Source organism: Kitasatospora sp. NPDC096077, from assembly GCF_040303245.1.
In the GTDB taxonomy this organism is placed as follows: domain Bacteria; phylum Actinomycetota; class Actinomycetes; order Streptomycetales; family Streptomycetaceae; genus Kitasatospora.
In genome coordinates, this window is sequence record NZ_JBEOSV010000001.1 from 143,553 (window position 1) to 196,366 (window position 52,814).

Annotated in this window: 20 protein-coding genes and 1 pseudogene; 9 read left to right on the top strand and 12 right to left on the bottom strand. The window is 75.9% G+C overall.

Translation table 11 applies throughout. The features are described from left to right. Window positions 1-189: 189 nt before the first annotated feature. From ABTZ03_RS00585 to ccrA, 5 genes are all read right to left on the bottom strand, one after another. A complete protein-coding gene (locus ABTZ03_RS00585; RefSeq protein ID WP_350510629.1) occupies window positions 190-1,137 on the bottom strand; it encodes a ricin-type beta-trefoil lectin domain protein in 948 nt (315 codons plus the stop codon). Window positions 1,138-1,289: 152 nt separating this feature from the next. Beyond that, window positions 1,290-2,315 (bottom strand): beta-ketoacyl-ACP synthase III, encoded by a 1,026-nt coding sequence (locus ABTZ03_RS00590; protein ID WP_502894365.1) that lies wholly within the window; start codon window positions 2,313-2,315, stop codon window positions 1,290-1,292. 20 nt (window positions 2,316-2,335) lie between these two features. Beyond that, window positions 2,336-4,204: a fatty acyl-AMP ligase gene (locus ABTZ03_RS00595; protein ID WP_350510630.1), complete on the bottom strand. Its 1,869-nt coding sequence runs from the start codon at window positions 4,202-4,204 to the stop codon at window positions 2,336-2,338. A gap of 57 nt (window positions 4,205-4,261) precedes the next feature. Further along, window positions 4,262-5,482 (bottom strand): cytochrome P450, encoded by a 1,221-nt coding sequence (locus ABTZ03_RS00600; protein WP_350510631.1) that lies wholly within the window; start codon window positions 5,480-5,482, stop codon window positions 4,262-4,264. 217 nt (window positions 5,483-5,699) lie between these two features. Continuing rightward, the gene (gene ccrA / locus ABTZ03_RS00605) at window positions 5,700-7,049 is read right to left on the bottom strand and encodes a crotonyl-CoA carboxylase/reductase (RefSeq protein ID WP_350510632.1); all 1,350 of its coding nucleotides are present in this window, start codon (window positions 7,047-7,049) and stop codon (window positions 5,700-5,702) included. A gap of 396 nt (window positions 7,050-7,445) precedes the next feature. Here ccrA and ABTZ03_RS00610 point away from each other — a divergent pair, with 396 nt between their 5' ends. The 5 genes and pseudogenes from ABTZ03_RS00610 (at window position 7,446) to ABTZ03_RS00630 (ending at window position 34,921) form a co-directional block, all read left to right on the top strand. Continuing rightward, a complete protein-coding gene (locus ABTZ03_RS00610; protein ID WP_350510633.1) occupies window positions 7,446-15,980 on the top strand; it encodes an SDR family NAD(P)-dependent oxidoreductase in 8,535 nt (2,844 codons plus the stop codon). Between the two features lie 3 nt (window positions 15,981-15,983). Continuing rightward, window positions 15,984-21,008, top strand: coding sequence for a type I polyketide synthase (locus tag ABTZ03_RS00615; RefSeq protein ID WP_350510634.1), 5,025 nt, complete (start codon window positions 15,984-15,986; stop codon window positions 21,006-21,008). Between the two features lie 125 nt (window positions 21,009-21,133). Beyond that, a pseudogene (locus ABTZ03_RS00620) lies at window positions 21,134-29,575 on the top strand (type I polyketide synthase); the annotation flags it as partial. A gap of 316 nt (window positions 29,576-29,891) precedes the next feature. Then, window positions 29,892-33,965, top strand: coding sequence for a type I polyketide synthase (locus ABTZ03_RS00625; RefSeq protein WP_502894358.1), 4,074 nt, complete (start codon window positions 29,892-29,894; stop codon window positions 33,963-33,965). 71 nt (window positions 33,966-34,036) lie between these two features. Next, a complete protein-coding gene (locus ABTZ03_RS00630) occupies window positions 34,037-34,921 on the top strand; it encodes a TIGR03621 family F420-dependent LLM class oxidoreductase (protein WP_350510637.1) in 885 nt (294 codons plus the stop codon). Window positions 34,922-34,986: 65 nt separating this feature from the next. On the opposite strand, the gene ABTZ03_RS00635 is transcribed toward ABTZ03_RS00630, so the two are convergent. After that, entirely contained in the window at window positions 34,987-35,907 is a 921-nt protein-coding gene (locus ABTZ03_RS00635; RefSeq protein ID WP_350510638.1) for a TetR/AcrR family transcriptional regulator, read from the bottom strand. A gap of 147 nt (window positions 35,908-36,054) precedes the next feature. On the opposite strand from ABTZ03_RS00635, the gene ABTZ03_RS00640 reads away from it, so the two are divergent. Together ABTZ03_RS00640 and ABTZ03_RS00645 are read left to right on the top strand one after the other, a co-directional pair. After that, window positions 36,055-37,503 (top strand): MFS transporter, encoded by a 1,449-nt coding sequence (locus ABTZ03_RS00640; RefSeq protein WP_350510639.1) that lies wholly within the window; start codon window positions 36,055-36,057, stop codon window positions 37,501-37,503. A gap of 46 nt (window positions 37,504-37,549) precedes the next feature. Then, a complete protein-coding gene (locus ABTZ03_RS00645) occupies window positions 37,550-38,704 on the top strand; it encodes an LLM class flavin-dependent oxidoreductase (RefSeq protein WP_350510640.1) in 1,155 nt (384 codons plus the stop codon). Here ABTZ03_RS00645 and ABTZ03_RS00650 read toward each other — a convergent pair. From ABTZ03_RS00650 to ABTZ03_RS00670, 5 genes are all read right to left on the bottom strand, one after another. Beyond that, window positions 38,653-41,475, bottom strand: a complete 2,823-nt coding sequence (locus ABTZ03_RS00650; protein WP_350510641.1) for an AAA family ATPase — start codon at window positions 41,473-41,475, stop codon at window positions 38,653-38,655. The two genes, ABTZ03_RS00645 and ABTZ03_RS00650, sit on opposite strands and share 52 nt — an antisense overlap. Before the next feature lie 139 nt (window positions 41,476-41,614). After that, window positions 41,615-43,453: a dipeptide ABC transporter ATP-binding protein gene (locus tag ABTZ03_RS00655; RefSeq protein ID WP_350510642.1), complete on the bottom strand. Its 1,839-nt coding sequence runs from the start codon at window positions 43,451-43,453 to the stop codon at window positions 41,615-41,617. Continuing rightward, on the bottom strand, window positions 43,450-44,295 hold the full coding sequence (locus tag ABTZ03_RS00660; protein ID WP_350510643.1) for an ABC transporter permease: 846 nt from the start codon (window positions 44,293-44,295) through the stop codon (window positions 43,450-43,452). The genes ABTZ03_RS00655 and ABTZ03_RS00660 overlap by 4 nt, the downstream gene beginning before the upstream one ends. A gap of 43 nt (window positions 44,296-44,338) precedes the next feature. Beyond that, window positions 44,339-45,346, bottom strand: a complete 1,008-nt coding sequence (locus tag ABTZ03_RS00665; RefSeq protein WP_350510644.1) for an ABC transporter permease — start codon at window positions 45,344-45,346, stop codon at window positions 44,339-44,341. Continuing rightward, a complete protein-coding gene (locus ABTZ03_RS00670) occupies window positions 45,343-46,992 on the bottom strand; it encodes an ABC transporter substrate-binding protein (RefSeq protein ID WP_350510645.1) in 1,650 nt (549 codons plus the stop codon). Before ABTZ03_RS00670 ends, ABTZ03_RS00665 begins: the two co-directional genes overlap by 4 nt. Before the next feature lie 237 nt (window positions 46,993-47,229). On the opposite strand from ABTZ03_RS00670, the gene ABTZ03_RS00675 reads away from it, so the two are divergent. Continuing rightward, complete coding sequence (locus ABTZ03_RS00675; protein ID WP_350510646.1) at window positions 47,230-48,096, top strand: LysR family transcriptional regulator; 867 nt, start codon at window positions 47,230-47,232, stop codon at window positions 48,094-48,096. Window positions 48,097-48,167: 71 nt separating this feature from the next. Here ABTZ03_RS00675 and ABTZ03_RS00680 read toward each other — a convergent pair whose 3' ends face one another. Beyond that, window positions 48,168-49,370: an acyl-CoA dehydrogenase family protein gene (locus ABTZ03_RS00680; RefSeq protein WP_350510647.1), complete on the bottom strand. Its 1,203-nt coding sequence runs from the start codon at window positions 49,368-49,370 to the stop codon at window positions 48,168-48,170. Between the two features lie 762 nt (window positions 49,371-50,132). Between ABTZ03_RS00680 and ABTZ03_RS00685 the strand changes: the two genes are divergently transcribed. After that, window positions 50,133-52,706, top strand: a complete 2,574-nt coding sequence (locus ABTZ03_RS00685; RefSeq protein ID WP_350510648.1) for a collagenase — start codon at window positions 50,133-50,135, stop codon at window positions 52,704-52,706. Window positions 52,707-52,814 lie beyond the last annotated feature (108 nt).

Genomic DNA, 52,814 nt, shown 5'->3' on the forward strand with positions numbered 1-52,814 from the left:
TTTGGGCCCCCTGTGTCCCCGATCTTTTACATGTTTTTGGCCCCGGCAGTAAAAAATCCGTCGGGGGGGGGGGGGGGGCGGGGGGGGGGGGCGGGGGGGGGCGGCCCCCCCCCCCGGCCCCCGCCCCTCCCCCGTCCCCGCTCCCCCGTGTTCCGTTCCCCCGTGTTCCGTTCCCCCGTGGTCCGTGGGTCAGTTCCAGGGGTTGGCCTCCTGGTCGTCGATGGCGGTCCAGAACCGGGTGCCGGTCGGCAGGGTGCCGTTGGCCCACAGGCTCCAGCCCTGCCCGTCGTGGAACTCCGCCATCCGGAAGGGCGCGCCGAAGACCGTGGCGCAGAGCTGGTCGGCGCGGGCCCGGCTGGTCAACAGGGTGCCGTGGACGGGCTCGGTCGCCCTCACCTCACCGCGCGCCCAGCTGTGGTACCCGTCGGTGGGCACCCCCGCCGGGGCGGGGCGGCCGTCCTGGGCGAGGCAGAGCACCGGCAGCTGGTCGGTGCCCGGGGTGTCGCCCTGGTACGGGTTGCTCGTGGCGTCGCCGCCCACGTGCACCACGTTGTCGGCGCGCTGCTCCAGCACGGTCCAGCTCAGGCCCGGGTGGCCGAACAGGGCCCGGTAGGTGCTGCGGCTGATGTTCCACTGCTGGTAGGGCCCGTTGTTGCAGTCGAACAGGTAGAGCTTCCAACCGCCGAAGTTCTTCGCGGTGTTGTCCATGCACCGGGCCCCGGAGTCGGCGACGCTCCGCAGCCGGATCCCGGGCAGGTCCGCCTGCGGGGTCTGTCCGGGCGCGGTGTACGGGGTGATCTCCCACCACTCGCGCCTGTCGGCGGCCGCGCACAGGGCGCCGTGCACCCGGCCGTCGACGGAGGCCAGGCAGGAGCGGTGGTCGGCGGCGTTGTTGAGCATGTAGACGTTCTTCTGACCCGGCATCGGGAAGAACGTCCACTGGCCCGGGGTGTAGCTCCCGCCGCAGGGGTGCAGGTCCAGCGTGCCCGAGGTCGCGCCGTCGGGGCAGCGGTCGGAGGCCTGGTTGCGCAGGCTCGTGGCGGGGGTGTCGGCCGAGGCGCCGCCGACGGGGGCGAGCAGCAGGGCGCCCAGGGCGAGCACGACCGCGAGGACGAGGCGCCGGATGGTGGAACGCAAGGGGACTCCAGATCGGGCAGGTGACGGGGTGGTTCGTTCGGTTCGGTCGGCCGGTCAGCCGGTCGACCGACCTACCGCCGTCAGCTTGTCAGCGCCCGGTCAACCGCCGGTATCCGAGTTTTCTGGGACCCCGCCCGTCACGTCCGGCGGCACTACGGCAGCACCACCACCTGGCCGGCGTACGACAGTCCGGCGCCGAAGCCCACCAACAGGGCCAGCCCGCCCGGTTCGACGGCGCCCTCGCTGAGCAGCCGGTCCAGGGCCAGCGGCACCGAGGCGGCCGAGGTGTTCCCCGCGTCCGTCACGTCCCGGGCGACCGCGACGTGCGGCGGCAGGTCCAGCGCATTGGCCGCGGCATCCACGATCCGGATGTTCGCCTGGTGCGGGACGAACGCCGACAGCTCCGCCACGTCCACCCCGGCCGCCTCCAGCGCCTCCCGGCCGATCCGCGGGACGGCGGCCACCGCCCAGCGGAAGACGGCGGGGCCGTCCATCCGCAGCGTCGGCCAGGCCGCCGGCCCGTCGGAGGACCGGTCGGCCGGGCGCAGCGCCGTCCAGGGCTGCGAGTGGGCGATCACGGCCGAGCGCGCGCCGTCCGCGCCCCACACCACCGGGCCGATGCCGGGGGTGTCCGCCGGACCGACCACTACCGCGCCGGCGCCGTCGCCGAACAGGAAGGCGGTGCCCCGGTCGGTCGGGTCGACGAGGTCGCTCATCCGCTCCGAGCCGACCACCACCACGTACCGGCTGTGCCCGGAGCGGACCAGCCCGTCGGCCACCGCCAGGGCGTGGCAGAACCCGGCGCAGGCCGCGCCGAGGTCCACCGCGCCCGCCTCGGCCGCACCGATCTGCTGCGCCAGCCGGGGGGCGGCGGGCGGCGACTGCTCCAGGTGCGACATGGTCGCCAGGATCACCGTGTCCACCGACTGCGGCTCCACCCCGGCGTGGGCGAGCGCCTTCAGCGAGGCCGCCGCGGCCATCGCCACCAGGGTCTCGTCCGGCGCGGCGAAGCGGCGGGTCGCGATGCCGGAGCGCCGCCGGATCCACTCGTCGCTGGAGTCGATGGCCGGCGCCAGTTCGTGGTTGTCCACCACCCTGCTCGGCCGGTAGGCACCGACGCCGAGGATCCGCGCGCCGCCGACCGGCGCGGGCGCCCGCAGCACCCCGGGGGCGGTCACCGCCTGCGCCGTGGCCGCGGTCACCGCCCGGCCTCCACCCGCTCGCGCGGCGCGGCGGCCCCGGCCGCGCCGAACTCGCCGTCCAGGTAACGGCGGAGGGTCTCCCGGCGCTGCACCTTGCCGCTGGAGGTCCGGGGCAGTGAGCCCCGGCGCACCAGCACGATCTCGTCCGGTTCCAGCCGCTGGCCCTCGTGCACCGCCCGGTGGATCCGCCCGCGCAGGTCCTCGCCGCCGCCGCGCAGCGTCCGGCCGTCCGCCTCGACCACCAGCACCAGGCGCTCCCGGGTGCCGTCGTCGGCGGAGAACGCGGCCGCGCAGTTGGGGTGCAGGCCCGGGTCGGCGTTCTCGGCGGACAGTTCGATGTCCTGGGGGTAGAAGTTGCGGCCCTGCCGGATCACCACGTCCTTGATCCGGCCGGTGATGAAGAGCTCCCCCCGGTGCCGGAAGCCGAGGTCGCCGGTGCGCAGCCAGCTGCGCGACTCGGTGCGGTCGGCCCGGCGCGCCCGGAAGGTCCGCTCGGACTCCTCCGCCCGGCCGTGGTAGCCGGCCGCGACGCAGGGGCCGCTCACCCAGATCTCGCCGACCTCGCCGTCCGGCCTGGTGGCGCGGGTGTCCGGGTCGACGATCCGCACCAGGCTGTCGCCGACCGGGCCGCCGCAACCGATGCTCGGGACCACGTCGGCCAGAACCACGTCAGCCGGAACCACGTCGGCCGGGGCCGGGACATCGGGCACCTCGACGGCCCGCCCCGCCCGCAACTCCTCGGCGGAGAGCCACAGCACGGTGGGCAGCCGGTCCTCCGGGCTGCCGGTGGCCTTCAGGGTGTTCTCGGCCAGGCCGTAGCCCGGGCACATCGCCTCCGGGCGGAACCCGGCCGGGGCCAGCGCCGCGGTGAAGGCGCTGATGGTCTGCCAGCGCACCGGCTCCGCACCGTTCGCGGCCACCCGCCAGGAGGACAGGTCCAGCCCCGGCGGGAGACCGCCCTCGGCCACCGCCCGGGCGCACAGCTCGTACGCGAAGCTCGGCGCCGCGGCGTGGGTGCCGCCGAACCGGGAGATCGCCTCCAGCCAGCGCGCCGGACGGCGGATGAAGGCGTCCGGGGTCATCAGGTACGACGGGATGCCCGCCCAGAGCGGCAGCACCACGCCGAACAGCATCCCCATGTCGTGGAAGAGCGGCAGCCAGTTCACCACCCGGGCGTCGCCCCGGCAGGGCCACAGCCGGTCCGTCTCGTCCACGTTGCCGCCGAAGTTGGCGTGGGTCACCCGCACCCCCTTCGGGGTGCCGGTCGAACCCGAGGTGTACTGCAGCAGCGCCGTCTCCTCGGCGCCGATCGGGCCCGGCCGCCAGTCCGCCGCCGCCCCCGGTGCCCGGCGCTCGGCCGCGGCGGCCAGCGAGTCCGGGTCGTGCAGGGTCAGGCCGGCCAGCTCGGGCAGGGCGCCGAAGCGGTCCTCCAGGTCCCGCTTCACCTCCGCCGTGGTGAGCAGCACGCTCGTCCCGGCGTCGTCGGCGATCCTCCGCAGCCGCGCCAGGCCACGGGCCCGCGACGGCACCTGTACCGGTGCGGCCGCCACCCCCGCGTACATGCAGCCCAGCAGGTCCGCGACGAACCCCGGCCCGGACGGGTGCAGCAGCACCACGCTGCGCCCGCCCTGCCCGAGCGCGGCCAGCCGTGCCGCGACCGCCCGCGCCCGTACGTCGAGTTCCCGGTACGTCAGGGTCTCGGCGATCTCCTCGCCGTTGTGCAGGAAGGCGTACGCCAGGGCGTCCGGCTGCTCGGCGCTGCGCCGGGCCAGCACCTCGGGGAGGCTCGGCAGGGCTCCGGGAAGGGGTTCGGGAAAGGAATCGGGAAGGGAATCGGACACGGGATCGGACACGGAATCGGTCATGGCGCGGCATCCTCGGGATCGCTGGGGCCTCGTGGGCCGGACGACGGTGCTGGGGGTTCAGGCGGCGACCAGACGCACCGGTAGGTGGGTCAGGCCGTGGAACTGGTACGAGCGCAGCCGCCGGGACGGCCCGGCCGGGCGGAACTCGGCCACCCGGTCGACCAGCGTGCGGAGCATCAACTCGACCTCCAGCAGGGCGAGATGGCGGCCGATGCAGAAGTGCGGGCCGCCGCCGCCGAAGCCGAGATGGGGGTTCGGGTCCCGCCCCACGTCGAAGCGGAACGGGTCCTCGAACACCTCCTCGTCCCGGTTGGCCGAGGTCAGGTGGGCCACCACCTTGTCGCCCGCCCGGATCAGCCGGCCGCCGACCTCGACGTCGGTCACCGCGGTCCGCCGGAACACCTTGGTCGGGGTCTCCCAGCGGACGATCTCCTCCGCCGCGGTGGTCACCAGCGACGGGTCCGCCTTCAGCCGCGCCCACTGCTCCGGGTGCGCCATCAGGGCCTGCACCCCGCCCGCGATCGCGTACCGGGTGGTCTCGTTGCCCGCCACCGCGAGCAGCACGAAGAACGCCTGGAACTCGCTCTCGGTCAGCTGGTTGCCCTCGGCGTCGGCGCTGACCAGCCGGGAGACGATGTCCCCCGCCGGGCAGCCGCGGCGCTCGGCGCCCAGTACCGCCGCGTACCGCGCCATCTCCTGCGCGGCCGACCGCGCGCCCACCGCGCCGCCGGAGTCCGGGTCGGCCTCCCCGGCCACGCCCTTCGACCAGGCGAACAGCTTGTGCCGCTCGTCCCGGGGCACGCCCATCAGCTCGGCGATCACCACGATCGGCAGTTCGGCGGCGACCTGCCGGACGAAGTCGCCCCCGCCGTCGCGCAGTGCCCCGTCCACGATCCGCTCGCACTCGGCGGCGATCCGTTCCCGCAGCTGCTCCACCATCCGCGGGGTGAAGCCGCGGTTCACCAAGCTGCGGACCCGGACGTGCTGCGGCGCGTCCTGGTTGATCATCATCATCCGCTGCATGCCGATGGCGACCTCGTCGTACTCCATCGGCTGGGCGCCGGCCAGTTGGGAGGAGAACAGTTCGGGCTTGCGGGCGATCCAGGACACGTCCGCGTGCCTGGTCACCGCCCAGTGGCCGCCGGGCACCTGGGGGTCGGGCTGCCGGTAGACCGGGGCCCGGCTGCGGAGCACGGCGAAGTCGTGGTGGGGCGGAGTGGGCAGGTAGCGGTCCGGATCGAAGACGTCGATGCCGGCGGGGTCGGCTTGCAGGGTCATCCAGGGCTCCTCGGACGGCGGCGGACGGCGGCGCTGTCGCAGCTGTGCGGACAGCGGCGAGTGGGGTGGCGCGGTGCGGCTCGGTCGGTCGACGAGAGTCGGGGGCGTCCGGACGGACGGGGTGTCCGGAGGGGCACGGGTGTCCGGACGGCCGGCGGTGGTCCGGACCGGCGGGGGTCGTCCGGACCGGCGGGGATGTCCGGACGGGCGCGGCGGATCAGCCGACCAGGGCGGGCCCGTGGTCCTCCGCCAGCGGGCTCAGCCAGTCCTCGCCGAGCCGGGCCCGGGTGGCCGGGTCGGTGACGCCCAGGCCGGGGCGGTCGGCCAGGCAGAGCACCCCGACCTTCCCGGTGTGGCCGTTGGTCTGCACCAGCCGGGCCGCCTCGCCGATCTCCGCCAGCGGGTACGTCCGGGACACCACCGGCGCCAGCAGGCCGAGCCGGTACAGCCGCATCATCTCGGCGGCCTCGCCCAGGTTCATGCCGTGACTGCCGACGATGCGCTTGAGGTTCATCCAGAAGTAGCGGTTGTCGAAGGTGTGCTGGTAGCCGGTGCTGGAGCCGCAGGTCACCACCGTGCCGCCGCGCCGGGCCACGATCACCGAGATGCCGAAGGTGGCCTTCCCGACGTGGTCGAACACGACGTGCGGGTCCTCACCGACCTGGGAGCGGATCGCCCGTCCCAGCCGCTTCGCCAACTCCACGGTCTCGTCGGCGGATTCGGGGGCCCGGCCGATGCCGATCTCCTCCCGGTTGATCACCACCTCGCACCCGAGCCGGCGCACCAGCTTCGCCTTGTGCTCGGAGTTCACCACCCCGACCGGGATGCCGCCGGCGTTCTTCACCAACTGGACGGCGAACGCGCCCAGTCCACCGCTGGCACCCCAGATCAGCACCACGTCGCCCTGCTTGATCCGGGCCCCGCGGTCGCTGACCAGCATCCGGTACGCCGTGCCGCCGCACAGCGGGATGCTGGCGGTCTCCTCCCAGGTCAGGTGCGGCGGCTTGGCCACCAGCTGGCTGGCCCGCACCACCGTGTAGTGGGCCAGCCCGCCGAAGTTGGTCTCGTAGCCCCAGGCCTTCTGGTCCGCGCCGAGCATGCCGTCGGCGTGCGTGACCGGGTCCTGCTCGTCCACCACCGCGGTGCTCACCGCGACGTGGTCGCCGACCTTCCAGCGCCGGACCCCGGCGCCCGTACGGACGATCACGCCCGCCGCGTCCGAGCCGATCACCTGGTACGGCCGGTCGTGCCGAGCGGTGTAACCGCCCGCCCGGGCGAAGCGCTTCAGCGCGTCGAAGGTCGACACCGGCGAGAAGGTCGCCGACCAGACCGTGTTGTAGTTGACCGAGCTGGCCATCACGGCCACCAGCACCTCGTCCGGCGCCAGCTCGGGCAGCGGCACCTTGCCGACGTGCAGCGAGCGGCGGACGTCCTTGTCCGCAACACCCTGAAACATGGCGACATCTTCCTGTCGCAAATGCGCGGCGGTGTAATCCTGCGGCAACGCGATTGTCGCCAACTCCTCCGCGGGCGCGTCCCGCAGGACCGCCTCGGACAGCTCATCCATCTGTATTCCCCTCACCCGACGAAGCGGTGGTCCGGAACTTCACCATGGCCGTCCCCGACGCTACGTGACGGTGTTCCGGGGCGGGAACCCCTAACGCCCTCGGCCCACCCGTAGTCGGAGAAAACCGCAGGTGGTGCGTGGTGTACTGGCCCCCTCAGCCGCTCCTGACCCCCCGTCGGGCGGAACTCCGCCCCCGACAGTTAGGGGTGGACCGGAAAGGCGGCGGACCCGGAGACTTCCAGAACGCGCACCGCTTCGGACCGGCACTTCGGAATTCCCCACCGAACTCCGCCGAATCCGTCCCGGAACGAAATGTGACCCATCGTGGACGACCCGCCGGGTCCACGGCTGCGCGGAGAAAACCGATTCGCTTTCAGAAGGGGTGCCAAGCCCACCATGACGAGCCAGGAACAGCACCCCGCCCCCGGGGTCGGGACGCCCCCGCCGCCGCCCACCGCGGTCGCCGTGGTCGGCCTCGCCTGCCGGCTGCCCGGCGCCCCGTCCCCCGACGCCTTCTGGACCCTGCTCGCCGAGGGCCGCAGCGCGCTCGGCCGGCCGCCCGCCGACCGCGGGCTCGACCCCGGCCTCCCGGACGCCGGCTACCTCGACCGCGTCGACCTCTTCGACGCCGACTTCTTCGGCCTCTCCCCCCGCGAGGCCGCCGAGACCGACCCGCAACAGCGCCTGCTGCTCGAACTCGGCTGGGAGGCGCTGGAGGACGCCGGCCTCCCGCCCGCGACCCTCCACGGCACCCGCACCGGCGTGTTCGTCGGCGCGATGGGCCACGACTACCGGCTGCTGCGGCACGGAGCCGACGCGCCGCCCGTCTCCCGGCACACCCTCACCGGGCTCGGCCACGGCCTGCTGGCGAACCGGATCTCCTACACCCTCGGCCTGCACGGCCCCAGCCTCACCGTCGACACCGCCCAGTCCTCCGCGCTGGTCGCGCTCCACCTCGCCCATCGGGCGGTCCGGGACGGCGACTGCGACCTCGCCCTGGCCGGCGGCGTCAACCTCATCCTCAGCTCCGACAGCACCGTCGAGGCCCGGGAGTTCGGCGGACTGTCCGCCGACGGACGCAGCTACCCGCTGGACGCCCGGGCCAACGGCTACGCCCGCGGCGAGGGCGGCGCGCTCGTCCTGCTCAAGCGGCTCGACCGCGCCCGCGCCGACGGCGATCCGGTCCTCGCGGTGATCCTCGCCAGCGAGACCAACCACGGCGGCGCGGCCGACGGCCTCACCGTGCCCGACGCCGACGCCCAGCGGGACCTGCTCCGGCGCACCCTCCGGCAGTCCGGGATCGCGGCGGCGGACGTGCGGTACGTCGAACTGCACGGGACCGGCACCCCGGTCGGCGACCCGGTCGAGGCGGCGGCACTCGGCGCCGCCTACCGGAGCGGCGCGGGGGGCGGCGACCCGGATGCCGGTGACCCGCTCCTGGTCGGCTCCGCGAAGAGCAACGTCGGCCACCTGGAGGGTGCGGCCGGGATCGTGGGGTTCCTCAAGGCCGTGCTCAGCATCCGGCACCGGCAGCTCCCGGCCACCCTCGACCACGAGACACCCAACCCGCGCATCCCGCTCGACCGCCTCGGCCTGCGCGTGCCCGACGCCCTGACGCCGTGGCCCGAGCCCGAGCCCGGGCGGCCGCTGATCGCCGGGGTCAGCTCCTTCGGCGTGGGCGGCGCCAACTGCCATGTGCTGCTGGCCTCTCCGCCGTCGTCCCCGGTTTTTCCGCCGGCCGGCTCGGCACCGGCGCTCCCCGCCGGCGGGGTGGGCTGGCCGCTGTCCGGCCGCACCGAGGCCGCGCTGCGCGCCCAGGCCGCCCGACTGGCCGAGCACCTCACCGCACGGCCCGACGCCGATCCGGCTGTCGCTGATCCGGCCGAGCTGGCGGCGGCCCTGGCCACCACCCGGACCCACTTCCGGCACCGGGCCGTCCTGCTCGGGGACGGCCCACCTGAGGACGGCCTGCTCGGGGACGGCCTGCTCGGGGACGGTCGCACCGAACTGCTGGACGGCCTGCGGGCCCTGGCGGACGGAACCCCGCACCCCCGGGCCGTCCTCGGCACCGCGCCGAACGGTCCGGCCGGCGGCCTGGCCCTGCTGTTCTCCGGCCAGGGCAGCCAGCAGGCCGCCGCCGGGCGCGAACTGTACCGGGCCGTACCGGAGTTCGCGGCCGCCCTGGACGAGGTCACCGCCGCACTCGACCCGCACCTCCGCCTCGACGGGCCGCTGCGCGACCTGCTGTTCGCCGCACCGGACTCCCCCGAGGCGGCGCTGCTCGACCGCACCGAGTACACCCAGCCCGCGCTGTTCGCGCTGGAGACCGCCGTCCACCGGCTCGCCGAACAGCGCGGCCTGCGGCCCGCGTTCGTGCTCGGTCACTCCGTCGGCGGGATCGGCGCCGCGCACGCCGCCGGGGTCCTCGACCTCGCCGACGCCGCCGTCCTGGTCACCGCGCGCGGCCGGCTGATGCAGGCCGCCCGGGCCGACGGCGTGATGACCGCCGTCCAGGCGAGCGCCGAGGAGGTCGCCCCACTGCTCGCCGACCGCCGCGACCGGGTGTCCCTCGCCGCCGTCAACGGCCCCGCGGCCGTGGTGCTCTCCGGCGACGCCGAGGCCGTCGCCGAGCTCGCCGCCCGGTTCGCCGAACAGGGCCGCCGGACAAGGCAGTTGCGGGTCAGCCACGCCTTCCACTCGGCCCACATGGACAGCGCGGTGGCGGAGTTCCGCCGGATCGCCGCCGGGCTGCGCTACCACCCGCCCCGGCTCACCGTCGTCTCCGACGTGACCGGCCGGGTGGCGAGCACCGAGGAGCTGAGCTCCCCCGACTACTGGGCCGAGCAGATCCGCCGCCCCATCCGGTACCACCAAGGGGTGCTCACCCTGGCCGAGTCGGGCGCGACCGGGTACGCCGAGGTGGGCCCCGGCCGGGTGCTCACCTCGCTCACCCGGCAGACCCTCGCCACCCTCCCGACCGCCGACGGCACCCGCCGTCCGGTGGTGCCGCTGCTGCGCGGCGGCGCCTCCGAGCCCGCCGACCTGCTCCGCTCCCTCGCCGAACTGCACGTCCACGGCGTGGAGTTCGACTGGTCGGCGGCCCTCGGCCGGACCGCCGACCGCCGGACCGGTGACCGTCAGACCGGTGACCGCCGGACCACCCTGCCCACGTACGCCTTCCAGCGCGAGCGGTACTGGTTCACCGACCGCCCGCAGACGGCCCCCGCACCGGCGCCACGCGCCATCCGGGACACCGCACTGCCGCAGGTGCTCGCCGCCCTCGCCGCCGTACTCGGGCACCGGGACGGCGAGCGGGTCGACGCCGACCTGACCTTCCGGGACCTCGGCCTGGACTCGATCGGCACGGTCGAGTTCGGCGACCGGCTCAGCGCCGCCACCGGGCGCGACCTGCCCGCCACCCTCACCTTCGACCACCCGACCCCACGGGCCGTGGCCGACCATCTCGACGCGGCCGACCACCTCGCCGCCGACGGCGACCACATCGCACCGGACGAGGAGTTCCGGACCTCCCCCGAGGAGCCGATCGCGATCGTGTCGATGGCGGGACGCTTCCCGGGCGGGCTGAACTCCCCCGAGGACCTCTGGGAGTTGGTCGAGCGCGGCGGGGACGCGATCGGGGACTTCCCGACCGACCGGGGCTGGCCGGAGGAGCTCTACCACCCCGACCCGGCCGAGCCCGGCCGCAGCTCCACCCGCGAGGGCGGATTCCTCTACGAGGCCGGGCAGTTCGACGCCCAGTTCTTCGGCATCTCCCCCCGCGAGGCGACCGCGATGGACCCGCAGCAGCGGCTGCTGCTCGAAGTCGCCTGGGAGTCCCTGGAGCGCGCCGGACTGCGCCCCGCCGACCTGCGCGGCACCCGTACCGGGGTGTACGCGGGCCTCACCCAACTCGACTACGGCCCACGGCTGCACGAGCCCGCGCCCGGCCACGAGGGACATCTGCTGACCGGGAGCACCATCAGCGTCGCCTCCGGCCGGATCGCCTACACCCTCGGGCTGGAGGGCCCGGCGGTGACCGTGGACACCGCCTGCTCCTCCTCGCTGGTCGCCGTCCACCTGGCCGCGCAGGCGCTGCGCGGCGGCGAGTGCACGTTGGCCCTGGCCGGCGGGGTCACCGTGATGTCCACCCCCGGCATGTTCACCGAGTTCAGCCGCCAGCGCGGCCTGGCCCCCGACGGCCGCTGCAAGCCCTTCTCCGCCGACGCGGACGGGACGGGCTGGGCGGAGGGCGTGGGTGTGCTGGTGCTGGAGCAACTGTCCGACGCCCGCCGCCACGGGCACCCGGTCCTCGCCGTGGTCCGGGGCAGCGCCGTCAACTCCGACGGCGCGTCCAACGGGCTGACCGCGCCGAGCGGGCGGGCCCAACAGCGGGTCATCGCCGAGGCGTTGCGACGCTCGGGCCTGACCGCCGACGAGGTGGACGCGGTCGAGGCCCACGGCACGGGTACGACGCTGGGCGACCCGATCGAGGCCAACGCCCTCATCGAAGCCTACGGACGCCACCGCACGGGCGAACCCCTCTGGATCGGCTCACTCAAATCCAACCTCGGCCACATGCAGGCCGCCGCCGGCGTCGGCGCCGTCATCAAGACCATCGCCGCCCTCAACCACGCCGTCCTCCCCCAGTCCCTGCACGCCGACCAACCCTCACCCCTGGTCGACTGGGACAACGGCATCGCCCTCCTCACCAAACAGCGCCCCTGGCCCCACCACGACCGCCCCCGCCGCGCCGGCATCTCCTCCTTCGGCATCAGCGGCACCAACGCCCACCTCATCCTCGAACAAGCACCCCCCACACCCGAAGCCGAACAACCCCCCACCGGCCTGCCCGTCACCCCCTGGATCCTCACCGCCCGCACCGCCCCCGCCCTCCACGCCCAAGCCCGCCGACTCCTCCACACCCTCGACGACACCACCCACCCCGATGCCATCGCCCGCGCCCTGGTCGAGACACGTACGGTCTTCGGCCACCGCGCCGTCCTCACCGGCGACGCCACCACCCTCCGCACCTCCCTCGCCGCGCTCGCCAACGGCGAACCCACCCCCACCACCGCCCTCGGCCAAGCCCACCCCACCGCGCGCACCGCCTACCTCTTCACCGGCCAAGGCAGCCAACGCCCCGGCGCCGGCCACGAGCTCTACCGCACCTTCCCCGCCTTCAGAACCGCAATCGACGAGGTGACCGCCGCCTTCGACCCCCACCTCCCACACCCCCTCCGCGACATCCTCTTCGCCCACCCCGACACCCCCGAAGCCCACCTCCTCCACCGCACCGTCTACACCCAACCCGCCCTCTTCGCCCTCCAAACCGCCCTCCACCACCTGCTCCGCACCCTGGTCCCCGCACCCGACGTCCTGATCGGCCACTCCGTCGGCGAGATCGCCGCCGCCCACCTGGCCGGCGTGCTGTCGCTCCCCGACGCGGCCACGCTGGTCGCCGCCCGGGCCCGGCTGATGGACGCGCTGCCCGCGGGCGGGGCGATGGCCTCGATCGAAGCGGACCCGTCCGAGATCGAGGCCGAGATCGAGGCGGGGACCGAGGCCGAGTCGGCGGCCGCACCCGGCCGGATCGCCGTCGCCGCCGTGAACGGCCCGCTCGCCACCGTGGTCTCCGGCGACGCGGACGCCGTGGACCAGGTGGTGGCCCGCTGGCGGGGCCGGGGTCGCCGGGCGGCCCGGCTGAAGGTCAGCCACGCCTTCCACTCCCCGCTGATGGACCCGATGCTCGCCGAGTTCCGCGAGGTCGCCGGGCGCCTCGACTACGCGGAGCCCGAGGTGCCGGTGGTCTCGAACCTCACCGGCCGGATCGCCGAGCCGGGCGAGCTGACCGACCCCGAGTACTGGGTGCGGCACGCCCGGGAGGCGGTGCGCTTCCACGACGGGCTGACGGCCCTGCGGGCGTCCGGGGTACGGCGGTTCGTCGAGCTCGGGCCGGACGCCGTCCTCACCACCCTGGTGGAGACCGCGCTCGCCGCCGAAACGACCGAAGCGCCCGAAACGACCGGAGCGCCCGAAGCGCCGGCCGTGGTCGTCCCGACGCTACGGCGCGACCGGGACGAGGTGTCCGGCCTGCTGCTGGCGCTCGGCGCCCTGTACGTCGACGGCGGCGAGGTCGACTGGCCGGTGCTGCTGGGCCGTTCGGCAACGCCGGTCGAGCTGCCCACCTACCCCTTCGAGCACCGCCGCCACTGGCTGGACGCACCGGCCGCGCCGGCCGCGTCCGGCACCACCGGCCACCCGCTGCTGTCCACCGAGGTGGCGCTCGGCGACGACGGCGGCGCGGTGCTGACCGGCCGGGTGTCGGCCCGCACCCACCCCTGGCTGACCGACCACGCCATCGGCGGGACGGTGCTGCTGCCCGGCACGGCCCTGCTCGAACTGGCCCTGCGGGCAGGCGTGTCGGTGGGCCTCCGCACCCTGGAGGAACTCACCCTGGAGTCCCCCGCCGTGCTGCCCGAGCAGGGCGCGCTGCGGCTCCAGGTGGTCGCCGGACCGGCCGACGGGCAGGGCGCCCGCCCGGTGGCGGTGTACTCCCGCCACGACGACTCCGAGCCGTGGACCCGCCACGCCTCCGGCACCCTGACCGCCGGTTCCCCACACCGCCCGTCCGCCGAACCCGCCGCCCCGGCCGTGCCCGTGACCGGCGCCTTCTACGCCGAACTCGCCGCCGAGGGCTACGACTACGGCCCCGCCTTCCGGGCGGTCACCACCGTCAGCCGGGACGGCGCGGAGTCCTCCGCCGAGCTCCGGCTGCCCGAGGAACTCGATCCGTCCGGCTTCCTGCTCCACCCCGCCCTGCTGGACGCCGCCCTGCACCCACTGGTGAAGGGCCGCGGCGACCGGGGCACCGGCCGGATCGCCCTGCCCTTCGCCTGGTCCGGCGTCTCCCTCGGTGCGGCCTCCCCCGCCACCGCGGCCCGGGTCCGGATCACCCCGACCGGCCCCGACTCCGCCCGGCTGGAGCTGACCGACGCCGCCGGCGTGCCCGTCGCCACCGTCGCCTCGCTGACGCTCCGGGAGGTGGAGACCGCCCGGCTCGGCGGGTCGGACCCGGCGGTGGCCCGCGACCTGCTGCGGGTCGACTGGCAGCCCGCCGAAGCGGCCCCGACGGCACCGGTCCGCTCGGTGGCCGTCCTGGGCGCCCCCGACCCGGAGCTGACGGCCGCCCTGCGGGCCGCCGGAGCGGTGCTGCGGGAGCCGGCCGAGGCCCCCGACGTGCTGCTGGTGCGCGCACCGTCCGGCCGGGACGAGCCGCTGGGCGCCGCCCACGCGAGCGCCCGTACCGTCCTGGCGACGCTGCAGAGCGTCCTGGCGGACGAGCGGCTGGCCGACACCCGGGTGGTGGTGGTCACCGAGGGCGCCACCGACGGCGGCGCGCCGCACGCCCTGGCCGGGGCGACGGTCGGCGGCCTGGTCCGCTCGGCGCTCGGCGAGCAGCCCGGTCGGCTGGCCCTGGTCGACCTGGACGGCACCCCGCGGTCGCTGCGCGCGCTGCCCGCCGCACTCGCCCTGGCCGAGCCCGAAGTAGCCGTCCGGCAGGGCCGGTTGACAGTACCCCGGCTGGTCCGGGCCGGCGCCGCGGCACCGGTGGACGCCCGACCGGCGGACCCGGACGGCACGGTGCTGATCACCGGCGGCACCGGCGCGCTGGGCGCCCTGCTGGCCCGGCACCTGGTGCGGACCGGGCAGGCCCGGCGCCTGCTGCTGGTCGGCCGGCGCGGCCCGCACGCGCCCGGGGCGGCCGAACTGCTGGCGGAACTGTCGGCCCTCGGCGCGGAGGCCACCGTGGCGGGCTGCGACGTCGCCGACCGGGAGGCGCTGGCCGGGCTGCTGGCGGGGATCCCGGCGGACCGGCCGCTGACGGCGGTGATCCACACGGCGGGCGTGCTGGACGACGGGGTCGTCTCCGCGCTGACGCCTGAGCGCCTGGCGGCCGTCCTGCGGGCCAAGGCCGATGCGGCCTGGCACCTGCACGAGCTGACCCGGGAGGCGGCCCCGGCCCGGTTCGTGCTGTTCTCCTCGGTGGCCGGGGTGCTGGGCACCGCCGGCCAGGCCAACTACGCGGCCGCCAACGCCTTCCTGGACGCCCTGGCCCGGCACCGGCACGCCCTCGGCCTGCCCGCCACCGCCCTGGCCTGGGGCCTGTGGTCCGGCCCGGGCGGGATGGGCGACCGGCTGGACGAGGCCGGCCGGTCCCGCTTCGAGCGCCTGGGCCTGGCCCCGATCGGCGCCGAGCGCGGACTCGCCCTGTTCGACGCCGCACTCGCCCGACCGGACGCCGTGCTGGTGCCCGCCCCGACCCTTCCGGCCGCCCTGCAGCGGGCGGCCGCCGAGGGGCGGCTCGCCCCGATCCTGTCCGGGCTGGTCGCCCCGACCCCGGGGAAGACACCTGCCGCGCCGCGCACCTCCGGTCTGGCCGAGCGGCTCGCCGGCCAACCCGCCGAGGCCCGGACCGCGCTGCTCGGCGACTACCTGCGCGACAGGGTCGCCACGGTGCTCGGCCACGCCCCGCAGTCGCTGAGCGAACACCGCGGCTTCCTGGAACTCGGGGTGGACTCGCTGACCGCCGTCGAACTGCGCAACCGGATCAACGCCGACACCGGCCTGCGCCTGCCGCCCACCCTGCTGCTCGACCACCCGACGATCGGCGACCTGGCCCGCCACCTCGGGACCGCACTGGCCCCCGATCCGATCGCTCCCTCCCCCGACCGGCTCCGCGCGGACATCGACCGGCTGACCGCCGCGCTGGCCGCCCTGGGCGACCCCGAACGCGGCCCGCTGCTCACCGCCCTGCGCGAGCTGCTGGCACCGCTCGACCCGCTCCACACCGACCTGGACACGGCCACCGACGACGAGATCTTCGACCTGATCGCCGAGGAGCTCGGCATCACCGACAGCGAGGAGGGCTAGGCGATGAGCACCACCGAGGAGAAGCTCCGCGGCTACCTCAAGCGCGTCACCACCGAGCTGCGGCAGAACCGCCGCCGGTTGGACGAGCTGGAGGCCCGGGAGTCCGAGCCGATCGCGATCGTCTCGACGGCGGGACGCTTCCCGGGCAACGTCAACTCTCCCGAAGAACTCTGGGAGTTGGTCGAGCGCGGCGGGGACGCCGTGGGCGCCTTCCCGGCGGACCGGGGCTGGCCGGACGAGCTCTACCACCCCGACCCGGCCAAGCCCGGGCACAGCTACACCCGCGAGGGCGGATTCCTCTACGACGCCGGGCAGTTCGACGCCGAGTTCTTCGGCGTCTCCCCCCGGGAGGCCGCGGCGATGGACCCGCAGCAGCGGCTGCTGCTCGAAGTCGCCTGGGAGTCCCTGGAGCGCGCCGGACTGCGCCCCGACGACCTGCGCGGCACCCGTACCGGGGTGTTCGCCGGGGTGATGTACCACGACTACGGCTCCCGGTTCCGGCGCGCCCCGGAGGAGTTGGAGGGCTATCTGGTCGTCGGCAGCGCGGGCAGCGTGGTCTCCGGCCGGATCGCCTACACCCTCGGGCTGGAGGGCCCGGCGGTGACCGTGGACACCGCCTGCTCCTCCTCGCTGGTCGCCGTCCACCTGGCCGCGCAGGCGCTGCGCAGTGGCGAGTGCACCCTGGCCCTGGCCGGCGGGGTCACCGTGATGTCCACCCCCGCGACCTTCGTCGACTTCAGCCGCCAGGGCGCCAACTCCCCCGACGGGCGCTGCCGTTCGTTCGCCGCCGGTGCCGACGGGACGGGCTGGGCGGAGGGCGTGGGCGTGCTGGTGCTGGAGCGGCTGTCCGACGCCCGGCGCCACGGACACCCGGTCCTCGCCGTGGTCCGGGGCAGCGCGGTGAACCAGGACGGCCGCAGCAGTCAGCTGACCGCGCCGAGCGGGCGGGCCCAACAGCGGGTCATCGCCGAGGCGTTGCGACGCTCGGGCCTGACCGCCGACGAGGTGGACGCGGTCGAGGCCCACGGCACGGGTACGACGCTCGGCGACCCGATCGAGGCCAACGCCCTCATCGAAGCCTACGGACGCCACCGCACCGGCGAACCCCTCTGGGTCGGCTCACTCAAGTCCAACCTCGGCCACATGCAGGCCGCCGCCGGCGTCGGCGCCGTCATCAAGACCGTCGCCGCCCTGAACCACGGCATCCTCCCCCAGTCCCTGCACGCCGACGAACCCTCACCCCTGGTCGACTGGGACAACGGCATCGCCCTCCTCACCAAACAACGCCCCTGGCCCCACCACGACCGACCCCGCCGCGCCGGCATCTCCTCCTTCGGCATCAGCGGCACCAACGCCCACCTCATCCTCGAACAAGCACCCCCCACACCCGAAACCGAACAACCCCCCACCGGCCTGCCCGTCACCCCCTGGATCCTCACCGCCCGCACCGCCCCCGCCCTCCACGCCCAAGCCCGCCGACTCCTCCACACCCTCGACGACACCACCCACCCCGACACCATCGCCCGCGCCCTCGCCACCACCCGCACCGCCTTCGACCACCGCGCCGTCCTCACCGGCGACGCCACCACCCTCCGCACCGCCCTCACCGCACTCGCCAACGGCGAACCCACCCCCACCACCGCCCTCGGCGAAGCCCACCCCACCACCCGCACCGCCTACCTCTTCACCGGCCAAGGCAGCCAACGCCCCGGCGCCGGCCACGAGCTCTACCGCACCTTCCCCGCCTTCAGAGCCGCACTCGACGAAGTGACCGCCGCCTTCACCCCCCACCTCCAACACCCCCTCCGCGACGTCCTCTTCGCCCACCCCGACACCCCCGAAGCCCACCTCCTCCACCGCACCGCCTACACCCAACCCGCCCTCTTCGCCCTCCAAACCGCCCTCCACCGTCTGTTGGAGTCCTGGGGCGTCCGGCCCGACCGGCTCGCCGGGCACTCGATCGGCGAGATCACGGCCGCGTACGTCGCCCAGGTGCTCACGCTGGAGGACGCGGTGACCCTGGTGGCCGCCCGGGCCCGGCTGATGGACGCGCTCCCGGCGGGCGGGGCGATGCTCGCGGTCGAGGCCGACGAGGCCCGGGTGCTGGCCGAACTCGCCTCCGTGGACGGTGTGGTGGCCGTCGCCGCCGTCAACTCACCGGACTCGACCGTGATTTCCGGCGAGGACGCGACGGTCGAGGCGCTGGCGGAGCGCTTCCGGAGGCTGGGCCTGCGGGTCCGCCGACTGCGGACCAGTCACGCCTTCCACTCCCCGCTGATGGAGCCGATGCTCGCCGAGTTCGGCCGGATCACCGCCGCCCTGCCGCACCACCCGCCGCGCATCCCGATCCGCTCCGCCCTCGACGGCCGACTCTTCGACGCCCGGCACCCGTTGACGGCCGCGCACTGGACCGCCCACGCCCGGCAGGCCGTCCGCTACCTGGACGCGGCGCGCGGGCTGGCCGCCGACGGCGTCACCGGCTACCTGGAACTCGGCCCGGACGGCGTCCTCACCGCACTCACCCGGGCCGCCCTGGCCGACACCGCGGCACCCGCACCGGAACCCGCCGTGGCCGCGCTGCTCCGCCGCGACCGGCCCGAGCCGGAGACCCTGCTCACCGCCCTCGGCACGGTCTACGCCCACGGCACCCCGGTGGACTGGACGGCCCTGCTCGGCGGCGTCCCCGGCACCGCCGAAGTGCTGCCGACGTACGCCTTCCAGCACGAGCGCCACTGGTCGGACGTCCCGGAGCAGCAGCGCGAGGGCGGCGCCGCCACGCCCGGCGAGGCCGGCCTCTGGTCGGCGATCGCCCGGCAGGACGTCGGCACGGTGGCCGAGTTGCTGCGGGTCGACGGCGAGGCCGGGCGGTCCGCCCTGGGCACGGTGCTGCCCTCACTGGCCGGTTGGCGTGCGGCGCGCGAGCGCGACGGTGAGCTCGACGGCTGGCGGCACCGGGTGACCTGGCGGCCGGTGCCCGAGGGCGCGCCCGTGGGCGCGCCCGGCCGCTGGCTGCTGGTCCTGCCCGAACCGGAGCGGCTGGCCCCGGACGAGGCCGAGCGGGTCTCGCTCTGGCGGGAGCTGCTGGACGGCGCGCTGCGGCGGGCCGGTGCCGCGGTCGACCGGATCGAGGTGGGGCCGGCGGCCGACCGGGCGCGGCTCACCGCGCAGCTGACGGCGGGCCCGGTCCGTCCGGCGGCGTCGGTGGACCGGGAGACGGCCGCGGTGCTCGGCACCCGGGCGGTGTTCAGCCGCCTCGGTGCCGGCCCGGAGGACCGGGACGGGCCGCTCTCCGGGGTGCTGTCCCTGCTGTCCCTGGGGTCCGCGCCGGTCGAGGGGCGTCCGGCAGTACCGGACTCCCTCGCGGGCACCCTGACCCTGCTCCAGGCGCTGGAGGCGGCGGGGGTGGAGGCGCCGCTCTGGTCGGTGACCTCGGGCGCGGCCGCCACCGGGCCCGGTGATCCGGTGGCCGACCCGGCCGGGGCGCTGGTCTGGGGCCTCGGGGCGGTCGCCGCCACCGAGACCCCGCAGTGGGGCGGCCTGATCGACCTGCCCGGCGAGCCGGGCGGCCGGGCCGCCGCCCGGGCCGTCCGGGCGCTGCTGGCGGGCGGGCCGGAGGCGGAGCTCGCGGTGCGGGCCGAGGGCCTGTTCGCCCGCCGTCTGGTCCCGGCCCCGGCCGTGGCGGATGCTCCCGGCGCCGGGCCCGTCCCGCTGTCCACGCCGACCGGGACGGTGCTGATCACCGGCGGCTCCGGGGCCCTGGCCGGGCACACCGCCCGCCGGCTGGCCCGCCGGGGCGCCGAGCACCTGCTGCTGGTCAGCCGGCGCGGCGGGGCCTCGCCCGGCGCCACCGAACTGGCGGCCGAGCTGACCGGACTCGGCGCGCACCGGGTGAGCTTCGCCGCGGTGGACGTGGCGGACCGGTCCGCGCTCGCTCGGCTGCTGTCCGAGCTTCCCGAGGGGCTGCCGCTGACCGCCGTGGTGCACACGGCGGCCGTGCTGGACGACGCCACGCTCGGCGAGCTGACCGTGGAGCAGCTGGACCGGGTGCTACGGGTCAAGGCGCTGGGGGCGCGGCACCTGGACGAGCTGACCCGGGGGCTGGACCTGGAGGCCTTCGTGCTGTTCTCCTCCGCCGCCGCGCTGACCGGCCTGCCCGGGCAGGGGAACTACGCGCCCGGCAACGCCTACCTGGACGCCCTGGCACTGCACCGCCGGGCCGCCGGGCTGCCCGCGACCTCGGTCTCCTGGGGCCTGTGGGCGGGCGAGGGCATCGCCGACCCGGCGGCGGCCCGGCAGAGCCGGCGGTACGGCTACCTGCCGATGGACCCCGGGACGGCGCTGACCGCGCTGGACCGGGCGCTCGCCGAGTCCGTCCCGCACCTGCTGGTCGCCGCCGCCGACTGGCCGGCCCTGGCCGCCGTCCGTCCCCACCCGCTGCTCGCCGAGCTGCTCCCCGCGGCTCCCGCCGCCGACACCGCCGGCACCGGCACCGCTGGCACCGCCGACGCGGGCGAGTCCGCCGGTCTGCGGGCGGAGCTGACGGCCCTGTCCCCGGCCGAGCGCCGCCAGCAGCTGCTGCGCCGGGTCCGGGCCGAGGCCGCCGCCGTGCTCGGCCGCCGGGACGGCGACAGCGTGGCCCCGCTGCGGGGCTTCCGCGACCAGGGCTTCGACTCGATCGCCACCGTCGAACTGCGCAACCGTCTGGGCCGGCTGACCGGTCTGCGGCTGCCCGCCACCCTGGTCTTCGACCACCCGACGCCGGAGGCCCTGGCCGACCGCCTGCTGGACCGGCTGGATCTGCCGAGCCCTCCGGACGCCGGGACGGGAGGCACCCTGCTGGCCGAACTCGACCGGCTGGAGCGGCTGTTCGCCGCACTGGAGCCGGACGACCCGGACCGCGACCAGGTGCTCGACCGGCTCGGCGCGCTGGCCGGGGTCCGCCGCGATTCCGGGCTGAGCGCGGGCCTGGCCGCGGCGAGCGACGACGAGCTCGTCGACTTCATCGGCCGGGAACTCGGCATCTCCTGACCGTCCGACCGTCACCGGTACCACCCCCGACCCGTCCCACCGCCACCCGTTCCACCGCGACCCGTCCCACCGCCACCCGCGCGCCGTGCCCGCGCACGGCTGACCCGGCTACGAAGGAAGAGACCTTGAACGACGGCAGGATGCGCTACCTCCTGGAGCGGGTGACCGCCGAACTGCACGAGACCCGCCGCGAGTTGCGCGAGGCGAAGGACCGCGACAGCGAGCCGGTGGCGATCGTCGGCATGGCCTGCCACTTCCCCGGCGGCGTGGACTCCCCGGAGGACCTGTGGCGGCTGGTCGCCGAGGGCGGCGACGCGGTCGGCGACTTCCCCACCGACCGGGGCTGGGACCTCGACACGCTGTTCGACCCCGACCCGGACCACCCCCGGACCTCGTCCACCGGCAACGGCGCCTTCCTCGCCGCGCCCGGCGGGTTCGACGCCGACTTCTTCGGCATCTCGCCCCGCGAGGCGCTGGCCAGCGACCCGCAGCACCGGCTGCTGCTGGAGACCGCCTGGGAGGCCTTCGAGCGGGCCGGGATCAAGCCGGGCGACCTGCGCGGCTCCGCCACCGGGGTGTTCGTCGGCACCAACGGCAACGACTACCCGCCGCCGCCCGGCACCGCGCCCGAGGAGCTGGAGGGCTACCTCGCGGTCGGCAACGCGGCGAGCGTCGCCTCCGGCCGGATCTCGTACAGCCTGGGCCTGGAGGGCCCGGCGGTCACCGTGGACACCGCCTGCTCGGCCTCCTCGGTGGCACTGCACCTGGCGGTGCGCTCGCTGCGCTCGGGCGAGTGCGACCTCGCGCTCGCCGGCGGGGTCACGGTGATGACCACACCGCAGATCTTCGTCGAGTTCTCCCGGCAGCACGGCCTCTCCGCCGACGGCCGCTGCAAGGCCTTCGCCGCCGCCGCGGACGGCACCGGCTGGTCGGAGGGCGTGGCGCTGCTGCTGGTCGAGCGGCTCTCGGACGCCCGGCGCAACGGGCACCGGGTGCTGGCCGTGGTGCGCGGCACCGCCGTCAACCAGGACGGCGCCTCGCACGGGCTGACCGCGCCCAACGGCCCCGCCCAGCAGCGGGTCATCCGGGCGGCGCTCGCCGACGCGGGGGTCGCCGCCGACCAGGTCGACGCGGTCGAGGCGCACGGCACCGGCACCCGGCTCGGCGACCCGATCGAGGCCCAGGCCCTGCTCGACACCTACGGCCGGGACCGGGCGGCGGACCGGCCGCTGTGGCTGGGCTCGGTCAAGTCCAACCTGGCGCACACCCAGGCCGCGGCCGGCGCGGCCGGGGTGATCAAGATGGTGCAGGCGCTGCGCAACCAGGTGCTGCCGCGCACCCTGCACGTGGACGAGCCGTCCCCGCACGTGGACTGGGCGTCGGGCGCGGTCCGGCTGCTCACCGAGGACCGGCCGTGGCCGCGTACCGACACGCCCCGGCGGGCCGGGGTGTCGGCGTTCGGGGTCAGCGGCACCAACACCCACGTGATCCTGGAGGAGGCGCCGCCCGAGCCGGAACCGGAGGCCTCGCAGGCGCCGTCCGAGCCGGAGCCGGAAGCGTCCGAGGCCCCGGCGGGCCCGCTGGCCTGGACGCTCTCCGCCCGCACCGACGAGGCGCTGCGGGAGCAGGCCGCCCGGCTGGCCGCGCTGGTCCGGGACGGGCACGACGGCGCCGCCGGGCCCAGCGCGATCGGGCCCACCGCGATCGAGCTCGCCGCGATCGGGCACGCCCTGGTCGCCGAGCGCACCGCCTTCGAGGAGCGCGCCGTCCTGGTCGGCCGGGACGCCCCCGAGCTGCTCGCCGCCCTGGTCGCGCTGGCCGCCGGCGAGTCGAACCCGGCGGTGCTGCGCGGCCGGGCCGGCACCGACCGCAAGGTGGTCCTGGTGTTCCCCGGTCAGGGCGCCCAGTGGCTCGGCATGGCCGCCGAACTCCTCGACACCGCACCGGTGTTCGCCGAACGGATCGCCGCCTGCGGGAAGGCGCTGGCGGAGTTCGCCGACTGGTCGCTGGAGGACGTGCTGCGCGGCCGGGACGGCGCGCCCGGCTACGACCGGGTCGACGTGGTGCAGCCCGCGCTGTGGGCGGTGATGGTGTCGCTGGCCGCGCTGTGGGAGTCCTACGGGGTGCGGCCGGACGCCGTGGTGGGCCACAGCCAGGGCGAGATCGCCGCCGCGTACGTGGCCGGGGCGCTGACCCTGGAGGACGCCGCGCGGGTGGTGGCGCTGCGCAGCCGGGCGATCGTGGCGCTGGCCGGTACCGGCGGGATGGCCTCGGTGCCGCTGCCGCCCGCCCGGGCCGAGGAGCTGATCGCGCCGTGGGGCGACCGGCTGTCCGTCGCGGTGGTGAACGGTCCGGCGGCGGTGGTCGTCGCGGGCGAGCCGGCCGCACTGGACGAACTGGTCGCGCTCGGCGAGCGGGAGGAGCTGCGGATCCGCCGGGTACCCGTCGACTACGCCTCGCACTCCCCGCAGGTCGAGCGGATCCGCGCGCAGCTGGCCACCGCCCTGGCCCCGGTCGCCCCGCGCACCGGGCACACCCCGCTGCTGTCCACCGTCACCGGCGACTGGCTGGACACCGAGCGGATGGACGGCGACTACTGGTACACCAACCTGCGGCGGACCGTCCGCTTCGAGGAGGCCGTCCGGCGGCTGCTGGACAGCGGCCACGGGGTGTTCGTCGAGGCCAGTCCGCACCCGGTGCTGACCGCCGCCGTCCAGGCCACCGCCGAGGACGCCGGGCACCCGGAGGTGTCCGCCACCGGCTCGCTGCGCCGGGACGAGGGCGGGCCGGCCCGCTTCCTGGCCTCGGTCGGGCAGCTCGCGGTCGCCGGGGTGCCGGTCGACTGGACGCCCGCGCTCGGCCCGCGCCCCGCCGCCCGGGTCGACCTGCCGACCTACCCGTTCCAGCGCCGCCGCTACTGGCTGGAGCGGCGCACCGACCACGGCGGCGACCCGCTCACCCTGGGCCTGCGCGCCGCCGGACACCCGCTGCTCGGCGCCGTACTGCAGCCCGCCGAGGGCGGCGGGGCGACCCTCACCGGGCGGCTGTCCACGGCCACCCACCCGTGGCTCGCCGACCACGCGGTGCTCGGCCGGACCGTCGTCCCGGGCACCGCCCTGGTCGAACTCGCCGTCCGCGCCGGGGACGAGCTGGGCCTGCCGGTGCTCGACGAACTGGTGCTGGAGGCGCCGTTGGTGCTGCCCGCGGGGCAGGCCGTCGAGCTCCAGGTGACGGTGGGCGCCCCGGACGCCGCCGGGCGGCGGCCGGTGGCCGTGCACGCCCGGGTCCAGCGGCAGCGGGCCGGGGCGGGCGACTGGCAGCGGCACGCGCACGGCGTGCTCGCCGCCGAGGAGCTCCCCGAGCAGAGTTCCGCCTGGTCGACGGCGGAGGACGCCTGGCCTCCGGCCGGGGCCGTCGCCGTCCCGCTGGACGGCCGCTATCAGCGGCTGGCCGACGGCGGACGGGCCTACGGGCCGTCCTTCCAGGGCCTGCGCGCGGCCTGGCGGCTCGGGCCCGAGCTGTACGCGGAGATCGCCCTGGCGGCGGACGAGCAGGCCGACGCGGCCCGCTACGGCCTGCACCCGGCGCTGCTCGACGCCGCGTTCCACCTCGCCGAACCGGCCGCCGACGCCCCGGAGGAGCAGGGCGTTCCGCTGCCCTTCGCCTGGGCCGGGGTCCGGCTGCACGCGAGCGGCGCCACCGCGCTGCGGGTGCGGCTGCGGCCCGGCCCGGGCGACGCGGTGGTCCTGGACGCCACCGACCCGGCCGGCGCGCCCGTCCTCACGGTCGGCTCGCTGGTCTCCCGCCCGGTCCGCCCCGACCAGCTGGCCGGCCCGGTGTCCGGGCTGCCGCTGCACGTCGCCGGGTGGAGCGAACTCCCGCCCGCCGAGGGCGGATCGGAGGACTGGGCCGTGCTCGGCCCGAACCGGATCGACCTCGGCCGGGAGCTTCCGGGGTATCCGGACGTCGCCGCCGTGGCCGAGGCGCGGGCCGCGACCTTCTGGCTGCCCGTCCCGGCCGACGGCACCGTCCCGGCCGATCGCACCACCCCGGTGCCGGAGCGCGCCCGGGAGCTGCTGCACGCCGTCCTGGCCACCGTCCAGGACTGGCTGACCCGGCCCGAGCCGGCGGACCGTCGGCTGGTGGTGGTCACCTCCGGGGCGGTGTCCGTCGCCGGGGAGTCCGTCGACCTCGCCGCCGCGCCGGTCTGGGGCCTGCTGCGCTCCGCCCAGGCCGAGCACCCCGACCGGCTGCTGCTGGTCGACCTGGACGGCAGCGCCGAGTCCCGGCGCGCCCTGCCCGGGGCGCTGGCCGCCGCGACCGCCGCCGGGGAGACCCAGGTGGCGCTGCGCCTCGGCACCGCCTCCGTCCCCCGGCTGACCGTCCGACCCGCCGCCCCCGACGACCCCTCCGACCCCGGCACCCCGGCGCGCCCGCTGCTCGACCCCGACGGCACCGTGCTGGTGACCGGCGGCCTGGGCCTGCTCGGCCGGCTGGTGACCCGTCGGCTGGTCGTCGAGCACGGCGCCCGGCACCTGGTGCTGGCGGCCCGGCGCGGGCCGGACACCCCCGGCGCCGCCGCGTTCCTGGCCGAGCTGGCCGACCTCGGGGCGCGGGCCGTCGCCGTGGCCGCCGACGCGGCCGACCGGGAGGCGGTGCGCGACCTGCTGGCCCGGATCCCCGCCGAACGGCCGCTGACCGCCGTGGTGCACGCCGCCGGCGCGCTGGACGACGGCCTGCTGACGGCGCTGGACCCGGCCCGGCTGGACACCGTGCTGCGCCCCAAGCTCGACGCCGCCTGGCACCTCCACGAGCTGACGAAGGACGCCGGACCGTCGGCCTTCCTGCTGTTCTCCTCCGCCGCCGGCGTGCTCGGCGTCCAGGGGCAGGCCAACTACGCGGCCGCCAACGCCTTCCTGGACGCCCTCGCCGCCCACCGGCGCGCCGCCGGGCTGCCCGCCGTCTCCCTGGCCTGGGGCCTGTGGGCGGACGGCAGCGACCTGACCGGCCACCTGGGCGCCGCCGACCTGGCCCGGCTCGCCCGGCAGGGCGTGCGGCCGCTGACGACGGACGAGGGGCTCGCGCTGTTCGACGCCGCCGTCCGCGCCGACCACCCGCTCCCGGTGCCGCTGGCGCTGCGGACGGACGCCGATCCGACCCTGGTGCCGCCGGTGCTGCGCGAGGTGCTGGCCCGGCCCCGGCCCGCCCGCCGCAGCGCCGCCGCCGGCCCGGACACGGCCGACCGGAGCGGCCTCGCGGCCCGACTGCACGGCCTGGACGCCCGGCAGCGGCAGGAGGCGCTGCTCGCCCTGGTCCGCCGGGAGGCCGCCGTGGTGCTCGGGCGCACCGAACCGGACGGGGTGGCCGCCGACCGGGCGTTCAAGGACCTCGGCTTCGACTCGCTGACCGCCGTCGAGCTGCGCAACCGCCTGGCCGCCGCCACCGAGCTGCGGCTGCCCGCCACCCTGGTCTTCGACCACCCCAGCGCGCAGGCGCTGGCCGCCCACCTGGACTCCCGGCTGCCGGGCGGGCGGGCGGAGTCCGCCGAGGCCCCGGTCCGCGCGTCCGGCCGGCCGGACGACCACGACCCGGTCGTCATCGTCGCGATGAGCTGCCGCTTCCCCGGCGGGGTGAGCACCCCCGAACAGCTCTGGGAGCTGGTCGACTCCGGGCGGGACGCGATCACCCCCTGGCCCACCGACCGCGGCTGGGACAACGAGTCGCTGTACGACCCCGACCCGGACCGCCCCGGCCACACCTACACCCAGCACGGCGGATTCCTGCACGACGCCGCCGACTTCGACGCCGCCTTCTTCGGCATCTCCCCGCGCGAGGCACTGGCCACCGACCCCCAGCAGCGGCTGCTGCTGGAGACCGCGTGGGAGGCCTTCGAGCGGGCCGGCGTCGACCCGGGCACCCTGCGGGGCAGCCGGACGGCGGTCTACACCGGCGTGATGTACAACGACTACGCGGGCCGACTGCGGGAACTGCCCGAGGAGTTGGAGGGCTACCTGCACAACGGCAGCGCCGCCAGCGTGGCCTCGGGGCGGATCTCCTACGCCTTCGGCTTCGAGGGCCCGGCCGTCACGGTGGACACCGCCTGCTCCTCCTCGCTGGTCGCCCTGCACCTGGCCGCCCAGGCGCTGCGCTCCGGCGAGGCCGACCTGGCGCTGGCCGGCGGGGTGGCCGTGATGGCCTCGCCCGCCGGGATGGTGGCCACCTCGCGGCACCGCGCCTTCGCGCCGGACGGCCGGGTGAAGGCCTTCGCCGCCGCGGCCGACGGGACCAGCTGGGCGGAGGGCGTCGGCCTGCTGCTGCTCGAACGGCTCTCCGACGCCCGCCGGGCCGGACATCCGGTGCTGGCCGTGGTGCGCGGCAGCGCCGTCAACCAGGACGGCGCCTCCAACGGCCTCACCGCCCCCAACGGGCCCGCCCAACAGCGGGTGCTGCGGCAGGCGTTGGCCGCCGCCGGGCTCACCCCGCAGGAGGTGGACACGGTCGAGGCACACGGCACCGGCACCCGGCTCGGCGACCCGATCGAGGCCCAGGCCCTGCTGGCCGTCTACGGTCCGGACCGGGCGCCCGAACGGCCGCTCTGGCTGGGCTCGTTGAAGTCCAATCTGGGCCACACCCAGGCCGCGGCGGGTGTCGCCGGGCTGATCAAGATGGTCGGCGCGCTGCACCACGGCCGGCTGCCCGCCACCCTGAACATCGACCAGCCCGCCCCCGAGGTGGACTGGAGTGCGGGCGGGGTAAAGCTTCTGACGGAGCATCAGGACTGGCCGGAGGCCGACGGCCGACCGCGCCGCGCGGGGATCTCGGCCTTCGGGGTGAGCGGCACCAACGCCCATGTGATCATCGAGCAGCCGCCGGTCCCGGAGCAGCCGCCCGCCCCGCCGGGCGACACCTCGGCCAGGCCGCTGCCCTGGGTGCTCTCCGCCCGGACGGCCGGCGCGCTCGCCGCCCAGGCCGTCCGGCTGGCCGAGCACCTGGCCGAGTCCACCGAGGCACCCGCCGACCTGGCGCACACCCTGCTGGCCGGGCGGGCCCGGTTCGAGCACCGCGCCGTGGTGGTCGCCGCCGAACCGGCCGCCGCCTCCGCCGCCCTGCGCGCCCTGGCGGCCGGCGAGCCCGCCGCCGAGCTGGTCCAGGGCCGGGCCGACGGCGCGCCCCGGACGGTGTTCGTGTTCCCCGGCCACGGCTCCCAGTGGGCCGGGATGGCCCGTGAACTGCTGGACACCGAACCGGTGTTCGCCGAGCGGATCGCGGAGTGCACCCGGGCCATCGCCCCGCACCTGGACTTCGACCTGACCGACGTGCTCCGCCGGCGCGACGGCGCGGCCTCGCTGGACCGGGTCGAGGTCGCCCAACCCGCCCTGTGGGCCGTCCTGGTGGCGCTCGCCGCGCTCTGGGAGTCGTCCGGGGTGCGCCCGGACGCCGTGGTCGGACACAGTCAGGGCGAGGTCGCCGCGGCCACCGTCGCCGGGGCGCTCAGCCTGGACGACGCGGCGCTGATCGTCGCCGCCCGCAGCCGGATCCTGGCCACCCTGGTCGGCCAGGGCTCGATGGCCTCCGTCGCGCTGCCGCTCGCCGAGGCCGAACGGCGGCTCGCCGCCTGGCCGGAGCGCCTCGCGGTGGCCACCGTCAACGGGCCGCGGGCGGTGGTGGTGGCCGGCGAGGAGGACGCCCTGGACGAACTGGTCGCCGCCTGCACCGCCGAGGGCGTCCGGGCCAAACGGCTGCGGGCCGCCACCCTGGCCGGGCACTCCCCGGTGATCGACCAGGTGGCGGACGAGCTGCTGGCCGTCCTGGCGCCGGTCCGGCCGGGCGCCGCGCGGCTGCCGATCTGGTCCACCGTCACCGCCGGGCCGGTCACCGGCACCGAACTGGACGCCGACTACTGGTACCGCAACCTGCGGCACACCGTCCGCTTCGCCCCGGTCGTCCAGCGCCTCGCCGAACCGGGCCGCACCCTGTTCATCGAGGTCAGCCCGCACCCCGTGCTGACCGGCGCGATCCAGGACACCCTGGACGCCGGCGGCCTGCCCGGCGCCGTCGTCGAGACCCTGCGCCGCGACCACGGCGGCCCGGACCGCTTCCTGCTCTCGGCGGGCGCCGCGCTCGTGGCGGGCGCGCCGGTCGACTTCGGCGGGGCGCTCGCCGACGCCCGGTCGGTGCCGACCGCCCTGCCCACCTACCCCTTCCAGCGCCGCCGCTACTGGCTGGACGTCGAACTCGGGCCGCTCACCACGGCGGTGGCGACCGGCCCGGTGGACGACGAGACACCGGACGGTGCGCCCGGCAGCCGGCTGACCGCCCGGCTGGCCGGACTCGCCCCGGACGCCCGCCGGGCCGACCTGCTCGACCTGGTCCGCCGCCAGGCCGCGGCGGCCCTGGGCCACCCCGACACCGAGGAGGTGCTCCCCGACCGGGCCTTCCGCGACCTCGGCTTCGAATCGCTGACCGCCGTCGACCTGCGCAACCGACTGGTCGCCGCGACGGGCCTGCGGCTGCCCGTGACGCTGGTCTTCGACCGGCCCACGCCCGCCGCGATCGCGGACCACCTGGACGAGCACCTGGTCCCGGCCGTCGCCGCCGGTTCCGGGCCTGCCGAACTGCCGGGCCTGCTCGACCGCTTGGAGCAGTCGCTGCCCGGCACCGAGGCCGACCGGCGCGAACTGGCCGCCCGGCTCTCCGCCCTGGCCGCCCTCCTCGACAACGCCCCGGACACCGACCCGGACAGCAGGCAGGACACCATCTCGGCCGCCGCCCCGGACACCTCGCTCGACACCGCGCTGGACCTGGAGACCGCCAGCGACGAGGAACTGTTCGCCGAACTCGACCGGGCCCGGCCCGGCGCGGGCACCGCCCCCACCGGAAGGAGTGGCCACGATGGCCGATGAGGAGAGGCTGCGGCAGTACCTGCGCCGGGCGCTCGCCGACGTGCGCGAGGCCCAACGGCGGCTGGACCAGGTCGAGTACCGGCGCGGCGAACCGGTCGCCGTGATCGGGATGGCCTGTCGGCTGCCCGGCGGCGCCGACTCCCCCGACCTGCTCTGGGAGCTGGTCACCGCCGGACGCGACGCCGTCACCGGCTGGCCGGAGGACCGCGGCTGGGACACCGACGCGCTGTACCACCCCGACCCGTCCGTCCCCGGCACCAGCTACGCCCGGCACGGCGGATTCCTGGCCGACGCCGCCGAGTTCGACGCCGCCTTCTTCGGCGTCTCCCCGCGCGAGGCGCTCGCCACCGACCCCCAGCAGCGGCTGCTGCTGGAGACCGCCTGGCACGCGTTGGAACACGCCCGGCTGGACCCGGACGGGCTGCGCGGCAGCCGGACCGCCGTGTTCGCCGGACTCACCGCGCAGGAGTACCACACCCGCCCCGGGGCGGCCCCGGCCGAACTCGAAGGCCACCTGGGCATCGGCAACCTGGCGAGCGTCGCCTCCGGCCGGATCGCCTACACCTTCGGCTTCGAGGGCCCGGCCGTCACCGTCGACACCGCCTGCTCCTCCTCGCTGGTCGCGCTGCACCTGGCCGTGCGCTCGCTGCGCTCCGGCGAGAGCGACCTCGCGCTCGCCGGCGGCGCCACCGTGATGTCCTCCCCGAGCGGCTTCGTCGAGTTCTCCCGCCAACGCGGACTCTCCCCCGACGGCCGCTGCCGCTCCTACGCGGCGGCCGCCGACGGCACCGGCTGGGCCGAGGGGGCGGGGCTGCTGGTGCTGGAACGGCTGTCCGACGCCCGGCGCCACGGACACCGGGTGCTGGCCGTCGTGCGAGGCACCGCCGTCAACCAGGACGGCGCCTCCAACGGCCTCACCGCCCCCAGCGGCCCCGCCCAGCAGCGGGTCATCCGGGCGGCGCTCGCCGACGCCCGGCTCGCCCCGCGGGAGGTGGACGCGGTCGAGGGCCACGGCACCGGCACCACCCTCGGCGACCCGATCGAGGCCCAGGCCCTCCAGGCCGTCTACGGCACCGGGCGCGACGCCGAACAGCCGCTCTGGCTGGGCTCGTTGAAGTCCAACCTGGGCCACACCGCGGCCGCGGCCGGCGTCGCGGGCGTGATCAAGATGGTCCAGGCGATCCGCCACCGCACCCTCCCGCGCACCCTGCACGTGGACCGGCCCACCCCGCACGTGGACTGGGCCGACGGCGGCGTGCGGCTCCTCACCGAGCCGCGCAGCTGGCCGGACACCGGACGTCCGCGCGCCGCCGGGATCTCCGCGTTCGGGGTGAGCGGGACGAACGCCCATGTGATCCTGGCCGAAGCCGAACCCGAAGCCGAACCCGAACCCGAGGCCGACGTCGAGCCCGAGGCCGACGTCGAGCCCGGGGAGGAGCCGGCGGACGCCACGGGCGACGGGCCCCGACCCGCCGCCCCGGGCGCCGAACCGCCCCCGCTCCCGTGGGTGCTCAGCGCGCGGAGCGAGGCGGCGTTGCGGGCCCGGGCCGGGCAGCTCGCCGAGGTCCTGCGCGGCGACGACCCGCCCCCGGCGGCCGACCTCGCCTGGTCCCTGGCCACCGGTACCCGGCACCCGTCGCGGGCCGTCCTGGTGGCCCGCGACCGTGCGGAGGCCGTCACCCGGCTGGAGGCCTTCGCGAGCAACCCCGGGCCGCTCACCCCCGCCGCCCCCGGCGGCCGGACGGCCTTCCTGTTCACCGGACAGGGCAGCCAGCGCCCGGGCATGGGAGCCGGGTTGTACCGGCGCCACCCGGAGTTCGCCCGGGCCTTCGACGCCGTCACCGCCGAACTCGACCGCCATCTGCCGTTCCCGATCGCCGAGGCCGTCCTCCGACCCGCGGATCCCGTGCGCCGGCCCGCCGACGCCGAACGGCTCACCCGCACCGAGTACGCCCAGCCCGCGCTGTTCGCCCTCCAGACGGCGCTGCTGCGCCTGCTGGACTCCTGGGGTGTGCGCCCGGACCTGGTGGTCGGCCACTCGGTCGGCGCGCTCACCGCCGCCCACGCCGCCGGGCTGCTCGAACTCCCGGACGCCGCCGCCCTGGTGGCCTCGCGCGGCCGGCTGATGCAGCAGCTGCCGCCCGGCGGGGCGATGGCCGCCCTGGAGGCCGAGGAGGGCGAGGTGCTCGCCGAACTCGCGCCCCACGGCGGCACGGTGGGCCTGGCCGCGGTCAACGGCCCGCGCGCGGTGGTGATCTCCGGCGAGGAGCCGCAGGTCGAGGCGGTCGCCGAGGCCTTCCGGGCACGCGGACGGCGGGCCACCCGGCTCCGGGTCAGCCACGCCTTCCACTCGCACCGGATGGACCCGGTCCTGGACGAGTTCCGCACCGTGGTGCAGGGGCTGACGTTCCACCGGCCGCACACCGCGTTCGTCTCCGACCTCACCGGCCGCCTCGCCGGCACCGCCGAGCCCGCCGCCCCGGACTACTGGGCCGAGCACGCCCGGCAGCCGGTGCGCTTCCTGGACGCGGTCCGGACCCTGCGGGCCGAGGGCGCCACCCGCTTCCTGGAACTCGGCCCCGACGGCGTCCTCACCGCCCTGGCCGGCGACGCCCTCGCCGCCGAGGAGCCGCGGCAGCGCCCCCGCCCGGCCACCCTGGCCGCCGCCCTGCGCCGGGACCAGCCGGAGCCGGAGGCCCTGCTGACGGCCGTCGGCCGCCTGCACGCCGCGGGCGCGCCGGTCGACTGGTCCGGCCCGTTCGGCCGACTGCCCGTCCAGCAGGTCGACCTGCCCGGCTACCCCTTCCAGCGCACCCGCTTCTGGCTCGACGGCTCCCCCACCCCTGCCCCCACCCTCCCCGGTCCCGGCACCCGGCCCGCCGACCCCCGGCCCGCCGACCCGGCCGACTGGACCGAGCGCCACGCCGAACTCCCCGCCCCCGAGCTGCTCGACGCCCTCCTCGCCCTCGTCCGCACCGAAGCCGCCGCCGTCCTCGGGCACGCCGCCCCGGACACCCTGACCGCCGACACGGCCTTCGTCGAGCACGGCTTCGACTCGCTCACCTCGGTGGAGCTCGGCGCCCGCCTCTCCGCCGCGACCGGGCTGCGGCTCTCCGGCGCGCTCACCATCCACCACCCCGACCCGCTCGCCCTCGCCGAGCACCTGCACCAGGAGCTCCGGGACCGCCGCACCACCCCCGCCGGCGGCCCGGCCGAGCCGCTGGCCGCCGTCTACCTGGACCTGTGCCGGGCCGGACGGATCCCGGCCGCCACCCAGGTCCTGATCTCGGCGTCCGAGCTGCGCACCCCCTTCCCCGCCGACGACCGCGCCGGGCACGCCGTCCCCCCGGTCGCGCTGGCCGAGGGCGGGGCACCGCTCGCCCTGGTCTGCTTCCCGGCGCTGACCGCGCTGTCCGGACCGCACGAGTACGCCCGGTTCGGCCAGGCCCTGGACGGACGGCGCACCGCGCACGCCGTCCCGGCCCCCGGCTACCGGCCCGGCAGCGCGCTGCCCGACTCGGTGGACGCCTTCGTCCGACTGCACGCCGACGCCGTCCAGGAGCTGTACGGGGAACGGGAGTTCGCCGTGCTGGGGCGTTCGCTCGGCGGGTGCGTGGCGCACGCCGTGACCGCCGAGCTGGAGCGGCGCGGGGTGCGACCGGCCGGACTGGTGCTGGTCGACGCCTATCCGATGGACACCGCCACGCTGCCCGGCATGGAGTGGTGGATGCCCGCGATGGTCGACGGGATGCTGGAGCGGCTCGGCACCCAGGACCTCACCCTGACCGACACCGGGCTCACCGCGATGGGCGCCTACCTGCGCACCTTCGGCTCCTGGCAGCCCGAACCGATCGCCACCCGCACCCTGCTGCTGCGCGCCGAGCAGCCGCTGCCCGGCACCGGGGACCGCCCCGGCGGCCCGGACTGGCGCGCCTTCTGGCGGCTGCCGCACGAGAGCGCCGACATCCCCGGCGACCACTTCTCGGTGCTGGAGGACCACTCCGCCGGCACCGCCGACGCCGTCCACCGCTGGCTCGCCGAGCTGGAGCGATGACCGGTCCCACCACCGACGCCCCCCAACGACACCCCGACGACACCACCGACAGACCCACGAGGAGAAACCCGATGACCCGACCGTTCCGCTTCGGCCTCGGCAAGCTGGCCGTCCCCGACGACGCCGAGCAGTGGCAGAGCCTCTCCAAGGAGGTCGAGTCGCAGGGCTACGACGTCCTGCTGGTCCCCGACCACCTGGGCCGGACCGCGCCCTTCCCCCCGCTGGTCGCCACGGCCGCGGCGACCGGCCTGCGGGTCGGCACCCTGGTGCTCAACTCCGGCTTCTACCACCCGCCGCTGCTCGCCCGGGACATCGCCACCGTCGACCGGCTGACCGGCGGCCGGATCGAGGTCGGGCTCGGCACCGGCTATGTGCACGCCGAGTTCCAGGCGCTCGGTCTCGACCCGGGCACCCCCAAGGACCGGGTGGACGCGCTGGAGCGCACCGTGCTGGAGCTGCGCCGGCTGCTCGGGGACCCGGAGCACGTCCCGGCGGCCGTGCAGGACCCGGTGCCGCTGCTGATCGCGGGCAACGGCAACCGGGTGCTGCGGCTGGCCGCCCGGCACGGCGACATCGTGGGCTTCATCGGGATGCGCTACGACCCGACCGCGTTCGGCGGGCTGCGGCTCATCCCGCGCGCCGAACTCGCCGAGCGGGTCGCCTACTTCGACCGGGTGGTGGGCGAGCGGGCGGCGCAGGTGGAGAAGAACCTGCTGCTCCAGGCGGTGATCGTGACCGAGGACCGGGACGCCGCGATCCGGCACGTGGCGGCCACCCAGCTGCCGGTGCCGCTGACCGAGCTGGAGCAGACGCCGCTGCTGCTGATCGGCACCGTCCAGCAGATCATCGACCAGGTGAAGGAGCTGCGGGACAGCTTCGGCTTCTCCTACTTCACGGTGATGGACGCCCACCAGGAGGCGTTCGCGCCGGTGGTCGAAGCGCTGGCCGGTACCTGATGACCGGCGCGACAACCTGGGTTGTCACCCGGCCCGGCGGGCGGCCGCCCCACCCGGGCGACAACCTAGGTTGTCGCCAGCCCCTCGACGGAGGCGTCCTCGCCGCGCGGCCACCGCTTGCGGGCGGCCTGCCGGCTGATCCCCAGCAGCTGGCCGACCTCGCCGAAGGACGCCCCGGCCGCCAGCGCCTCCCGGGCCAGCCGGTCCACCTCCTCGGCCGCCGCCAGCCGGGCCGACTCGGCGGCGGCCAGCCCGGCCAGCGCCGCCGCCGGGCCACCGCCGCCGTCGCCGCCGACGCCGTCCGCCGGCCGCTCGACCCCGGCACCCACCCCGACCGCCCCGGCCACGCCCGTCGCGCCCGCCGCCCCGCCGTCCAACAGCGGCCGCAGGCAAGGCCCGAGCAGCTCGACCAGCCGCCCGGCCGGCGCCCGGTCGACCTCGGGCACCCGCAGCAGGTAGCGGGTGACCAGCAGCCCGAGCACCACCGAGCCCACCAGGGTCGCCCGCAGCTCCACGTCGTCACCGGTCAGCGCGTCCGCCACCGGGCTGTTGCCCGGGTCGGCGACCGCGCAGCGCACCGCCTCGGCGGCCTGCGGGTGGGTGAGCATCGAGCGCAGCACCGGCATGCTGCGGTCCGGCCGGCCGTCGATGTCGGCCAGCGCGTGCGCGAGCAGCCGCTCGCCGAGCCGGTCGGCGGGGCCGCCGAGGGCGCCGCCGAAGCTGAGGGCGATCTCCGAGACCGCGTCGAACAGCTGCTCCTTGGAGCCGAAGTGCTTCATCACCAGTGCCGGGTCCACCCCGGCCCGGTGGGCCACCGCGCGCACCGTGGTCTGCTCGTAGCCGAGTTCGGAGAACAGCTCCCGGGCCGCCGCCAGGATGGCCTGCCGGCTGCGGCTGCGCCGCTCGCCGCGCCCGGTGGGCGCCGCCTCCGCCGCGCCCTCCGCCTCGGCCGCGACCCCGGCACCACCACTGCGGGACCCTGCCATGCCGCCTCCTCGCCTCGTCACACCGCGACACATTCGTTCAACACTTGTTGACCCAATCAGGACGTCTCCCTACCATGAAGCAGTCTACAAGCGTCGACCGCGCTCGTTCCCTCGACGCTGCCCTGCCCTACGCTCAAGGAGCCGGCCATGACGACCCACGACCAGCCATCGGTGGCCGAACCGCCCACCCCGGCCGACCGTCCGACAACACCCGCCCCCGGCCGGGCCGGCCCGCTGGCCCTCGCGGTGATCGTCACCTGCCAGCTGATGGTGGCCGTCGACGGCAACATCGTGAACATCGCGCTGCCCCGCATCCAGTCTGGGCTGCACTTCTCCCCGGACGGCCTGGCCTGGGTGTTCAGCGCCTACTCGCTGGCCTTCGGCGGGCTGCTGCTGCTCGGCGGACGGGCCAGCGACATCCTCGGCCGGCGCCGGATGTTCATCTGGGGCCTGCTGCTGGTGGTCGCCGCCTCGCTGCTCGGCGGGCTCGCCCCCAACTCCGCGCTGCTGATCGCGGCCCGCGCCGCCCAGGGCGTCGGCTTCGCCTTCGCCGCGCCCGCCGCGCTCTCCCTGATCGCCGTCACCTTCAAGGAGGGCCCGGAACGCAGCCGGGCGCTCGGGGTGTTCTCCACCGTCGCCGGGCTCGGCATCACCATCGGGCTGATCCTGGGCGGCCTGCTCACCACGCTCTCCTGGCGGCTGGTGTTCTTCGTCAACGTGCCGATCGGCCTGGCCGCCGTCGTCCTGGCCACCCGTCAGCTCGCGGAGACCGAGAAGCACCCGGCCCGCCCCGACGTGGTCGGCGCCCTCACCTCCACCGCCGGCATGACCGCCCTGGTCTACGGACTGATCAACGCCTCGTCGGCGGGCTGGAGTTCGGCCACCACGGTGGCCGCCCTGGTGCTCGGGGTGCTGCTGCTCGGCGCGTTCGTGGTCACCGAGACCAAGGTCCGCCAGCCGCTGATCTCGCTGCGCCTGCTGGCCCAGCGCGCCCGCTCCGGCGCGTACGGGATCTTCCTGCTGCTGTTCGCCGCGATGGGCGGCACCTACTTCCTGCTCTCGCTGTACGTCCAGGACGGCCTGGGCCTGTCCCCGCTGACCGCCGGGCTCGCCTTCCTGCCGATGGCCCTGGCCCAGTTCGCCACCGCACGCAGCGCCGCCAAGCTGATCCCCAGGTACGGCGCCAAGACGCTGATCGTCACCGGCGCGGCGCTGATGCTCGCCGACAGCCTGTGGCTCGCCGCCACCGGCCCGCACAGCGACTACCTGACCGGCCTGTTCGGCCCGCTGGTGCTGCTCGGCGCCGGGCTCGGCCTGGGCTTCGTCCCGCTCAACATGACCATCCTGGCCGGTCTGGCGCCCAAGGAGACCGGCGCGGCCTCCGGGCTGCTGCAGGCCGTCCAGCAGATCGGCCTCTCGCTCGGCGTCGCCGTGCTCGCCACCCTCTACGGCGGCTCGCTGCACGGCGCCCAGCACCCCGACCGGGCCCAGCTCGCCGACGGCCTGTCCACCGCGGTGGTCGCCGCGGCCGCCTTCAGCGGCGTCGCCGTCCTGATCGCCCTGCTCGTCATCACCCGCCCCAAGGCCAAGGCCTGACGGACCGCGGGTCCGAGAACCACACCCCCCGGAAAGGCACGTCCCCGTGAGCACACCGCACCACCTGCACCTCGCCGCCGCCCTCGACGGCGCCGGCTGGCACCCGGCCGCCCGCCACCAGCCGGAGGCCGACCCCCGGCCGTTCACCCTCGACCACTGGGCCGCCCAGGCCCGCCAGGCGGAGGTCGGGCTGCTCGACTTCGTCACCGTCGAGGACCCGCTGTCCCGCGCCCCCGGCCCCGGCGAGGAGCTGGACCGCCGGCTCGGCCACACCCTGCACCGCCTGGACGCGCTCACCCTGGCCGGCGCCCTGGCCGCCCGCACCCGGCACCTCGGCATCATCCCCACCGTCGTGGTCAACTCCGGCCAACCCGCCCCGATCGCCAAGGCGGTGGCCACCCTGGACCACCTCAGCGCCGGCCGCGCCGGGCTGCGCACCCAGCTCAGCCCGACCAGGCCGATCCCGCTGGAGACGCTGTTCCTGCCCGAGGTGCAGGCGCAGATCCAGCAGAGCTTCGACCGGGCCGCCGAGCTGGTCCGGGTGGTCCGGGCGCTGTGGGACGGCACCACCGACGAGCAGGCCCTGCGCGCGCTGGCCCCCGGCCGCTTCGCCGCCGACGGCGACGGGGGCTCCGACGGCGACGGGGGCGACGCGGGCGAGTGGCCGCTGCTCCCCGACCCGTCCAGCGCCCCGCGCCCGCCGCAGGGCCACCCGGTGGTGTTCACCCTCGCCCACATCAGCGTCCCCTGGCGGTACGGCGCCCAGGTCACCGACGTGGTCTCGATCACCCCGCACGGCGTCGACGACGTCCGCACCGCCGTCACCGAGATCCGCGCCGAGCAGCAGGCGGTCGGCCGGGCCGGGCGGACCGTGCACGTCTTCGCCGACGTCCTGGTCCACCTGGACGCCGAGCCGGGCGCCGCCAAGGCCCGCCGGGACCGGCTGGACGCCACCCTGGGCACCGAGCACACCTCGGACGCGCCGATCTTCGCCGGCACCCCCGCCGAACTCGCCGACCTGCTCCAGGAGTGGCAGCAGGCCGGGCTCACCGGCTACCGGCTCCGCCCGGCCACCACCGCGCACGACCTCCCGGCGATCGCCACCGGCCTGGTACCCGAACTCCAGCGGCGCGGCGCCTACCGCACCGACTACGCCGAGGAGACGCTGCGCGAGCGGCTGGATCTGGGCACCGCGCCCTGAGCCGCGGTCGGACGGGTCACGGCACGCCGCCCCGTGCCGTGCCGCTCCACGGACAGCCGGTCCGCGGCGGGCCGCTCCGAGGACAGCCGGTCCGCAGCAGGCCGGCCCGAGCCCGGCGGCAGCGAACGCGCCAGCTCGGAGCGGCCCTTGACCCGCAGCTTGCGGTAGGTGTGGGTGAGGTGCTGCTCCACCGTGCTGACCGTGATGAACAGCTGCTCGGCGATCGCCCGGTTGGAGTGCCCGGCCGCCGCCAGCTCCGCGACCCGGCGCTCCGAGGCGCTCAGCCCCGAGTCGTCCTCCTCCTCGGCCGACCCCTTCAGCCGGGCGAGCAGCGGCCCGAGGCCCAGCTCCTCGGCGCCCTCCCGGGCCCGTCGCAGCGCCTCCCGACCGGCCTGGCGGCGGCCCGCCGCGAGCTGGGCCTCGGCCAACTCCGCGAGCGCCCAGGACAGTTCCAGCCGGTCGCCGGCCTCGTCCAGCAACTCGACGGCCTGCTGGAGCAGTTCGACCCGGTGGTCCGGCTCGCAGGCGGCCAGCGCCCGCAGCGACAGCCCCCGGGTGCGCGGCCGCTGGGCCGCCGGGTGCGCCGCCTGGGCCAGCGCCAGCCGACGGGCCTGCTCCGGGCGGCGCAGCGCCAGCAGGGCCCGGGCCGCGTCGGCGCGCCAGGGCACGAAGGAGGGCACGTCCAGCCCCCATTCCTCCAGCAGCCGTCCGCAGCGGGTGAAGTCCTCCAGCGCCGCGTCCGCCGCGCCGGCCGCCAGCCGGTGCCGGCCGCGAGCGTGCAGGAACTGGGCCCCGTAGCGGGTGCGGGTGAGCCGCTCCGGCAGCGTGGGCAGTCCGGGCTCCGCCTCGGGGGTCGGGCCGAGTGCGGCGGAGGCCAGCAGCAGCGCCGCCAGCGGCGCGCCCAGCCAGACGCCCCAGCCGCCGGAGGGCAGCAGGGCCAGTGCCTGCCGGGCGTGCCGGGCGGCCTCGGCCACCTGGCCGAGCCGCAGGGCGATCTCCGCCATGGTGGCGGTCAGCAGCGCCTGCCAGACCGGGATCCGGCGCCCGGCGGTGTCCCGGAGCAGGTTCGCGCACCAGGGCGCCGCGAGGTCCGCCCGGTCCGCGTACAGCAGCACGTACAGCGCGGACTGCAGCGCACCGTAGGCGGCATCCTCCAACGGCGTGGTGCGCAGCACCAGTTCGGCGGTGCGGATGTCCTCCGGGGTGCCGCCGGTGCGCAGCACCCGGGGCAGGGCCAGCAGGGAGCGCTGCTGGGGTTCCCCGGCGGGCAGGCCGGGCGGCGGTGCGGGGTGGCCGGGCGGCACCAGGTGCGGGGCGATCGAGCGGACCTGCTCCAGCGCCCGGGTGAGCTCGTCGCGCAGCGGGCCGGCGGCCGGGTCGAGGCCGGTGAGGGTGCGGGTGATCTCGGCCTCGGTACCGTGCCAGTTGAGCATCCGCAGCAGTCCGATCCGTTCGCCGTCCGCCAGGTCGTCCAGCCGGTCGGTGAGCGGGCGGACCAGCCGGTAGGCGGCCTGCGGGTCGGTGCGGAAGCGGACGATGCCGCGCAGCAGGGCGGTCTCGGTGTCACCGGCCGTGCCGGCCAGGGCCAGGCAGGATTCGGCGAAGGCGTCGTCGTCGCGGCGCAGCGCCGCCCGGGCGGCGTCCAGCAGCACCGGCCGGGCCCACGGTTCGGTGGCGTCGCGGGCGGCCAGCAGGTGGGCGGCGACGGACTCCGGCGTGCCGCCGCTCTCGTACACCAGGCGGGCGGCGCGCAGCTGGCGGGCCGCCCGGTCCGGTTGCGGCAGCCCGTCCAGGACGGCCCGGGCGACGGCCGGGCCGCGCAGTCGGCCGTCGACGACCAGGCCGCCCGCGGTCAGGGCGGTCAGCACGTCCCGGGCGGGGCCGCCGAGGAGCTGGGGCAGCAGGTCGGTGGAGCCGGACTCGGCCAGCACCGCGAGGGCCCGGGCCGGTTCGGCGGCCGCGGCGCCGGCCCGGTGCAGGCAGGCCCGTACGGCCAGGGCGAAGGCGGGGCCGGGCACCGGTTCGACGGCCGGGCCGGCGCCCGCGCAGTCCTCGGCGAGGGCGCGCAGCAGCAGCGGGTTGCCGCCGGTGAGCCGGTACCAGACGGCGAGTCGGGCCGGGGGTGCGCCGAGCAGTGCGGTGAGCAGTCGCCCGGCGCCGTGTTCGCTGAGCCGGTCGACCCGCAGCCGGGTGAGGTGCGGCAGGCGCAGCAGGGCGGTCCACCAGTCGCGGTCGGTGCCGGAGTCGGTGGGCGGGTCGGGTTCGGTGACGACGAGCAGCACGGGGGCGGTCGGGGACCGGGTGGCCAGGTGGATCAGGGTCTGCCGGGAGGCCGGGTCGGCGTGCTGGAGGTCGTCCACGGCCAGCACCAGCGGGGTGCGGGCGGCCAAGGTGTGCAGCAGCAGCCACAGGTCCTGGTCGACCTGGGAGGGGACCTGTCCGGTGCCCGGCGGGTCCTCCCGGCAGGGTTCGGCGGTGTCCGGCCCGCCGAGCAGGGCCAGGGCGGCGGTCCGGACGGCCGGGGGCAGGTCGGGCTGGCGCAGCAGTTGCTGCAGGACGCCGAAGCGCACGGTGCGCTCCGAGCAGCGGGCGGTCGCGGTGAGCACCAGCGCGCCGCGGGCCTCGGCGGCGGCCGTGAAGGCGCGCAGCAGCTCGGTCCGGCCGCAGGCGGCCGGGCCGGAGACGGCGAGCAGGCCGCCGCTGCCGTCCAGGCAGTCGTCCAACAGCCGTGCGAAGCGGTCCAGTTGTGTGTCGCGTTCGACAGGATTCACGTCGGCTCCCCGTTGCCTGGCCGGGGCGGGTCGGCTTCCGTCGCCCACCCCGGTGCTGTTCCGTTCCGTTCTGTTCCGCCGCTGCTCCGTCCGCCGGACCGCGCTGTCCGCCGTACGCCGCCCCCGCCGCCCGTTCCGTTCAGCCCACCCGGCTGCCGCCCGCCGCCGACGCCAGCAGTCGTCTGGTGTAGGGGTGTTCGGGGTGGTCGAAGACCTCGTCCACGGTGCCGGACTCCACCAGTTCGCCGTCCTTGAGGACGATCAGCCGGTCGCTGAGGTGGTGCACCACCCCCAGGTCGTGCGAGACGAACAGCAGGGCCAGGCCCAGCTCCCGCTGGAGCGTGGAGAGCAGGTCCAGCACCTGGGCCTGGATCGACACGTCCAGGGCCGACACCGGCTCGTCGCAGACCAGCAGCCGGGGCCCGGTGGCCAGCGCCCGGGCGATCGCCACCCGCTGCCGCTGCCCGCCGGACAGCTGGGCCGGGCGGCTGCGCAGCACCGTGCCGGGCAGGCCGACCTGGTCCAGCAGTTCCACCGCCCGGGCGTCGCAGGCCGGGCCGCGCGGCACGCCGGTGGCGGCCAGCGCCTCGGCGAGGATCCGGCGCACGTCGTGCCGGGGGTCGAAGGAGCTCAGCGGGTCCTGCTGGACCAGTTGGAGCAGTCCTCGGCGCGGTCGGCGCCGCCGCTCCGGCAGGCCGCTCCACGGCTCGCCGGTGAAGCGCACCGCGCCGGTGTCGGGTTCCAGCAGGCCGAGTGCGATCCGGGCCAGCGTGGTCTTGCCGGAACCGGACTCGCCGACCAGGCCGAGGGTCTCGCCGGCCGTCACGGTGAAGGAGACGTCCCGCACCACCCGGTGCGCGGTGCCGTCCTGGCCCCGGTAGGTCTTGGAGACGCCGTCCACCTCCAGCAGCACCGCCGGTTGCGCGCTCCGCCCCGCAGTGGCGGCGGAAGCGGCGGCGGCGAGCGGGCGCGGCTCAGCCGACGGCAGCGGCAGCGGCAGCGGGCCGCCCGGGTGCCAGCAGCGGGCGGTGTGCCCGGCCTCGGCGTCCGCGGCGGCCGGGGCGGCCGGGGCGGCCGGCAGCTCCCGGCGGCAGCGGTCGTCGGCCAGGGCGCAGCGGGCCGCGTACGGGCAGCCGTCCGGCCCGGCGGCCGGGTTCGACGGGCGGGGCGCCGAGAGCGGCCGGCCCCGGCCGGTCCGCCCGGGCACGGCGGCCAGCAGTGCCCGGGTGTACGGGTGCTGCGGGTCGCCGAGGACCTGTCCGGCCGGGCCCTGCTCGACCACCACGCCCGCGTACATCACCGCGACCCGGTGCGCCAGCCGCTCGACCACCGAGAGGTCGTGGCTGATCAGCAGCAGCGCGGTGCCCCGGTCGACCAGGTCGCCGAGCAGGTCGAGCACCTGGGCCTGGACGGTGGCGTCCAGCGCGGTGGTGGGTTCGTCGGCGAGCAGCAGTTCCGGGCCGGCCGCCAGCGCCGAGGCGATCAGCGCGCGCTGGCGCAGCCCGCCGGACAGCTGGTGCGGGTACTGTCCGGCGCGGCGCTGCGGTTCCGGCACGCCGACGTCGGTGAGCAGTTCCAGGACCCGGGCGCGGGCGCGGGGGCGGTCGACCGTGCGGTGGACCCGCAGGGCCTCGGTGATCTCCGCGCCGACGGTGCGCAGCGGGTCGAGCGAGACCAGGGCGTCCTGGAGCACCAGGCCGATCCGGCGCCCGCGCAGCTGCCGCCAGCGCCGTTCGGTGAGCGCGCCGAGGTCGAGGCCGTCGAACTCCAGCCGCCGGGCCCGGACCCGGGCGTGGCGTCCGGTCATGCCGACCAGGGTCCGGGCGGTGACGCTCTTGCCGGAGCCGGATTCGCCGACCAGGGCCAGGCACTCGCCGCGCCCCAGGGTGAGCGAGACCTCGCGCACCACGTCGGGGCCGGTCCCGAAGGCCACCTGGAGGCCGTCGACGGCGAGCAGGGGGGACGGGGTGACGGTCACGGGGACCTCCGGGTGAATCGCTGCTGGAGGTGGCGGCCGACCACGGTGACGGCCGCCACGGTGAGGGTCACGGCGGCGCCCGGGAACACCCCGAGCCACCAGGCGGTCGCCAGGAAGCCGCGCCCCTCGGAGAGCATCGCCCCCCACTCGGGGGAGGGCGGGCGCGGTCCCAGGCCGAGGAAGCTGAGGCCGGAGGCGGCGATCAGCGCGGTGCCGAAGCCGACGGTGGCCAGGGTCAGCAGCGGGGCCAGCGAGTTGGGCAGCACGTGGCGCAGGATCAGCGACCGGCGCGGCACCCCGAGGGTGACGGCGGCCTCGACGTAGCCCGAGCGGCGCACCAGCAGGGCTTCGGAGCGCACCAGCCGTCCGTAGCCGGGCACCAGGGCGATGCCGATGGCGAGCACCAGGTTGCCGGTGCCGGTGCCCAGGACGGCGATCACCAGCAGCGCCAGCAGGGTCGCGGGGAGGGCGAGCAGTACGTCGGCGGCGCGCATCAGCAGTCGGTCGGCGACCGGGCCGCCGAGCGCGGCGGCCAGGCCGAGCGCCGCGCCGCCGACCACCGCGAGCACGGTGGAGCCGAAGCCGAGGGCGAGCGCCGGGCCGGCGCCGTGCACCAGCCGGGCGAACACGTCCCGGCCGAGCTGGTCGGTGCCCAAGGGGTGGGCGGCGCCCGGGGGTTGCAGGGCGTTCACCGGGTCGGTCGCGGTCGGCGACACCCCGGTGAGCAGGCCGGGGAGCAGCCCGGCCAGCAGGATCAGCAGCAGCACGGCACCGGCGGCCAGCACGGCCGGGGGCGGCAGTCGGACGGCCCGGCGGGCCGAGGCCGCACCAGGCGAGGCCACACGGGCCTCACGGACGGCGGAAGGAGGGGCGAGGGCCACCGGATCACCTGTTCCCGAGTCGCGGATCGAGGACGCCGGCGAGCAGGTCGACCGCCGTCGAGATCACCACGAAGACCAGCGCGGACAGCAGCACCACCCCGATCACCACCGGCACGTCCCGGCTGTTCACGGCGGCGAGCACCAGCGAGCCGACCCCGGGCCGGCCGAACACCGACTCCACCAGCACCGTCCCGCCCAGCAGCGAGCCGGTCAGCCAGCCGGTCAGGGTCATCAGCGGGACGGCCGCGTGCCGCAGCGCGTGCCGCAGCACGACCCCGGCCCTGCTCAGTCCGCGGGCCCGCGCCGTCACCGCGAAGGGCTGGCCGAGCGCCGCCTCCAGGCCCTCGCGCAGCACCTGCGCCAGGGTCCCGGCCAGCGGCAGCGCCAGGGTGACGGCGGGCAGCACCAGGGCCGCCACGCCGTCCGCCCCGGCCACCGGGAACAGCCTCAGCTGGAAGGAGAACACCGTCAGCAGCACCAGGCCCAGCCAGTAGGAGGGGGTGGAGACGGCCACCAGCTCCCAGGCGGCGGTCAGCGCCTTGAGCGCGGGCCGCCGCCCGGCCGTGGCCACCGCCGAGAGCACCGCGATCAGCAGCGCCAGCAGGACGGCGGTCAGGGCGAGTTGGGCGGTCGGGCCGAGCTGCTCGGCGATCAGGTCGGACACCGGGCGCTGCAGTTGGTAGGACTGCCCGAGGTCGGCCCGCAGCAGTCCGCCCAGGTAGTGCAGGTACTGCACTACCACCGGCTGGTCGTAGCCGAGGTCGTGCCGGATCGCCTCGCGCACCTCGGGCGGGGTGGTGGTGGCCGGGCCGAGCAGGGTGGCGACCGGGTCGCCCGGGATCAGCTGGAGCGCGGCGAAGGCCAGCGTCGCGGCGCCGAACAGCACCGCCAGCGCGCCGACCAGCCGCCGCAGTCCGGCCCGCAGCAGGGCCGGCAGCCGGGGCGGCCGCGCCGCGGCGGGCTCCACCGCCCCGGCCCGGTCGGCCACCGGCGGCGCCTGGTGGGTGGTCACGGGGTCCGCCAGGCGTCGTAGAAGTCCAGCCAGGTGTCGGGGTCGAAGCCGAGCCCGCCGACCTTCGCCGAGACGCCGGTCAGCGCGACCGGGGTGTACACCGGGACGACCACGGCCAGGTCGATCGCCCGCTGCTGCACCTTGGCGTAGACCTGCCCGCGTTCGGTGGCGTCGAGCGTCGCCCGGCCCCGGTCGGTGAGCTGGTCGAGCTGCTGGTCGGGCAGGAAGGTCGGGTTGATGCCGCCCTTGGCGGGCGCGCTGGCCGAGTTGAGGAACTGCCAGAGCACGTCCGGCTCGAACCGGGCCCAGGCCAGGTCGACGATGTTCGCCTTCCCGCCGTACACCAGGGTCGAGTAGGCGCCGACGTCCAGCGACGGGCGGACCACCTCCACCCCGATCTTCCGCAGGTCGGCCTGGATCGCCTGGCCGAGGATGTCCCGGCCCTGCTGGGTGGCGTTGGCCGACAGCTGCGGCCACTGCACGCTGAGCCGCCGGCCGTTCGCGGTGCGGTAGCCGTCGGAGTCCCGGCCGGTCCAACCCGCCTCGTCCAGCAGCCGGTCGGCCAGTGCCCGGTCGTACGGCCAGGCGTGCTCCAGCGACTTGTCGTAGCCCGGGGTGATCGAGGAGATCGGGCTCCAGGCCCGCGGGAACTGCCCGAACTGCACGGTCTTCACGTCCAGGTCGAGGTCGATGCCGCGCTGGATCGCCTGCCGCACCCGCTGGTCGTCCAGCGGTGCCAGCGAGCCGTTCAGCCACAGGTTGTAGTTGCCGCCCGGCTGCTCCCGGGTGACCAGCCTCAGCGCCGGGTCGGCCTTCACCGTCGCCGCGTTCTGCGGCGGCACCGCCTTGGCCACCTGCACCTGGCCGCTGGTGAGCGCGCCGACCCGCACCGCGGCGTCCGGCAGGAACCGCACCACGACCTTGTCCAGGTGCGCCGGGCCGGTGTGCGCCGCGTTCTGCGGGCCCCATCGGTAGTCGGGGTTCCTCTCGAACACCGCCTGCTGGCCCTTGCTGTAGCCGGTGAACCGGAACGGCCCGCTGCCGACGTCCACCGGTCCGCCCTGCCCGAGCTTCGCCGCGTCCGAGGCCAGCGTCTTGGGCGAGTAGAGCCCCAGATAGCTGGTGCTCGCCGCTTGCAGGAACGGCGCCGAGGGCTGGGCGAACTCCACCCGCACGGTGTACGGGTCCAGCACCGTGGTGCCGGTGTAGGAGCCCAGCAGACTCGCCGCGAACTGGGATTTGGTCTCCTTCGCCACGATGTGGTCGAAATTCGCCTTCACCGCCGTCCCGTCGAACGGCGTGCCGTCCTGGAACTTCACGTCCTTGCGCAGGTGGAAGGTGAAGCTGCGCAGATCCGGGGCCGACTCCCAGGAAGTCGCCAGCCAGGGGTGGAACGTCCCGTCGGCGTCCTCGGAGACCAGGGAATCCAGGACCTGCCGCTGCAACTCGGCGGTCAGGTCCTGGGTCGACACGTGCGGGTCCCAGGACACCGGTTCGGTGTCGACGGCGTAGGTCAGGGTGCCGCCCGAAACCGGCTTGTCCCCGGCCGCGGTGCCGCCGCCCTGGCCGGAGCAGCCGGCCAGCAGCAGCGACCCGGCCACGGTGGACACCAGGACCCGGGCCACCACGGGTCTGAATATGTGCATGGGTTCCTTTTTCCCGAAAGCTGTTTCTGTTTCCGCGTGTTGCGTTTTCATGTCATTACCGAGTCGGCGCCGAGTCATCGCCAGGTCGGCACGGACTCGGCGCCGAGGCGACGATGACTTATCGCCAGGTCATCGTCGGAGAAGGCATGTTGGGGACTTTCCCGGACCGGCTCCGGAAGGAATTCGGAGGTCGCCGGACCCCCCCTCGGCGAGTTCGCCCGCTGTTAGGCTCGAAGGGTGACGAGAACACTGGACATCGCCGCACTGCGCAGCATGGTCGCAATAGCCGAGAACGGCGGATTCCACCGCGCCGCGGAGGCGTTGAAAATCTCCCAGTCCGCCGTCAGCCAGCACGTGCGGCGGCTGGAACGGATCATCGGCCGACCACTGGTGGAACGCCAGGGCCGCGGCATGCGGTTCACCGGCGACGGCGAGGCCGCCCTCACCGAGGCCCGCCGGGTGCTCGCCGCGCACGACGAGGCGCTCTCCCGGCTCGGCCTCGCCGAGACCGTCCGCCCCACCTATCTGATCGGCTCCACCGAGCTCGCGGCCGAGGGCCTGCTGCCGGTGATCAGCCGCTCGGTGCTCGCCGACTGCCCCGGCCACACCGTCCGCTTCCGGCTCGACCGCAGCGGCGCGCTGCACGAGGCGATCGACCGGGGCACCGTGGACGCGGCCGTGTTCCTCGGCAACCCCGGCCACCCGCGCAGCGTCCGGGCCGGCGGGGTGCGGCTGTCCTGGTTCGCGGCCCCGGACTGGCGGCTGCCCGAGCGGGGCGCGCCGGTGCCGCTGGTCGCCGTCGACGGCCCCTGCGTGCTGCGCGAGCGCGCGCTCGCCGCGCTCGGCGGCGCGGGCCGGGGCGTCACGGTGGTCGCCGAGGCAGCCCAGTTCACCGGTGTGCTCAGCGCGTTGCGCGCCGGGCTGGGCATCGCCCTGCTCGCCGACCACGGCCCGCCGCCGACCGGGCTGGTCCGGATCCGCGACCTGCCGCCGGTGCCCCCGGAGGGCCTCTACCTGCGCTACCGTCCGGGCGCGCCCGGCCTGTTGACCCGGGCGCTGCGCTCGGCGCTGGACTCGCTGAGCGCGCCCGAGCCGACCGGCTGAGCCCGGCCGTCGACGGGCGGCAGCGGCACCGGGGCGGGCACCGGGGCCGGGATCGGGACCGGGCCGGGAGGTCATCCCAGCTGCCGCAGGTAGTCGTTCAGGGCGGCCGTCCCGATGCCGACCAGGGCCGGGTCCTCCTGCGGGGCGTGCACCCCCGCCGCCTGGACGTCCCGGAAGATCCGCTCCAGCGGGTTGTCCTGGGACAGCGCCGAGCTGCCCAGCAGCCGCACCGCCGCCTCCACCGCCCGGGTCAGGTTGCGGATCACCGCGACCTTCGCCGCCAGCGCCTCGTTCGCCGAGACCACCTCGCCCCGGTCCAGCCGGCCCGCGATGCCGAACACCAGTTGCTCGGCGGTGGACAGCAGCACCTCGATCTCCCCGGCCACCTGCCGGAACCGCTCACCGGCCGCGATCGGCCGGCCCAGGTGGGCGGGCACCTTGGTGACGCCGGTGTGGTGCACGAAGTCCTGGGCGGCCCGCGCCGCGCCCAGGTACAGCGCGGCCGAGATCAGCAGGACGGAGTTGGCGTGGTCCTGGTCCGCGCCCGGGTCCGCGTCCGGTGCCGGCGCCCCCGGGTCGCCGAAGCGGATCAGGTCCTCCGCCGCGACCCGGACGTCGGTGAACACCACCTCGTGGCTGACCGTGGCCCGCATGCCCAGCTGACGCCAGGTCGGCAGGATCTCGATGCCCGGCGAGCCGCCCGGCACCACGAACACCACCGACTGCGGCACCACCTCGTCGGTGGTCGCCCAGAGCAGGAAGTAGCTCAGCCCCTCCGCGCCGGTCACGAACCGCTTCCGGCCGGTGATCGCCCAGCCGTCGGCGGTCCGCCGGGCCACCGTGCCGCCACCGCGGCCGGTGTCGGGCTCCGCCCGGGCGTGGTTGAGCAGGGTGGGACGCTCCGCCGACTCGGCGAGGATCCGCCGGTACAGCGCCTCCGGCCAGGGCCGTCCGCTCTCCAGGGCGTGCGGCACCAGCGTCATGCAGGCGATCAGCGCGACCGAGGTGTCCCCGCGGCCCAGGGCCAGCAGGATGCGCGCCAGGTCGGCGAAGCTCACGCCGGGCCCGCCCCACTTCTGCTCCACCGTCGCGGTCAACAGCCCGGCGTCGTGCAGGAGTCGGATCGCCTCGTGCGGGAACTCCCCGGTCCGGTCGTACCGGGCGGCGGTCTTCGCCAGCGCCGCGGTGATCTCGTCCAGGCGGTCGAGGTCGGGCCGGGGCAGCCGGATCCCGCGCTCGGCGGGTGCGACGTCGGGGCTGAGGTGGCTGGTCATGGCGGTTCCTTGAGGTTGTGGCAGGCCAACTCGTCAGCTGTTTGCACACATTGACGATGGGTCAGATGTGTTCCGCGCCGAACCGGTTCGGGTTCGGGTGCGACGGACCACCGCATCGGTGCGACGGACCACCGCATCGGTGCGCGGGCCGGCCCGCCGGAGCGCGGGCGACGGTCGTACGGCTGACGGCCGGTGACATGGGCGGAGGGTCGGACCGGGCGTTCGGACTCCGGGCCGGTTCACGGCCGGGGCTTCGCCCCCACGGGTCGGCGGGCCGGGGGAACGGGCCGGGGTCGGCCCCGAGGGCCGACCGGGGAACGCCGCGGGCGTCGGCTCAGCGACAGCTGGCCGAGCAGAGCAGGCCGAAGTCGACGATGCGACGGCTGGTCAGCAGCGGCATCGGCGCAGGGAGGAGTCGCGGGCAGGCGAGCGGTCGGGCCGAGTCCCGGCCACCCCGCTTCGCACTCCCGTTCCCCACCATGGAGTCGAGCATGCAGGCTGCGACCACGGCCCGTCCACACCCGACTTGCGATCGGTACCGAACGCGAACGCTTATCGATGGCAAGGGCTTTGCCTGATTTTGACCCGGTCCATTGAACCCCCCGGGAGCGGGCCGCTCCACCCCCCGCACACCCTTGCGATGACATATAACCTGTGACATTGTTCTGACCCTGATTCCGGTGACAGGTCACACGTCAACTCCCCCTCCGCCTCGCGACCGACGCCCCGTCACCGCCCCCACCTCAGGACAAGGACACCGCAGTGCGTCTGCGCCAATCCCTTCCGCTCCTGGTGGCCGCCGCCCTCGCCGGCCCGGCCGCCCTGCTCCCGACCCCCGCGCTCGCCGCCACCCCGGCGCCCGCCGCGGCCCCGGCCGCGCAGGCCCCCGCGGCCCACGCCCCCGCCGCGCCACTGCCGTTCGGCGCCGAGATCGCCGCGCCCGGCACGGAGGAACTGGGCCGCACCGCCGCGCCGCTCCCGCCGGAGCTGCTCGGCCAGGCGCTCCAGCCCGCCGGGACGGCCGTCCAGACCGGCCCGCAGCAGACCGCCCGGCGCCCCGCCGCCACCTCGGCCAAGCGCGCGCTGACCGCCCAGGCCGCCCCCGCCGCGGCCGGCTGCCTGCCCGCCGACTTCGCCTCCCGCAGCGGCGCCGACCTGGTCTCCTTCATCCAGGGCTCGACCACGGACTGCGTCAACACGCTGTTCAACGTCACCGGCACCGACACGGCCGGTGTCTTCAAGCAGTCGCAGATGCTCGCCGTCGCCGACGCCTTCAAGGCCCAGGCCGCGCACTACGCGGGCGACAACTCCGCGAACATCCTGCAGCTGGTGCTCTTCCTGCGGGCCGGCTACTACGTCCAGTCCAACAACGCGGGCACCGTGGGCCCGTACGACGCCTCGCTCACCAGCGCCGTCCAGGCCGGCCTGGACGCCTTCTTCGCGAGCGCGCACCGGCACGACGTCAGCGACGCCAACGGCGCCGTGCTCAACGAGGTGCTGGTCCTCACCGACAGCGCCAACATCCAGAGCCGGTACCTGAAGGTCTACCAGCAGGTCCTGGACGGCTACGACAACGGCTACAACGCCTTCCCGAAGATGGTCAAGGCCGTCAACGCCGTGCTCTACGCGCCGCTGTGGCGGGCCAACTGGAACCCGGACTACGTCAACGCGATCGCCGCCGACCCGGCCGTGATCACCTCCCTGGCCAGCTTCGCCCAGCGCCACAAGGACCTGCTCGGCACCGCCAACCAGTTCCTCGACGTCAACGCCGGCAACGACCTCGCCCGCACCGCCGGCGACGGCGGCGCCGTGGCGACCTTCACCCGCCCGCTGGTCAAGCAGGTCCTGGACGGCACCCCCATCGCCGGCAGCACCGGCCCGCTGTACGTGTACACCGCGTACAACGCCAACCAGTACGACAACGCGAGCTGTTCCTACTACGGCACCTGCGACCTGCCCGGCAAGCTCACCGCCGCCGTCCTGCCCAACACCCTGGAGTGCGACAACCGCACCATCCGCACCGAGGACCTCACCCCCGCGGAGCTGGCGACCGTCTGCGCGAGCCTGCGCGGCGAGGACACCTTCTTCCACGGCATGGTCAAGGACAGCGGCCCGATCGCCGGCCAGTACGGCAAGACCATCACCCTCGCCGTCTTCGCCAACCGGGACGACTACCTGACGTACTCCTGGGCGATCTACAACAACTCCACCGACAACGGCGGCCAGACCGTCATGGACGTCACCGACCCCGCCAACAAGCCCGTGTCGGTGATGTACAAGAAGTCCTACAACGACGGCTTCCCCGCCAACGTGTGGAACCTCAACCACGAGTACACCCACTACCTCGACAACATCTACGATATGAAGGGCAACTTCACCACCGAGATCTCCGTCCCGGACATCTGGTGGATCGAGGGCGTCGCCGAGTACGAGTCCTACACCTACCGCGGCACCACCGACACCCAGGCGATGGCCGAGGCCGCGACGCACCGGTACAAGCTGAGCACCGTCTTCCAGAACACCTACGACAACTCGGACACGGTGCGCACCTACCCGTGGGGCTACCTGGCCGTCCGCTACATGCTGGAGAAGCACCCCGCCGACGTGCAGAACATGCTCGGCCACTTCCGCACCGGTGACTACCAGGGCGGGTACGCGGTCTACAACGGCCTCGGCACCTCCTACGACGCCGACTTCGACGCCTGGCTCGACGCCTGCGCCGGCGGCGCCTGCTACGCCGACGGCCCCACCGCGCTCTTCGGCCAGTCCGTCGACGGCGCCACCGTCACCCTCACCGACAAGTCGGTGGAGACCAACTCCCAGGCGAAGCTGGCCTCCTGGCACTGGACCTTCGGTGACGGCAGCAGCTCCGACCAGCAGAACCCGGTGCACACCTACGCCAACCCGGGCACCTACACCGTCGCCCTGACCGTCACCGACAGCGCGGGCAAGACCGCCAGCACCCCGACCTCGGTGGTCGTCACCACCGGTGGCGGCACCACCCTGCCGACCTGCACGGACCCGCGCACCGACGCCCTCGGCCAGAACTGCGCCCGGCCGAACCAGGCCCGCGCCGCCGGCGGCCTCGACTACTTCTACGTCTACCTGCCGGCCGGCACCAGCACCCTGAAGGTCAACACCTCCGGCGGTACCGGCAACGCCTCGCTCTACTACAACGCCGACACCTGGGCCTCCCCCACCGCGTTCACCGCCTCCTCCACCAACCCCGGCACCACGCAGAGCCTGACCGTCACCAACCCGACGGCCGGCTACCGCTACATCAGCCTGTACGCCAACACCGACTTCAGCGGAGTGACCGTCAGCACCCAGTTCTGACCGTCGAGTCGACTCCTGCGGCGGGGCCCCCGCCCCGGGGGGGGGGCCGGCCCGGGGGGCGGCGGCGGGCGGGCGGTCGCGCCAAGGCCGCGCGGGTGGGTGGGCACG

What these genes read in the sequence shown, in the direction of transcription:
- ABTZ03_RS00595 (WP_350510630.1), bottom strand. Translation starts at nt 4,204, where the DNA reads ATGACCGATTCCGTGTCCGATCCCGTGTCCGATTCCCTTCCCGATTCC.
- ABTZ03_RS00600 (WP_350510631.1), bottom strand. Translation starts at nt 5,482, where the DNA reads ATGACCCTGCAAGCCGACCCCGCCGGCATCGACGTCTTCGATCCGGAC.
- ccrA (WP_350510632.1), bottom strand. Translation starts at nt 7,049, where the DNA reads ATGGATGAGCTGTCCGAGGCGGTCCTGCGGGACGCGCCCGCGGAGGAG.
- ABTZ03_RS00610 (WP_350510633.1), top strand. Translation starts at nt 7,446, where the DNA reads ATGACGAGCCAGGAACAGCACCCCGCCCCCGGGGTCGGGACGCCCCCG.
- ABTZ03_RS00615 (WP_350510634.1), top strand. Translation starts at nt 15,984, where the DNA reads ATGAGCACCACCGAGGAGAAGCTCCGCGGCTACCTCAAGCGCGTCACC.
- ABTZ03_RS00630 (WP_350510637.1), top strand. Translation starts at nt 34,037, where the DNA reads ATGACCCGACCGTTCCGCTTCGGCCTCGGCAAGCTGGCCGTCCCCGAC.
- ABTZ03_RS00635 (WP_350510638.1), bottom strand. Translation starts at nt 35,907, where the DNA reads ATGGCAGGGTCCCGCAGTGGTGGTGCCGGGGTCGCGGCCGAGGCGGAG.
- ABTZ03_RS00640 (WP_350510639.1), top strand. Translation starts at nt 36,055, where the DNA reads ATGACGACCCACGACCAGCCATCGGTGGCCGAACCGCCCACCCCGGCC.
- ABTZ03_RS00670 (WP_350510645.1), bottom strand. Translation starts at nt 46,992, where the DNA reads ATGCACATATTCAGACCCGTGGTGGCCCGGGTCCTGGTGTCCACCGTG.
- ABTZ03_RS00680 (WP_350510647.1), bottom strand. Translation starts at nt 49,370, where the DNA reads ATGACCAGCCACCTCAGCCCCGACGTCGCACCCGCCGAGCGCGGGATC.